General features: G+C 64.2%; 45 protein-coding genes. 22 read left to right on the forward strand and 23 right to left on the reverse strand.

Translation table 11 applies throughout. From position 1 onward, the window contains the following. Positions 1-162 precede the first annotated feature (162 nt). Positions 163-1,395, reverse strand: coding sequence for a c-type cytochrome (locus XI09_RS16255; protein ID WP_271567712.1), 1,233 nt, complete (start codon positions 1,393-1,395; stop codon positions 163-165). Positions 1,396-1,440: 45 nt separating this feature from the next. On the opposite strand from XI09_RS16255, the gene XI09_RS16260 reads away from it, so the two are divergent. Beyond that, positions 1,441-1,626 (forward strand): hypothetical protein, encoded by a 186-nt coding sequence (locus tag XI09_RS16260; protein ID WP_271567713.1) that lies wholly within the window; start codon positions 1,441-1,443, stop codon positions 1,624-1,626. A 12-nt stretch (positions 1,627-1,638) separates the two neighbouring features. Here the strand turns inward: XI09_RS16260 and XI09_RS16265 are convergent, their stop codons facing one another. The 4 genes from XI09_RS16265 to XI09_RS16280 all read right to left on the reverse strand — a co-directional run bounded on the left by XI09_RS16265 (position 1,639) and on the right by XI09_RS16280 (position 3,078). Further along, positions 1,639-1,788, reverse strand: coding sequence for a hypothetical protein (locus XI09_RS16265; RefSeq protein ID WP_271567714.1), 150 nt, complete (start codon positions 1,786-1,788; stop codon positions 1,639-1,641). A gap of 21 nt (positions 1,789-1,809) precedes the next feature. Then, complete coding sequence (locus XI09_RS16270; protein ID WP_271567715.1) at positions 1,810-1,983, reverse strand: DUF3606 domain-containing protein; 174 nt, start codon at positions 1,981-1,983, stop codon at positions 1,810-1,812. 72 nt (positions 1,984-2,055) lie between these two features. Further along, positions 2,056-2,247: a DUF3606 domain-containing protein gene (locus XI09_RS16275; protein WP_271567716.1), complete on the reverse strand. Its 192-nt coding sequence runs from the start codon at positions 2,245-2,247 to the stop codon at positions 2,056-2,058. A gap of 153 nt (positions 2,248-2,400) precedes the next feature. Further along, on the reverse strand, positions 2,401-3,078 hold the full coding sequence (locus XI09_RS16280) for a phytanoyl-CoA dioxygenase family protein (RefSeq protein WP_271567717.1): 678 nt from the start codon (positions 3,076-3,078) through the stop codon (positions 2,401-2,403). 220 nt (positions 3,079-3,298) lie between these two features. Here XI09_RS16280 and XI09_RS16285 point away from each other — a divergent pair, with 220 nt between their 5' ends. Next, the gene (locus XI09_RS16285; RefSeq protein ID WP_271567748.1) at positions 3,299-4,549 is read left to right on the forward strand and encodes an NRAMP family divalent metal transporter; all 1,251 of its coding nucleotides are present in this window, start codon (positions 3,299-3,301) and stop codon (positions 4,547-4,549) included. On the opposite strand, the gene XI09_RS16290 is transcribed toward XI09_RS16285, so the two are convergent. After that, on the reverse strand, positions 4,550-4,678 hold the full coding sequence (locus XI09_RS16290; RefSeq protein ID WP_271567718.1) for a hypothetical protein: 129 nt from the start codon (positions 4,676-4,678) through the stop codon (positions 4,550-4,552). It lies immediately after the preceding gene. A gap of 89 nt (positions 4,679-4,767) precedes the next feature. Between XI09_RS16290 and XI09_RS16295 the strand changes: the two genes are divergently transcribed. Beyond that, complete coding sequence (locus XI09_RS16295; RefSeq protein WP_271567719.1) at positions 4,768-5,982, forward strand: mandelate racemase/muconate lactonizing enzyme family protein; 1,215 nt, start codon at positions 4,768-4,770, stop codon at positions 5,980-5,982. A gap of 6 nt (positions 5,983-5,988) precedes the next feature. Here the strand turns inward: XI09_RS16295 and XI09_RS16300 are convergent, their stop codons facing one another. The 4 genes from XI09_RS16300 to rocF form a co-directional block, all read right to left on the reverse strand. After that, positions 5,989-6,273, reverse strand: coding sequence for a hypothetical protein (locus tag XI09_RS16300; RefSeq protein ID WP_271567720.1), 285 nt, complete (start codon positions 6,271-6,273; stop codon positions 5,989-5,991). Positions 6,274-6,388: 115 nt separating this feature from the next. After that, positions 6,389-6,931: a c-type cytochrome gene (locus XI09_RS16305; protein WP_271567721.1), complete on the reverse strand. Its 543-nt coding sequence runs from the start codon at positions 6,929-6,931 to the stop codon at positions 6,389-6,391. Further along, positions 6,918-8,189, reverse strand: coding sequence for a sulfite dehydrogenase (gene soxC / locus XI09_RS16310; RefSeq protein ID WP_271567722.1), 1,272 nt, complete (start codon positions 8,187-8,189; stop codon positions 6,918-6,920). Before soxC ends, XI09_RS16305 begins: the two co-directional genes overlap by 14 nt. Before the next feature lie 160 nt (positions 8,190-8,349). After that, positions 8,350-9,327, reverse strand: coding sequence for an arginase (gene rocF, locus XI09_RS16315; RefSeq protein ID WP_271567723.1), 978 nt, complete (start codon positions 9,325-9,327; stop codon positions 8,350-8,352). 271 nt (positions 9,328-9,598) lie between these two features. Between rocF and XI09_RS16320 the strand changes: the two genes are divergently transcribed. Beyond that, positions 9,599-9,859 carry a hypothetical protein gene (locus XI09_RS16320; RefSeq protein WP_271567724.1) on the forward strand — a complete coding sequence of 87 codons (261 nt, stop codon included), beginning with the start codon at positions 9,599-9,601 and terminating at the stop codon, positions 9,857-9,859. Between the two features lie 28 nt (positions 9,860-9,887). Here XI09_RS16320 and XI09_RS16325 read toward each other — a convergent pair whose 3' ends face one another. Next, positions 9,888-12,626: an EAL domain-containing protein gene (locus XI09_RS16325; protein WP_271567725.1), complete on the reverse strand. Its 2,739-nt coding sequence runs from the start codon at positions 12,624-12,626 to the stop codon at positions 9,888-9,890. A 59-nt stretch (positions 12,627-12,685) separates the two neighbouring features. Continuing rightward, positions 12,686-13,870, reverse strand: coding sequence for a FecR family protein (locus tag XI09_RS16330; RefSeq protein WP_271567726.1), 1,185 nt, complete (start codon positions 13,868-13,870; stop codon positions 12,686-12,688). A gap of 130 nt (positions 13,871-14,000) precedes the next feature. On the opposite strand from XI09_RS16330, the gene XI09_RS16335 reads away from it, so the two are divergent. From XI09_RS16335 to XI09_RS16345, 3 genes are all read left to right on the forward strand, one after another. Next, positions 14,001-15,797: a ShlB/FhaC/HecB family hemolysin secretion/activation protein gene (locus XI09_RS16335; protein ID WP_271567727.1), complete on the forward strand. Its 1,797-nt coding sequence runs from the start codon at positions 14,001-14,003 to the stop codon at positions 15,795-15,797. 152 nt (positions 15,798-15,949) lie between these two features. Beyond that, entirely contained in the window at positions 15,950-16,780 is an 831-nt protein-coding gene (locus XI09_RS16340; protein ID WP_271567728.1) for an alpha/beta fold hydrolase, read from the forward strand. A gap of 277 nt (positions 16,781-17,057) precedes the next feature. Further along, positions 17,058-17,372 (forward strand): c-type cytochrome, encoded by a 315-nt coding sequence (locus XI09_RS16345; RefSeq protein ID WP_027545890.1) that lies wholly within the window; start codon positions 17,058-17,060, stop codon positions 17,370-17,372. A gap of 194 nt (positions 17,373-17,566) precedes the next feature. Here the strand turns inward: XI09_RS16345 and XI09_RS16350 are convergent, their stop codons facing one another. Next, positions 17,567-17,908 carry a phasin gene (locus XI09_RS16350; RefSeq protein WP_271567729.1) on the reverse strand — a complete coding sequence of 114 codons (342 nt, stop codon included), beginning with the start codon at positions 17,906-17,908 and terminating at the stop codon, positions 17,567-17,569. A gap of 140 nt (positions 17,909-18,048) precedes the next feature. Continuing rightward, entirely contained in the window at positions 18,049-18,234 is a 186-nt protein-coding gene (locus XI09_RS16355; protein WP_007601490.1) for a hypothetical protein, read from the reverse strand. Between the two features lie 769 nt (positions 18,235-19,003). Between XI09_RS16355 and XI09_RS16360 the strand changes: the two genes are divergently transcribed. Continuing rightward, the gene (locus XI09_RS16360; protein WP_027545886.1) at positions 19,004-19,360 is read left to right on the forward strand and encodes a hypothetical protein; all 357 of its coding nucleotides are present in this window, start codon (positions 19,004-19,006) and stop codon (positions 19,358-19,360) included. A gap of 46 nt (positions 19,361-19,406) precedes the next feature. Here XI09_RS16360 and XI09_RS16365 read toward each other — a convergent pair whose 3' ends face one another. Further along, the gene (locus XI09_RS16365; RefSeq protein WP_271567730.1) at positions 19,407-19,982 is read right to left on the reverse strand and encodes a hypothetical protein; all 576 of its coding nucleotides are present in this window, start codon (positions 19,980-19,982) and stop codon (positions 19,407-19,409) included. A gap of 46 nt (positions 19,983-20,028) precedes the next feature. Further along, positions 20,029-20,550: a GcrA family cell cycle regulator gene (locus XI09_RS16370; RefSeq protein ID WP_271567731.1), complete on the reverse strand. Its 522-nt coding sequence runs from the start codon at positions 20,548-20,550 to the stop codon at positions 20,029-20,031. Between the two features lie 166 nt (positions 20,551-20,716). Between XI09_RS16370 and XI09_RS16375 the strand changes: the two genes are divergently transcribed. Further along, complete coding sequence (locus XI09_RS16375; RefSeq protein ID WP_027545883.1) at positions 20,717-21,325, forward strand: S24 family peptidase; 609 nt, start codon at positions 20,717-20,719, stop codon at positions 21,323-21,325. A gap of 101 nt (positions 21,326-21,426) precedes the next feature. Further along, positions 21,427-21,702 (forward strand): hypothetical protein, encoded by a 276-nt coding sequence (locus XI09_RS16380; RefSeq protein ID WP_271567732.1) that lies wholly within the window; start codon positions 21,427-21,429, stop codon positions 21,700-21,702. 39 nt (positions 21,703-21,741) lie between these two features. Here the strand turns inward: XI09_RS16380 and XI09_RS16385 are convergent, their stop codons facing one another. Next, positions 21,742-22,716 (reverse strand): quinone oxidoreductase family protein, encoded by a 975-nt coding sequence (locus tag XI09_RS16385; RefSeq protein WP_271567733.1) that lies wholly within the window; start codon positions 22,714-22,716, stop codon positions 21,742-21,744. Between the two features lie 223 nt (positions 22,717-22,939). Here XI09_RS16385 and XI09_RS16390 point away from each other — a divergent pair, with 223 nt between their 5' ends. The 3 genes from XI09_RS16390 to XI09_RS16400 all read left to right on the forward strand — a co-directional run bounded on the left by XI09_RS16390 (position 22,940) and on the right by XI09_RS16400 (position 25,617). Then, positions 22,940-23,140 (forward strand): hypothetical protein, encoded by a 201-nt coding sequence (locus tag XI09_RS16390; protein ID WP_027545881.1) that lies wholly within the window; start codon positions 22,940-22,942, stop codon positions 23,138-23,140. Positions 23,141-23,287: 147 nt separating this feature from the next. Then, positions 23,288-24,235 (forward strand): AAA family ATPase, encoded by a 948-nt coding sequence (locus XI09_RS16395; RefSeq protein ID WP_271567734.1) that lies wholly within the window; start codon positions 23,288-23,290, stop codon positions 24,233-24,235. 5 nt (positions 24,236-24,240) lie between these two features. Further along, complete coding sequence (locus tag XI09_RS16400) at positions 24,241-25,617, forward strand: vWA domain-containing protein (RefSeq protein ID WP_271567735.1); 1,377 nt, start codon at positions 24,241-24,243, stop codon at positions 25,615-25,617. Between the two features lie 26 nt (positions 25,618-25,643). On the opposite strand, the gene XI09_RS16405 is transcribed toward XI09_RS16400, so the two are convergent. Continuing rightward, a complete protein-coding gene (locus tag XI09_RS16405) occupies positions 25,644-25,826 on the reverse strand; it encodes a hypothetical protein (protein WP_271567736.1) in 183 nt (60 codons plus the stop codon). 350 nt (positions 25,827-26,176) lie between these two features. Here XI09_RS16405 and XI09_RS16410 point away from each other — a divergent pair, with 350 nt between their 5' ends. Further along, positions 26,177-26,398, forward strand: coding sequence for a hypothetical protein (locus tag XI09_RS16410; RefSeq protein WP_038966715.1), 222 nt, complete (start codon positions 26,177-26,179; stop codon positions 26,396-26,398). A gap of 6 nt (positions 26,399-26,404) precedes the next feature. Here the strand turns inward: XI09_RS16410 and XI09_RS16415 are convergent, their stop codons facing one another. From XI09_RS16415 to XI09_RS16425, 3 genes are read right to left on the reverse strand one after another with little or no spacing between them, the layout of a single operon-like run. Beyond that, the gene (locus tag XI09_RS16415; protein WP_271567737.1) at positions 26,405-27,796 is read right to left on the reverse strand and encodes an NCS2 family permease; all 1,392 of its coding nucleotides are present in this window, start codon (positions 27,794-27,796) and stop codon (positions 26,405-26,407) included. Positions 27,797-27,809: 13 nt separating this feature from the next. Then, the gene (locus XI09_RS16420; RefSeq protein ID WP_271567738.1) at positions 27,810-29,675 is read right to left on the reverse strand and encodes an adenine deaminase; all 1,866 of its coding nucleotides are present in this window, start codon (positions 29,673-29,675) and stop codon (positions 27,810-27,812) included. Between the two features lie 8 nt (positions 29,676-29,683). Further along, positions 29,684-30,352 carry a TetR/AcrR family transcriptional regulator gene (locus XI09_RS16425; RefSeq protein WP_271567739.1) on the reverse strand — a complete coding sequence of 223 codons (669 nt, stop codon included), beginning with the start codon at positions 30,350-30,352 and terminating at the stop codon, positions 29,684-29,686. Positions 30,353-30,583: 231 nt separating this feature from the next. On the opposite strand from XI09_RS16425, the gene XI09_RS16430 reads away from it, so the two are divergent. Beyond that, positions 30,584-31,597 carry a formamidase gene (locus tag XI09_RS16430; RefSeq protein WP_271567740.1) on the forward strand — a complete coding sequence of 338 codons (1,014 nt, stop codon included), beginning with the start codon at positions 30,584-30,586 and terminating at the stop codon, positions 31,595-31,597. 85 nt (positions 31,598-31,682) lie between these two features. Further along, on the forward strand, positions 31,683-33,002 hold the full coding sequence (locus XI09_RS16435; RefSeq protein ID WP_271567741.1) for a dicarboxylate/amino acid:cation symporter: 1,320 nt from the start codon (positions 31,683-31,685) through the stop codon (positions 33,000-33,002). Between the two features lie 9 nt (positions 33,003-33,011). Here the strand turns inward: XI09_RS16435 and XI09_RS16440 are convergent, their stop codons facing one another. Both XI09_RS16440 and XI09_RS16445 read right to left on the reverse strand, forming a co-directional pair. Continuing rightward, positions 33,012-34,385: a hypothetical protein gene (locus XI09_RS16440; protein ID WP_271567742.1), complete on the reverse strand. Its 1,374-nt coding sequence runs from the start codon at positions 34,383-34,385 to the stop codon at positions 33,012-33,014. Between the two features lie 126 nt (positions 34,386-34,511). Next, entirely contained in the window at positions 34,512-35,771 is a 1,260-nt protein-coding gene (locus XI09_RS16445) for an allantoate amidohydrolase (RefSeq protein WP_271567749.1), read from the reverse strand. Between the two features lie 409 nt (positions 35,772-36,180). On the opposite strand from XI09_RS16445, the gene XI09_RS16450 reads away from it, so the two are divergent. The 6 genes from XI09_RS16450 to XI09_RS16475 all read left to right on the forward strand — a co-directional run bounded on the left by XI09_RS16450 (position 36,181) and on the right by XI09_RS16475 (position 42,107). Continuing rightward, positions 36,181-37,293, forward strand: coding sequence for a BMP family ABC transporter substrate-binding protein (locus XI09_RS16450; RefSeq protein WP_271567743.1), 1,113 nt, complete (start codon positions 36,181-36,183; stop codon positions 37,291-37,293). Continuing rightward, positions 37,290-38,402, forward strand: coding sequence for an ABC transporter permease (locus tag XI09_RS16455; RefSeq protein ID WP_271567744.1), 1,113 nt, complete (start codon positions 37,290-37,292; stop codon positions 38,400-38,402). The genes XI09_RS16450 and XI09_RS16455 overlap by 4 nt, the downstream gene beginning before the upstream one ends. Then, positions 38,402-39,328: an ABC transporter permease gene (locus tag XI09_RS16460; RefSeq protein ID WP_011088891.1), complete on the forward strand. Its 927-nt coding sequence runs from the start codon at positions 38,402-38,404 to the stop codon at positions 39,326-39,328. The genes XI09_RS16455 and XI09_RS16460 overlap by 1 nt, the downstream gene beginning before the upstream one ends. Before the next feature lie 10 nt (positions 39,329-39,338). Then, on the forward strand, positions 39,339-40,022 hold the full coding sequence (gene biuH / locus XI09_RS16465) for a biuret amidohydrolase (RefSeq protein ID WP_271567745.1): 684 nt from the start codon (positions 39,339-39,341) through the stop codon (positions 40,020-40,022). Next, positions 40,019-41,551: an ABC transporter ATP-binding protein gene (locus XI09_RS16470; RefSeq protein ID WP_271567746.1), complete on the forward strand. Its 1,533-nt coding sequence runs from the start codon at positions 40,019-40,021 to the stop codon at positions 41,549-41,551. The genes biuH and XI09_RS16470 overlap by 4 nt, the downstream gene beginning before the upstream one ends. A gap of 70 nt (positions 41,552-41,621) precedes the next feature. Further along, positions 41,622-42,107, forward strand: a complete 486-nt coding sequence (locus XI09_RS16475; protein WP_271567747.1) for a nucleoside deaminase — start codon at positions 41,622-41,624, stop codon at positions 42,105-42,107. The last annotated feature ends 90 nt before the right edge of the window (positions 42,108-42,197 follow it).

The raw sequence follows: 42,197 nt of genomic DNA on the forward strand, positions 1-42,197 counted from the left end.
AGTCCGGGCGCTCAGCCGGCAGGTCGGCTTTACCCCCAACTCCAGACAAACCGCTGCATCGGACCAACTGACGCGATGGGCCATCAGCCGACGTTCAAAGAGACCGCGCTCCGAGCCGAACAACGACAACGGGCTCGTGCTCGTGCGAGCAGCCAAGAAACGTTAAGGTATGAGCGACGCCGTATAGGCGACGAGCGCGATCATGTCGTCGATGCTGAGGTTTTCAACAGCCGGTTTCATGAGGTCGCTATTGGCGCCCTTCCGCGCGCCCGACTTGAAGTCGTAAAGCTGACGGAACATGTACGTGGGCGAACGGGCCGCAATCCCTGGCGCCACGGCAGTCCCTTTGAGGTCGGCACCATGACAAGCGGCGCACTGGACGCGGAGGTCGCTGCTCGCTGCCAACGCCCGCCCTTTCTGAATGCTGCCAACCGGGACATAGGCGATGAAACGAGCGCGCGAGTCCCGGCTGACAAAGTGTTCAACGTTTTCCGGAATCTCGATGATGCGCTGGCCGATGGGCTCTTTCTCGCCGCCATCCATCGGCGCCAGGAACAAGTCCCTGACATGTGTCTTCGGAACGGTGTCGGTTTCTACGACCGCAATGTTCGATCTCGGTTTGATTGACGCAAAATAGTTCGCGGCCTCCTTGAGTTCCTGATCGGTGATGGCCTTGGACGTCTTGATCATCAGGTCGGTGGCGATGCGGGGCACCGAATTCGTACGCAGGTGCGTCTTGAACTCCACCGTTTGCTGGATGATGTATTCCGCGGAGAAGCCAAACAGGCTGGCATTCTCAGGGCCGCCCGGTCCGTCTGCCCGGTGGCAGACGCCGCACGCGAGCACGTCAGGCTTTCTCCCCTTTGCGACGATCTCTGGCATAGCCGGATGGTCTTCGGGATGCCAGTCGGGAGCGGCGAACAGATCGCGCAGTTGCGTGAGCGTAAAACCGGCGGCGCTGTCAGGGACTCGCCGGATCGTGCCGTCGTCGGGGGCGCGTTGAAAATTCGGCGGGTTTACCGGATAGGCCCATGGCGGCGGGCCGTCTTGGCTTTGTGCAGGCGCCCCCGCTGAAGCAAGCGACGTCAGCGAAAGGACGAAAAGCGCTGAAGAAATCCTCATGGCTAAGACCTCCATGCGCATCGGCGGACCTAGACCTTCGAAGCCGAAAGCGTGAAGATCGGCCGCTCGCGAGGCAGTGCCGCAGAAATCTGCGGGCAGGCGTTCCTCCAATCGGCGTTCCAAGAAGCATTCAAGGGCCGAGATATGCCGGGGCTCTCTGGAAATGCCCGATGCTGCCATCATGCCAGTGTTTTGCCCGACGGAGCAAACTTTATTTAAATGCAGCAAATCGGATTTGGCGGAATGAAATCTGTTCGCGTCAGGCTGGGACATGCCCTCCCACGAGGGCGCAACCGGAAAGGTTCGGAGAGATCGCCGATGTACTACGTCGCCGCCGCATTGCTGGGGTTGTCGGGACTGTTCTACTCCGCGAGCCATCACGAGCTCGGCCAGTTCGGCGCGGACGTGTGCCGCTACGGCGGCGCGTTCTGCGACAATCCGGTGGTCGTCTTCGCCGGCGCGGCGCTGGCCGCGGCCTGGGGCATGTTCGTCAGCATCAAGTAGCCGGACGCCGTCTCACGTCTCGTTGTTCTCATAGCGCTCGCGCACGATGCTGTCGGCGACATGCCGCTCGGTGCGGCTGCGGTAGCGGTTGCGCAACACGCCATAGATCAGCGCCACCAGCAGGACGAAGGCGCCGATGAAGAAGACTGCTTCCAGGCCCATGATACCCTCCGGTTGTATCGGCTACACCGCGAGCTCCTTGCGGACGGCCGCGGCCGAATTGCCGACCTTTTCGACGGCCTTTTGCAGCTCCTCCTTCGACACGCCGAGCGCATGGGTCCAGTATTTGACCTCGAAGGCCTCGTCCATGTTGATCTTGCTGCGGTCCGGCTGCTCGCGCTTCGTCAGATTGTCCATCGGCCAATTCCTCAGCTTCCTGAAAACGGAAACGTCGTCATCGGCACGCTGTTCCCAAATCCGGCCGGCGGCTTACGCCTCCAGCTTGACGGGTCTCGCAGCGGACGCTTCCTTGACGAGAGCCGAGATCGAGTTGCCTGATTTCCGAAGCGCATCGGCGAACTGATCGGGCGACAGCTTGAGGCGCTTGCGCAGGGTCTTGACCTGCACCTTGTCCCTCAAGTCGAGCGAATTGCGAAAATAGACCGGCCTGGACCTGTTCATGTGTGTCTCTGCTGGTGAGAGGATGGGGCCGAACCGCGACAAGGCGGGCATAACACCGCCGTCGTCGCGATGGTGACTGTCCCGCTCCTCGCGAAGATTCCGTCGCCACGAAGTCAACATGCGCGATGAAGCGGCGTTCCTCCGCATCCGGAATTATCGCTCAAAGGGAATAAACACCTCGCCGGTGTCCATGCGCACGTTGCGGACCGCCCGACTGGCCTCCACGGTCGCCCGAACGCCTTCCGGCATGAAGCTCAGCAACAGCGAACGCCGCCGCGCGCCGGAGCGGTTGCAGGTCGCCCCATGCGGCAGATCGGCGTCGAACACCAGGATATCCCCCGCCTCGCCGGCCGTAATGAGCGACAGGGTCTCGTCGGGCGCGCCGCGGTCGAGATGACGCGGGACCACGCGCGTGGCGCCGTTGTCCGGCCCGTAAGCGTCGAGGAAGACCAGGGCGGCGACGGCCTTCATGCCGGCGCCATCGCGATGAAGGGGCTGGTGGCCGCCGCCCGGCAGCGGCTCGCGGCCCTCGACCTGGGAGAGGAAGAAGGGACCACCCAGCATCTGCGCCGCCGCCGCCAGCAGCGATGGCAGGCGGCAGATCCGCTGCACCGTCGGATCGAGATCGACGAGGGCGTGGCGCCAGCCGGCGCCCCGGGGGGCGGCCCATTGGTCGCCTGTCCCCACGCCGGAATCGAAAGCCGCGCGCAACGCATCGCGCCACGCCGCGGGGACTGCGCCGCGCAGCAGGAGATAACCGTCACGGTCGAGAGCAACAGCCTGCTCAGCCTTCAGGGGATCGACCTTCGTGGGCACCGGATCATGGTTCATCGCGCTCCCTACAACCTAAACGTGCCGTTCGCAAGGGCTGCGTAGATCGCCGGGGAAGGCGTCAGCCCGCCGGCGACGCTGGTCGTGCAGGAACTTTGCGGCCATGAACGCGCTTAAGACCTGGATTCTTAAGACCTGGATTCGCAATTCCGGAAGGTCCGCCCTGAAACACCGCCCCGCCAGGCACGACAGCGCCGACGCACCGACGAAGCCGGGACCGATGCTGCTGCAACGACTGGGCCCCGGCCTCGTCACCGGGGCGGCGGACGACGATCCCTCCGGCATCGCCACCTATTCGCAGGCCGGCGCGCAATTCGGCTACGGGCTGTTGTGGACGGTGTTTCTGACCACGCCGTTCATGATCGCCATTCAACTCGTCAGCGCGCAGATCGGCCGGGTCACCGGAAAAGGGCTTGCCGCCAACGTGGTGCGGATCGCGCCGCGCTGGGCGGTGCTGGCGCTCGTCGCCATGCTCGTCGCCGCGAACACATTCAACATCGCCGCCGACATCGCCGCGATGGCCGAGGCGCTCTCGCTCGTCATCGGCGGTCTCAACCACGAGCACGCGCTGATCTTCGCGGCGGGCTCGACCCTGCTCCAGGTGTTCCTGCCCTATCGCCGCTATTCGCCGGTGCTGAAATTCCTCACCCTTGCGCTGTTCGCCTATGTCGCGACCGCCTTCACCGTGGAGATCCCGTGGAGCACCGCGCTGCTCGCCGCGGTGTGGCCGAAGGCGAATGTCAGCGCCGACTATTTCATGATGGTGGTCGCCGTGCTCGGCACCACCATCAGCCCCTATCTGTTCTTCTGGCAGGCCTCGCAGGAAGTCGAGGAGATGAACCAGGGGAAGCGCGACCAGCCGTTGCGCGAGGAGACGCGGCGCGGCGGCGCCCCTGAAATCGCGCGCATCAAGGCCGACACCACGCTCGGCATGCTGCTGTCGAACGGCATCGCCTTCTTCATCATCCTGACCACGGCCGCCGTGCTGAACGCCAACGGCGTCACCCACATCAATTCGGCGACCGAAGCCGCCGAGGCGCTGCGGCCGCTCGCCGGCGACTTCACCTTCGCTTTGTTCGCGCTCGGCATCATCGGCACGGGCCTGCTCGCGATCCCGGTGCTGGCGGGTTCGGCTGCTTACGGTGTCGCGGAAATCTTCGGCTGGCGTGCCACGCTCGAGGCAAAGCCCGACGAGGCCGCCGGCTTCTACACCATCATCGCGGCCGCGGCCGCGATCGGCTTCGGCCTCGGCTTCACCGGCATCGACTCGATCCACATGCTGGTCTGGAGTGCCGTGCTCAACGGCATCGTCGCCGTTCCGATCATGGCGATGATGATGCTGATCGTCTCGAGCCGTGCGATCATGGGCAGTTTCAGGGCCCGGTCGTGGCTGGTCGCGCTGGGCTGGCTCGGCACCGCGCTGATGGCGCTGGCCGTCCTCGCTCTGCTCGGCTCGTCGGCGATGGGCTGACTAGACCGGCGACAATGCCGCCGAAATCCGCGATGCGACGATGAAGGCCGCAAACACGGCCGGCACGCTGATGAAGAACTGGTCTATCGAAAGCAGATCATAGCTGTCCCCACCTGCTGCGGGCTTCACGCCGGTCCGTTGTTGGCTTAACAGTTGGCCAGGGTCGGGCCTGCGATTGGCCACAAGAAAAGAAGCCCGACCAGACGACAGGGAGCGATATGACCAAATCATCAAAAGCAACAAGCATTGAAATCCTCGCCTGCGATGCCGGCTGGAGAAACTACCACTTCGTCAAGCTGACGACCGACGACGGCGTCGTCGGCTGGAGCGAGTTCGATGAAGGCTTTGGCTCACCCGGTGTTGGCGCGGCGATCCAGCGCCTGTCCACCCGCATCATCGGGCAGAATATCTTCCAGCATGAGCGCATCTACGCCGAGCTGTTCGCCGCCACGCGTCCCGCCGCCGGCGGGGTGGTGGCGCAAGCGCTCGGGGCGATCGAGAACGCCCTGCTCGATGCCAAGGCGAAGTCTCTCGGCGTGCCCTGCTACGAGCTGCTCGGCGGCAAAATCCGTGACCGCGTCCGGGTGTATTGGTCGCATTGCGCGACGTGGCGGATCAATCATCCGTCCTGGTACAAGCCGCCGATCGAAAGCCTCGACGGCGTCAAGGCGATGGGCCGCGAGGTGCGCGAGAAGAAGTTCACCGCGCTCAAGACCAACATCTTCTCCTACGATGACGGCAAGCCGACCGGCTGGCGGCCCGGCTTCGGCTCGCCTTTCGCGCCCGAGATCAACGTCGACCGCAAGATCCTGCGCGACCTGCGCATGCATCTGGAAGCGATCCGCGACGGCGCGGGCCCCGACGTCGACCTCCTGCTCGACTGCAACTTCAACGCCAAGACCGAGGGCTATCTGAAGATCCTGCGCACCATCGCGGACCTCGACATGTTCTGGATCGAGATCGACAGTTTCAATCCGGAAGCGCTCGGCTACATCCGCAGGCAGAGCCCGCATCCGATCTCATCCTGCGAGACCCTGCTGGGCCTGCGCGAATTCCTGCCCTATTTCCATGAGCAGGCGATGGACGTCGCGATCATCGACACGCCCTGGAATGGCGTCTGGCAGTCGATGAGGATCGCAGCCGCCGCAGAAGCGTTCGAGGTCAACGTCGCCCCGCACAACTTCTATGGCCATCTCTGCTCGATGATGAACGCGCATTTCTGCGCGGCCGTTCCGAACCTGCGCATCATGGAGATCGACATCGATCGCCTGTCCTGGGACCGCGAGCTGTTCACGCACGAGCCGGAAATCCAGAATGGCCATCTGATCATTCCGGATCGGCCCGGCTGGGGCACCGAGCCGAATGAAGAAGCGCTGCGCGCGCATCCACCGAAGACGAGCGGGGGGCTTCTCAACTATGGTCGCAAGAGCTGACTAGAACTACGGCGTCACGGGATTGACGGTCGGCGACGTCTTCGGCCCCGGCCGCTCCGGCTCGACCGGCGATTTCGGTTCGGTGGGAAGCACCTTGGCGCCGGCGGCATGTGCGGCCTCGCCTGTGGTTGCATACATCGCGACATGGGCCGGCTGCGTCTTGGCCCGGCTCCACGGCCCATGATCCACGATCAGCATCGCAGCAATCGTCAAGGCGGCCACGATCAACGCGATCACGCCGGGATGGCGAAGCGCCGTAGATATGGAGTTAGCGAAGCGATCAGCTGCCATCAAAGGATCCGTGCTTTTTTCCTCTCGCAGGTTAATTCAATAACGTCCCGCGAGTTCCCTCTTCGCCGAAGCAAGTTCCAAGCCAGAGCGGGGAACCTCGTCCCCCCGCGCCCGTTCACTTTTTGACGTCGGGCCGCGCATCGCCGACAAACTTGTCGCGGTTCGGCATCTTCACGGCCGCAAGCGATTTCGCGTCGAGCGTCGCGTCCGCTCCCACCAGCCCGTTCAGGTTCAGGACATAGGCCGAGACCGCATAGACATCCTCATCGCTCAGTGACTGCGGCGCGTTCTGCGGCATGGCGCGACGGATATAATCGAACAGCGTCGGCGCATAAGGCCAATAGCTGCCGACAGTGCGAATGGGCTTGGCCGTTCCGATCGTACCTTGCCCGCCGACAAGCCGATCACCCAAGCCGCCCTCGCCTTTCTCGCCGTGACACGAGGCACATTGTTGGGCGAACACTTCACGGCCACCGCTGACTGAACCGCTCCCCTTCGGCAGATTGCTGCCGTCGCGCCCGATATCGATATTCCAACCCGCGATCTCGGCGGGCGTCGCCAGCCGACCGATGCCATAAGGACTTTGCGCCTGCGCTCCGCTCCCAAAGGCACACAGCACGATTGCCAATACGATGCCGCAAATCTCACGCCAGCGCATTGGTCACCTCGCCGTCCGCCGCGATGCGCCAGGGCCAGATCGCATTGTTGTGGTAGAAATAATTCTCGCCGCGCACTGCGAGCAGTTCGGCCAGCGTCGGCTGCACATAGCCGGTCTCGTCAATGGCGCGGCTCTGGATCACAGCGGGCTTGCCGTCCCATTGCCACGGCAAGCGGAAGCGTGTCAGGGCACGCGTCAGCACCGGCTCTTGCAATCGCGCGTCCTGCCAGCTCCTCCCATCGTCGACGGACACCTCGACGCGGGCGATCTTGCCGTGCCCGCTCCAGGCGATGCCGGTGACCTCGTGGAAGCCGGGCGCGCTCAGGCGCTGACCGCCGGATGGACGGGTGATGATCGACTTCGCTTCCATGTAGAAGGAGAACTCCCGCGCCGTGCCGTCGGGCAGGAGATCGGTGTATTTCGAAGTCTCCTCGCGCGAATACACGGGCTCGGCAGTCACATGCAGGCGGCGCAGCCATTTCACGCTCATGTTGCCTTCGAAGCCCGGCAGGAACAGCCGCAGCGGATACCCTTGCTGCGGGCGCAGCCGCTCGCCGTTCTGGCTGTAGACCAGCATGGCGTCCTCGAGGCATTTCTCGATCGGAATGCTGCGCGTCAGCGCGGCCGCGTCAGCGCCCTCGGCAACCACCCATTTGGCCTCCGGCTTCAACCCCGCCTCCTGAAGCACCAGCTTCAGGCTGACGCCGGTCCATTCGGCGCAGCTCACCAGGCCGACGAGGTCCGATGCCGTCTTGCCATAGGGTTTGGTGTAACCGGGATTGCCGGAGCATTCGAGAAAGTGGATGCGCGACTCCGACGGGAAGCGCCTCAAATCGTCGATGGTGAAGATCAGGGGCCGTTCGACAAGGCCGTGAAGCATCAGCCGATGCTGCGCCGGATCAATGGTCGGGACGCCGCCATGATGCCGCTCATAGAACAGCCCGTTCGGCGTGATGATGCCGTCGAGCTCCTGCAAGGGCGTCCGGCTGGACGCCGAGATATATTGCTTGAGAGCCTTCGAGATGTTCTTGACGACCCCCTTCTCGAACGGCGAAGGCGCCCCATAGGGCTGGCTTCCCATCGGCTCGCCCGGCGCCTGCATCCATTCGGGAATGTTGGGAGGAAGGTTATTCGTCTCTGCGCCCGCAGCGGCACCCGTGCCAAGAAGGGCGCCGCTCGCCACTGCAGTGCCGCCTTGCAAGAAGCGCCGGCGTGTTGGTGGCGCAGATTTTTCGTCGGCATCGATCGTGCTGCTCATTGCGGATCCTCGGCTGAAGCTCGACCCGCATGAAACCCTCCGCGAACTGCATTTGCAATTCGCAGCTGTTTCAAAAGCAGGCGATTTCGATCATGACTGATCTAAATCCGCCCGCGCTGACAGCAGTTCCCTTCTTTGCAATGCACAAGCGGCGCGCGCATCACTCGCCCGGCGCGATCGCATTGCTTGGCGTCGGCCGGTCGGTGATCTGCTGCCCGAACAGGCTGCCGATCAGCTCGACCGCGGTGCGCGCGGTTCGACCACGTTCGTCCAGGAATGGATTGAGCTCAACGATGTCGACCGACCCCACCACGCCGGAATCGTGCAGCAGCTCCATGATCAGATGTGCTTCGCGATAGGTCGCACCACCCGGCACCGTGGTGCCGACCCCAGGCGCCACGCATGGATCGAGGAAATCGACATCGAAGCTGACATGCAGCACACCATTGCTCGCCTTGACCCGCTCGATGACACGGCGGATCAGCACGGCGACGCCGAACTCGTCGATCTGGCGCATGTCGACAACCCTGATCCGGCGTGCGCGCATCAACTCCTTTTCGAGCTTGTCGATTGACCGCGCGCCGAACAGATCGAGCCTGTCAGGATCGACCGACGCACGCGGGTCATCGCCGAGCAGGCCGTCGAGCCCCGGCTCGCCACACAGAAACGCGGCCGACATGCCATGCATGTTCGCCGTGATCGTCGTCTCCGGCGTATTGTAGTCGGCATGCGCATCGAGCCAGAGCACGAACAGCTCGCGTCCGCGCTCCTGCCAATGGCGCGCCATGGCATTGACCGAGCCCATCGACAGCGTGTGATCGCCGCCGAGGAAGATCGGGAGCGCACCGGTTTTCGCGATCTCATAACCTCTGCGGCTCAGCACGCGTGTCCAGCGCTGGATTTCGCGGTAATGATTGGCTTTTTCGGGCGGCCTGTCGGCGAGGTCCCTGACCTCGGCCACGGAGAGATCGCCGTAGTCGACGACCTCGAAGTCCAGGCTCTCGAGCAGCGTCGCAAGGCCGGCGGTGCGCAGCGCCGCCGGGCCCATCAGGGTGCCGCGCTGCGAGGCCCCCATGTCGATGGGCGCGCCGAGCAAGGCGATGCGCCGGGCTCGATCCGGCATGGTCCGATCGGTCACGGCAGCCTCCTGACATCCACAAGGTGGTGCTAGCCTAACAGAGATTCGGACCCGTCGTTTCACGGGTATTTCCCGGTGCAAGGACGCCGCGCGAGAAATCGTCCTGGAACAAAATCCCGCGCCCCGCATTTCCCCTGCAAGGCCGGCACCCGCCGTACATCACGGCGCCTGTCGCGGATAGCCAAAGGTCTTCGGACCCGCTAACGAGCGCTCGCGCGGATAGCCAAAGGTGCCGGCCTCATTCACTTCGTCAAGAGCGGAGTTCGCGAATTTGAGCACCGAAATTCCGCAGCCCCCGTCCCAGCCCGGCATGGCCGAGCGCGCCATCGACGCCGCGACCGACGTCTCCCACACGATCGGTGAGGTCGCAGGAGGCTTGCGCGCCGCTGTCGACCGCTTGACGCATGTCATCGACGAAGCTCGAAAGCCGGGTAATCCACTCTCGACGGTCGCCGCAATCACGCGTGAAGCGCCGCTCACGAGCCTGTTCGTCGCCTTCCTGTTCGGCGTTGCCATCGCCCGCCGGCGTTAGCAATCAAAGCCCGCGTGTCGTGAGATAGCTAGGCCGCGCTGACGGATTGGGGCTGCGTCAGGAACTGCCGCTCGAAGGCATCCGCGGGCATCGGTCGACCGAAGAAATAGCCCTGCCCTTCCTTGCATCCCATGCTGATGAGGAAATCGGCCGTAGCCCGGTTCTCGATACCCTCGGCCACGACGGTGAGCCCGAGCTGCTTGCTGAGGCCGATGGTCGAACCGACGATCGCGGCATCGTCGGAATCGGTGAGCAGATCGAGCACGAACGACCGGTCGATCTTGAGGCCGTCGAGCGGAAATTTCTTCAGATAGCTGAGGCTTGCGTAGCCGGTGCCGAAATCGTCGAACAGGACGCGGACGCCGAGCTCCTGGATCCGCTTGAACATGTCGAGCACGCGGCCCTCGTCATGGAGCAGGATGTCCTCTGTGACTTCAAGCTCGAGCAGCGCCGGCGTCAGCCCCGTCGCGTCGAGCAAGGCCGCAACCGCATGCGCGAGATCGCCGGAGTGCAGCTGCGACGGCGAGAGGTTGATCGCGACGCGCACGCTGTTGCCGGACAATTCCCATGCACGCGCCTGGCGGCAGGCCGTCTCCATCACCCAGTTCGCGATCCGCTCGGACAGCGCTGAGGTATTGACCACCGGCATGAACTCCCCGGGGGAGACGTAGCCGCGCACGGGATGCCGCCAACGGATGAGCGCTTCCGCCCCGACCAGGCCGCCGTCGACCAGGCGAACCTGAGGCTGGTAGAACAGTTCGAACTCACCGTGGTCCGCGGCAAGCGCCAGCTCGCTCTCAAGCGTCAAGCGGTTCTCCAGCTCCTGCCTGATCGCACTCTCGAAGATCACGTGGCTGCCGCGTCGCGTCGCCTTGGCGCGGCTCAGCGCGAGATGGCCGTTGCTCAGGAGGTCGTCCGCGTTGTGTCCGCCGTCGGGATAGACGGCGACGCCGATGCTGATCCGGACGCGGTGCTGCCGTGTGCCCGTTGCAAGCGGCGCTTCGAACGCAAGCGCGATCCGCTCGGCGAATTCCACAATCGGTTCGCCAGCCTCCGCGCAATCGAGCGCAATGGCGAATTCGTCGCCGCTGAGCCGGGCGACGACCGCTTTGCCATCGGCTTCGGTCCGGAGCCGCTCGGCGACGGCCCGCAGCACGAGGTCGCCGGCCGAATGTCCAAGCATGTCGTTGATCTGCTGGAAGCCGTCGAGCCCCAGCACGAGCAGCGCAACGTCCGAAGACCGCCGCTCTGCCGCGGCGATCAGACCGGTAAGGCCGGCATGCAGCATGTTGCGGTTGGCAAGACCGGTCAGCGCGTCGTGTTCGGCGAGATATCTGACGCGTTCGACCTCGCGCTTGCGGACCGAGATGTCGCGCAGGATCGCTCCATACTGGAAGCCGTCCGTTCCCTGCCAGCCCGAGAAGCTCGCTTCGACGGGGAAGGTTTCACCGTTCTTGCGCCGGCCCTCGAACTCGACGACGACCGCCCCGCCGGGGACGAGGAGTGCCTGGCGCGCGGCATCGTGCATGGACGGCCTTGCGGCGCCGTCCGCCGGCGCGGCGCACAGCGTGTCGAACGGGCGGCCGATGATCTCGGCCGGCATATAGCCGAAGATCGCGCTCGCGCCGGGATTCCAGACCGTGATCCGGTGAGCCGCGTCGGTGCAGACGAGACCGTCGCCGAGCGACATGGCGATGCGATGAAAGCGGCTCTCGGCGATGCGTCCCAGGAGACCGCGGAAATCGATCTCGTCAAGCGCGATCGCCGTCAGATAAGCGATGATCGCGATGTGGAACAGCGATGTGTCGACGACGAAGGGCCATCTTGCCTGCACAAGGGCCGCGGTCAGTTCGACCGCCGCCCCGGCGGCGATGAGGACCGCAACGCGATATCCCGATGCCAACCGGCGCCACGAATACATCATCAGCAGGCAGATCACACCCAGGCCGAGGATCATGCCGGCATCGGACGTCCAGCGCAGCATCCGGTGCTGGAGGATCGATTCCGCCGCCAGCGCCTGCAGGACGGGCCCCGAGACGATGCCGCCATTTGGAACGCTGAACCGGTCACCCAGCTCGAGCGCAGTCGCACCGACGATGATCTTCTTGTCTCTCAGCTTGTCGAGTGTGGCGGTATCGCCGTGCAGCACGTCGGCATAGGAGACACGCGGAATGGAGGCCGCTCGAATACTGAAGTCGATAAGGAAGGGGGACCGCCGATTAGCGTCCTGCCCAGCCAGCACGACGGCCATCGACGGCATCAATGCGTCGCCGAGCTTCTCGCCGACCGGATAACGGCGAACGAGTCCGTCGGATTCAACCGCGACATTGACGACGGCGGGCCACGACTGGTTGCCGAACGGCTTCAGGGGGCGATTGACGTGAGGCGCGCCACCATTCGGCGCTGGCTGCTTGAAGGACGGCAGGATCGTCGAGCCGCCGACCGCTCGAAGCGCCTTGACGAACGCCTCGTCGGAGGCCGGATCCGACGGCGTGCTGAAATCGACATCGAAGGCCACGTCCTGCGCGCCGGCACTTTCGAGTTTGTGCAACAGCTCCGCGTGGAGCCGGCGCGGCCAGGGCCATACCCCGATCTGGTCGATCGAGGGCGCGTCGATGGCCACCACGACGACATTGCCGCTGGCGGCACGCGATTGCCAGGCGAACCGCAGATCGGTGAGCGCGTTGCGAAGCGCACCATGCCATCCCGTGGACAGCACGACCGCCAGCGCGATCACGACAAGAATATGCGGCCGATAGCGTTTCACCCGATCCTCCTGCACACCCGCTTCGGCGAGTGCGCCCCCTCTTCCCCTAGGAAATCGCCTCAGCGTCTGTTGTGACCGTAGGCACTTCCGTGGCCGTTGCTGCCGTTACCGCCGCCATTGTTGCCTTTGCCGTTACCGGTGGCACCGTTGTTGTCGTTACCGTTGTTGTCCTTGCTATTCCCGTTGCTTCCCTTTCCGGGGCCTCCTCCGGACGCATCGAAGGTCGACCCAGCGGTGGTCGCAACGGTCGTCGTCGCACTTGACGACGAGGTGGCCGCCGTTACGGCGGAGCTGCTGGCAGCCGTGGTCGTCGTGCTCGCCTTCGTATCGCTCCAGACCGTCTCGGTACCGGTGCTCGCGTTCGCGTTGCGCACGCGCCCCGGCGCAATTGCGTCGTGGGCGAGCCCGTGCGTGACCTTATGGACGTTCAGCTTGACCTCGCCGAGCGAGCTCGAGATGCGCACGACGCCGGCCCTGGGTGGCTGACCTCCGGCCGTCCGATCCGACGGCTTCGGCGCACCGTTTGCCTTGGTCCCCTTGTCGATCGGACCGAGCGCATGGATCGCATGGCCGCTCGCCGCATTACGCGGCGCCGACAGTCCCGATTTCGGCACGGGAATTCGCTCGATCGTCGAGGCGCGCGGTTTGCCATGTTCGATCGGGTTGAACGTCCCCGCACCGCTCAGGCTGAGGCCGGGCTTGCCATGCTCAAAGGCAGTGGCCACTTGTCCGGGCATGACCTGAGCAATCTGTCCCGTCTTGAAGTCGGAGACTTCGACCTGGCCACGGAGCACGCCGACCCTGGTGCTGCCCGCATTCACGGTGACGCTGAACTGCGTTCCCTTGACCACGGCGGCGAGATAGGGCGTCTCGACCTCGAAATGCTTGACGTTGCGCTTCTCCACCTCGAGCAGGATCGAACCTGCCTGCTGGATGATGGTGGTCGAGAGGCCGTCCTTCTTCTCCGCCGGCAAGCCGACCACCGAGTTGGGAGAGATCAGTATCGTTTCCTCACCACGGACAAGCAGCACGCGCCCGTTACGTCCGGTGCGAATGGTGTCGCCGGGCTTGAGCGCCTCCTGCTGATTCAACGACACCTGCTGCGCGCCGTTGGTGGCGACCCAGACCTCGCCGGCGGCTTTGCTGACCGACCAGACGCCATCCTCCGCAGCGAGTGCACCGGAAGCCATTCCCAGGGTCAGCACCGCCGCGAAGGCGCACCGCATTCCAATTCCGCCGAGCATGCCGATCCTCAGTCCGCGTTACAGCCGGACCGGAGGCGTATCCGAAATCACTCAAGAGAGAATTAGCGGGAACTGGCGAGCCGAGCAGCCGCATTAACCAATCATTGACCATAAAAAACTATGAAAAATCATGCGACTAACGAACCCTTACCGCCCTATGGGAAAATCTCCGTCAAACTACGGAGACGGGTTCGCGGCGCGTGTTGAGAAGCGGTTCCTCATTACCGCGTTGGTGCTGTTGGCACCAATCTTCACGGGAGTTCCGCAATCCTTCGCACAACAGGCGAACCAGCCGGGTTTTGATCCGCGCCAGCCCGAGAAATACTTTGAAAACCAAACCGAGCGGGAAACGCTGAGCCGGCCTCCGGTCAAGCTACCGACGGTCAGCCAGCCCAACACCGGCGGCGATACCAAGCCTCAGTTCGTGCTGCGCGGCATCAATGTCACCGGGGCCCACATCGTCTCCCGTGACCGCATCGCCGCGGTCTATCAGCCTTATATCGGCAAGAAGGTCTCACAGGCGGACCTCGCCGCGATCGCCGGCGCGATCAGCGACCTCTACCGCGCCGATGGATTCCATCTGAGCCGGGCCGTCGTGCCGCCGCAGGACATTGCCGACGGCATGGTCCGGATCCAGGTGATCGAGGGCGCCATCGTGCAGGCCGAACTGAAAGGCGACGGCGCCGAGCAGTTCGGCGTGAGGCCGATGCTCGGGCCGGTTCTGGCCGAGCAGCCATCGCGCCTGGCAACGCTCGAACGCCAGCTTTTCCTCATCAACGGCAGGCCGGGCGTCCGGATCACCGATACCGCGTTGGAGGAGATCGGCGGTGCCACCGGCCGCTTCCGCCTCACCGTCTATTTGAAGACCTGGCACGTGTTCACATCGTTCGGCCTGGACAATCTCGGCTCGTCCTCGGTCGGCCCTTGGCAGACCTATGCGACCGGCGCGTTCAATTCCTACCTCACGCCCGGCGACACGCTGGCGGTCAACCTGTCGACCATTGCCAACGATCCGCGCGAGCTCGGCTTTGCGCGACTGTCCTACGACGCGCCTATCGGCGTCGACGGCGTGCGCCTCGGCGCGTCCGTCCTCTATAGCGCGGTCCGGCCCGGCGATGCCCGCCGCCTCGACAGCGACATCACCACGACCGAAGCTTTCGAGGTACGGGCAAGCACCGTGCCCTTCATGTCGCAATCGTCGGCACTGACACTCACCATGGCTGGCGCCTTCAGCAACGTGTCCGAGCATGATCTTTACGGCCCCTGGTACAACGACCACATCCGGACCGCGAGCCTGACCGCCGACTACCGGCTCCAGGACCGCTTCGGCGGCACCAATTTCGCAACGCTGACCTATCGTCAGGGCCTCGACGTCTTCGGCGCATCGCATTTCGACGACGACCTGTTGTCGCGCGACGGTGCGTCATCGAACTTCTCGGTGCTGAACCTCTGGTTCACGCGCTACCAGACGCTCAACGGCGCCTGGTCGCTCAAGCTCTCGGCGGCGAGCCAGACGGCATCGCGGCCGCTGTTCACCTCGCAGCAGTTCTATCTCGGCGGCGCGGCCTTCGGCCGGGGCTACGGCGCAGCCGAGATCAGCGGCGACAACGGCCTTGCCGGCTCGCTCGAGCTGCGCTTCGACCAGAAGCTCAATTTCCGCTACTGGACCGGCTACCAGCTCTATGCCTTCGGCGACGCCGGCGCAGTCTGGAACGACGGCTACCGGCTGAGCGACGGCCTGTCGCTGACATCAGCCGGAGCCGGCGCGCGGTTCTTCCTGTGGGACGATCTCCAGGCCGATCTCGGCGTGGCCGTCCCCTTGAGCTACCGGGCGCCGGACAACGAGCGCCGCAGCCCGCGTTTCCTGTTCACGCTGTCGAGCGCATTCCGGCTCTGCGCCGAACGCGGCAGGAGCGGCTGCCTCTAGCTGCCAAGCCCTCATGCCGCATGCCCGGCATGCGGCCCTTTTGCGGCCTTGCTCACAGACTTGCCTAAATTTAATCCCGTAAACTGCTCACGATCGCTCGATCCGGGGGCTTCCAATGACCATTTTCAGTCGAAAGTGATTGGGACGGAACCATGAAGAGGGTGTTTGCAATTCTGGCGTTTCTTTGCGTCCTCGGCGTCGGCGAATATTTCGTCGTCAGCCGGTTCGCGATCCGCCATGAGGTTTGGACCCTGTTCGATGCCTCGCGCCAGCGGCCAATCTCGGTCGAAATCGCGGTGCGGCGCGATTTCGAGACCAAGGCCAATCTCGGTCTCTGGAAGCTGCCGCTCGCCATCATCAGCAACGGCAATACCGTCAAGGCCACCGAGTATTCCTTCCTCGCCAACGCGCTCGCGGCGCGCGGCTATCTCGTCGCCAGCATCCAGCAGGACCTGCCCAGCGATCCGCCGCTAATGACCCATGTCGGCCAGCAATATGTCGGCCGGCGTGAAGTCTATATCCGCTGCGAGGCCAATATCCTCTTCACCCTGGGCGAACTGAAGAGGCGGCAGGAGAACGCCGACTACGACCACATCACCCTCGTCGGTCATTCCAACGGCGGCGACGTGTCCATGTATGTCGCCCATCAACACCCGGAGCTGGTGTCGAAAGTGATCACACTCGACAATCTTCGGGTGCCTTTCGTGCTCAGCGACAACATGAAGATCCTGTCGTTCCGCTCGAAGGATCCGCATTTCCTGACCGACCCGGGCGTGCTGCCGACGCCGGATGAGGCCAAGGCGCGTGGCATCGACATCGTCCACACCGGTGCGCAGCACATCGAGATGAGCGATCGCGGACCCGACGCGGTCAAGGAGAAGATCCAGGCGACGCTCGACCGCTTCCTGCGCGACAGCGCCAGCAGCGCGCTCGCGCCGGCCGAAACGAAAAGTCCGATGATCATGAACCCCGGCGACTACTAGCCGGGGACGCCTTGCGGCAGATCAAGGCGGCTCCGGGCCGGCCACGATAGACAGGGTCTCACAATCTCGGAGAGGCACGTGTCGCACTACATCGAAAGCCTTGATACGAAACGGCTGGGCCTGCCCGCGACAAGGACGCCAGGATTCGTGCGGCATCTCTATCGTTCGGTCCGCAGGCTGCTGCGGTCGATCATCGCCCGCATCGATCTCTCCCAATTTCCGGGATCGTGCTGCGGATGAGCACGGTGGTCGCAAGCGAACGCATGAGGGGTGCCCGATGCACCAGCATTTGAGACGAATTTGCCTGCTGCTTGCCGTGGCCTCGAGTTCCTCATCCGCTCTCGCCGCCGATGCCGGTCACGGTGCCGACCTGGCCAAGCGCTGGTGCGCAAGTTGCCATGTCGTGGCCAATGGCCAGGCGGAAGCCAGTGCCGACGTCCCTTCCTTCGCATCCGTTGCGCGCCGGCCGGACTTCAGTCCGGAGAAGCTCGCCTTCTTCCTGCTCGACCCGCATCCGAAGATGCCGAGCTTTCCCTTGAGCCGGACCGAGGCCGGCGACATCGCGGCCTATATCGGGTCGCTGCGTCCATAGGGCGCCGGCCGATCGCGACACTTGTCACAAAATGCAAATCCCTGCCGGAGGACCGACAGGGATCAGCAGAAAGGATGATGGACGGCGAATGAGAAACCATTCGGTGGCCCATCATGGACCTGCACCAGCATCGAAATCCGGATCTCAATGCTGCGCAAGATCAATTTGTAGGCACGCGGCGGACAGACCGGGAATCAGGATTTGCCCTTGCCCGGCTGCATGAGACTGCCGGTCATCTGGCGCATGTGGTCTCCGGCGCTGGTGAACTGGCTGCGCAGAAAGTCGGACTGGATTCGCATCGCTTCCTGAAGGTCGGTGGCATGAACGAGCTTGCGCGCATGCTCGAACGCCGACTTCATGTTCTGCTCGGTGAAAGCGAGCGCCTGCTTCGACACTTCCGTCCCTGCTCCCGGAACGGATGACATCGATTTGGTGGCGGCATCGAAAAACATGCCGAATGCCTTTTCCGCCTGGTCGATCGTCTTCTCGGCCAAGTCGCGCAGTTCGGCCGGAACTTCGAGCTTCGGTTCGCTCATGGTCACACTCCTCCCTTTTTCTTAGCTGAATACCACACTTGCCGGACCGCATTCCAGCGGCGAACCTGGGGGCAAACCTCCCCCGGCGGTCCGGCTTGGGCAGGAAAACGAAGGAAAAGGCGTAAGACGTGCGGCCCGGCTCAGGACAGGGGGTGTTCGGGAAGGGCTTCTTCGGTGGCGAGGTCTTCAACGAGCTTGATGACCTCGAAACGCTGGCGAGGCGCGAGCTTCAAAAAAGCGCGGAGCAGGCGCAGGCTTTCGACCGTGCCGCTCGCAGGCGCGCCGAGCTTGAGGTGCAGTTCAGCCGCGAAATTGAGGTTCTTCATCTCGCACCTATGACAAGCATCGGTCTTCCTGATCGTCCCACTCGAGAGCCGAACACCATAAGCGGGGTGCCATGGCGAGGACGAACTTTCGGCTGGGCCCCCCGGCGGGTTAGCACACCCGGCTCAACCGAACAGGTTGTACTTATGCCAAGAAACAACCCTTCCGGCAAGCCCGACCAACAGCTTAGCGATGCTTCGTCCGCATCGCACCACCGCAATTCCGGATAACAGGAATATGGACCGCCGTCACCCACCTGCGTCAAGAAGCGGCATCAGTCACGCATGCGGCCCTGGTTGCTGTCAATCGGCACAGCATTTCGCCTTGTTTCCGGTATGAATGGGCATTGACGCAGGCGACCTAACGCTTCTTCAGCGAATACACGTAATTGTTGAGTCCCACCTCGGCGGTTGTATCGTCGACGAAATGAACGTCGATCTCGCAGCCGGTCTCCAAAGTCCTGATCGGGGCGCCCGCGAAGCCGAGGCGGCAAGCGCCTTGGGATCGGCCTTCTTGTCGGCACGTTGCATCTCGTCGAAGGCGCCCTGGAAGATCAGGTCGGGGCCGTGATCCGTCACCTTGTACTGCGGCCTGGCGCAGGCAAAGGGGCGAGGTCCCGAGATTTCCCTTCGCCTTCAGGACGACTGCCGCCGATGAACCGTTGTTCAAGATCGGACGACCAAGCGTTGCGATACGGCCACGCAGATCACGGGCGCCATGGCTGACGGACTCAACCGATTCGGGCGCGCGTCAGCACCAAAGGACGACGGCATGCTTTCTCGCTGCGATCTCATCAAGGGCGCCGCGGTTGCGCTTTTCACCCTCTCGATACAAGGCGCATGGGCGCAGGAGACCAAGATGAATCTGTTCAAGATCGTCACCATCAAGGATGAAATCGTCGTCGGACTGTCGGCGGAGGAGCTTCAGGCGCTCGGCGGCAATGACGCGAGCGCGGTTGCGCACGCGCTGGCGCAGAAGGGTGACCTCACCGTCTGGCAATACAACGTGCATCGCGGCCCGAACGGCGAATTGCAGCAGGCGCCGACCGCCAGGATCGGGCTTTTGGCCAACGCCTCGCTCCGTGTCGAGCCCTACACGACGCCTTACCAGATTGTACCGCATCCGTAGGCAGCAGACCGGCACGCCGGCGGCCGAGACCGCCGGCGTGCCGCAATCATCTGCGCTGGTCTGCACGCTGCGTCCCCGCCTCCGTCGCAAAGCCGTAGATCAGTGCCAGCCGGTCCAGGCATTCGCGAAACCGCCGCGCAAAATAGTCGTTCCAGCGCTGCGTACGGACGGCGCGACGCTGCCCGATCTGATCCATGGTCAGCCCCAGCACCAGCACGTCGTGCACCAGCGCGGCGCCGTCGGTGCCGAGCTCGCGCTCGACCCGGTTCAGCCGCAGCACCGCCTTGCGCTGGCTCTCGGTGACGGGCTCGCGCGTGCGGGCGCCATCGACATATTCGCGGGTTGGGTCCATCGCCTGAGGGCCCCGCTCCGCCCGCTCCCAATCGTTCTGGAAGGCGCGCCCGCCGCGGTATTGTGCCTCGTCGATCTGGTGGTGCGAGTGCAGGCGGCCGAGGGGATCGCTGCGGATCGACCGGATCGCCATGATCTTCTCGCCGGGATCGAGTGCCAGCGGATTGTCGATCTCGACCTCCGCCACGTCCGCATTGAATGGCACCTCGCGCGACCGCCGGTCGTAGATCTGTGCCAATTTGTAGGATCTGTTGCGTCGGACACGTCCCACTCGGATACTCCTTGCAAGATTGACGATTGAACGGGCGAGCGCACTTTCAGGCGGCGGAGACCAGCCTCAGCACGACGGGACCCGCGACACGGGCGGATGCAGCCCCGGAGCGGCGCGTCAGGCGCGCATGCGGCGCGCAATAGCTGGAGGCCGGCTGGCACGGGTGGCCGCAGAAGGCGATCTCCTCCCCGTCCTTGTCACCGCCATAGGGGTAGCGGCAGTCGGCCGGCGCAAGATCGACCAGCTGGACGAGGCGCGGCTGGACGCCGACACAGCGCAACTTGACCCGCGCGGGCTTCAGTGCAGACTTCGGCGGCAGATTTAACGCCGGCCGGCGCGGCGAAAGGTGACCGGCCTCGCCCGGCAGCGACGGCACGATCGACGGGCTCGTCACCCGTTCCGGCGCAACGAGCCCGAGCCGCTTGGCGCGGCCGGCCACTGCGCTGCGCGTGTAAGCCGTTCCAAACCTTGCGTTAATCCGTCTTCCGATCTCCGCATAAGATATTCCCTTGAGAAAATAGTCGCGAAGCGCGTCGGAGTGCTCCGACGGCCAATGCCCCGGTTCCATGCTGCTGTCCTGTGATGCACCTCCTCCGATCGCGCGACCGGGAGGCGAAACACACATTCCGGTATTCCGAAGCGAGAGTCAAGCCGTATTTCTGATATTCATAATTGTATCAATTCCGAATTTCGGATTACAAGAGGCAAGACGATGGGCAATCGAGGGAATCACCATGTTGGACGTTGCAATGATCGAGCGGGGCCTGGAGAAGACAGGCAAAAGCAAGGGGGGCCTGGCGGCAGCGATGGGCGTGCGCCCAGGCGCAGTCTCGGAGATTCTTGGTGGCGAGCGCCTGGTGAAGGCCTCGGAGATCATTCCGATCATGGAATATCTCGAGCTCAATCTCGCGCCGATCATGGGTCGCGTGGGTGCCGGCGCCGTGATTGAGCCGGACTATGAGCAGGTTCCTCCGGAGGGTCTCGGCGACATCGCGCTGCCCTTCCCCATCATGGAAGAGACGATTGCATTCGAGATCGTGGGCGATTCGATGCTGCCCAAATACGAGAGCGGTGACGTGATCGTGGTCTACAAGGACCAGCGTCATCCGCTGTCGAGCTTCTACGGCGAAGAGGCCGTGGTCCGGCTCAAGACCGGCGAACGCTATTTGAAGACCATCGAGCGGGGCAAATCCCCTTCCGTCGTCAATCTCACCAGCTTCAACGCCAAGCCGATCGTCGGCGTCAAGCTCGACTGGGTCGGCGAGATCTGCCTCTCCATGCCCAAGGGTCAGCTCGAACGGCTGCGCGCCAAGTCGGCGCGCCCCCGCAAGAAGGGCAAATAGGCCGCCGATTTCCGATTTTTGGAAATCGGACTTGACTTAATTCTGTTTTTCGGAAATACTCTGCCGCGCTCCCGACCGTGGGGGCGCGGCAGGATCGTCTCATGCAGTATTTCGTCGTGATGATCGACTACGGGCGGCGCGGCCGCGAGGCTGTCGTCGATCCTGAAATCACGAGGCGCGAGGTCATCTTGCGCGTTGCCTCGGGTGAATACCAGAACATCTCGTTCATCCACGAGATCGCGGAGAGCTCGGTCGAGGACGTCACCGAGGCCATCCTGGCCGAGGCCGCCCTTCCCCACGTTCCGCCTGAAGATGTCGACCTCCAGGCGATCCGCCTCGATCACGTCCGCGACCTGCGCAAGCACGAACGAACGTGACGCAGGCCCGGGCGGTCTGCGTCAGCGTCCGGCAGAACGTCACACCAGGAGCACGGTCGATCCCGTCGTCTTGCGCGCGGCGAGGTCGGCATGCGCCTTGGCCGCGTCCTTCAGCGGATAGGTCTGGTGCACCTCGATCTTGACCGCGCCGGACTTGACGACGTCGAACAGCTCGCCCGCCATCGCCACCAGGCTCTCGCGCTTGGCGGCATAGGTAAACAGCGTCGGACGGGTGACGTAGAGCGAGCCCTTCTGGGCGAGCAGGCCGAGATTGAGTGGCTCGACCGCGCCGGAGGATTGGCCGAACAGCACAGCGACGCCGAGCGGCGCGAGGCAGTCCAGCGATTTCAGGAACGTGTCCTTGCCGACGGAGTCGTAGACCACCGGCACCTTCTTGCCGCCGGTGATCTCGTCGACGCGCTTCACGAAATCCTCGCGCGTGTAGATGACGACATGGTCGCAGCCATGCGCCTTGGCCAGCTTTGCCTTCTCGTCGTTGCTCACGGTGCCGATCACGGTCGCGCCGAGATGCTTGGCCCATTGGCTCAGGATCAGGCCAACACCACCAGCCGCGGCATGGAGCAGGATCGTGTCGCCCGCCTTCACCCGATAGGTCTGCCGGATCAGATATTGCGTCGTCAGCCCCTTCAGCATCATCGCCGCCGCCGTCTTGTCGTCGACGCCGTCAGGCAGCTTCAGCAGACGGTCGGCGGGGATCAGCCGCGCCTCGGAATAGGCGCCAAGCGGCGAGGCGCCATAGGCGACGCGATCGCCCGGCTTCAGATCGGTGACACCTGGCCCGATCTCCTCGACGATGCCCGCAGCCTCGCTGCCGAGCCCGCTCGGCAGCTGCGCCGGATAAAGACCCGAACGGTTGTAGATGTCGACGAAGTTGAGACCGACGGCGGTGTGGCGGATGCGCGCCTCGCCCGGTCCGGGCTTGCCGACACTGACCTCCTCCCAGACCAGGACTTCCGGCCCGCCGGTCTTGTGAAAGCGAATGGCATGCGTCATGGGGTTGCTCCCTTATCGTTGCAGTGAAGGTCCGAGAACCGGATCGGCCTGTGAAATAGGCATTTGATCTGCCCGTTACAGTACAGGGACGTAACAAGAATGTCACAGCGAACGACAAATGCCCGCCGTTCCGCCTCTGTTCGAAAGAGTTGATGACGGCCTTGCGGCAACCGGCAGTAGGTTTTGCGCGGGGTTTGGTGGTCGCCTGCGAAGGAGAACCGAGATGCCGGCTTATGTACAGCATCATCAGGATGTCGAGATCGCGCCTGTGAATTGCCCCACCTGCATGGGGTTCCTGCCGATGTATGTGCGCGAGGTCGAACCGCATTGGAGTCTTGCCAAGATCGACTTCGTCTATGAATGCGCCGATTGCGGCGCCGAGGTCCGGCAGACGATCCGGAAGCCGGAGCTGCTGCGGCACTGACCGCGCGATCAGCAAACCGCTCAAGTATTTGCGTTAAACGGAAAAAACGCCGTTCACGCGGGTCTGATGTCTCCCAAACGAGGCTTGTTCTTTGCCTGGAACGCAGGCAGAACAAGCCTCAAGCAAGACCTTTGGGAGCGCCCATTCGTGGCTGAACAGAAGCCCTCGACCGCGATCGAGGCAGTGGAGAGCGGCCTCGCCGCGCAGGGTTATATCGCGAGCCGGCAGATCGCGACCGCCGTCTATTTGTCGCAGCAGATCGAGAAGCCGATCCTGGTCGAGGGCCCTGCGGGCGTCGGCAAGACCGAGCTTGCCAAGGCGATCGCCGCCTGGCGCGGCATGAAGATGATTCGCCTGCAATGCTACGAGGGCCTCGACGAGGCCAAGGCGCTCTATGAGTGGAAATACGCCAAGCAGCTTCTCTATACGCAGATCCTCAAGGACAAGCTCGGCGAGGTGCTCGGCGGCGCGCAGACGCTGCACGCTGCGCTCGATCAGCTCCACGATTTCGGCGACGTGTTCTTCTCCAAGGAGTTCGTCGAGCCGCGGCCGTTGCTCCAGGCGCTGGAGCAGCCGGGCGGCTGCGTGCTGCTGATCGACGAGATCGACAAGTCGGATGCCGAATTCGAATCGCTGCTGCTGGAAATCCTCTCGGACTTCCAGGTCACGATCCCCGAACTCGGCACCGTCTCCGCCATCACACCGCCGACGGTGATCCTCACCTCCAACAGCGAGCGCGACCTGGGCGATGCCCTGAAGCGGCGCTGCCTGCATCTGCATATCGGCTTCCCCGAGCAGCGGCTGGAAGAGCGCATCGTCGAGAGCCGCGTGCCCGGCATCTCGCAGACGCTGCGCCGGCAGATGGTCGGATTCATCCACGAGATCCGCTCGCTGGATTTGAAGAAGCTGCCGTCGGTCAGCGAGACCATCGACTGGGCGCGCGTGCTGGTGCTGCTTCAGGCTTCCGAACTCGGCACCGAGATCGTCAAGGACACGCTCAACGTGCTCCTGAAATACGAGGCCGATATCGAGGCGGCCCAGCCCCAGATCACGACCTTCATTGCCAAGGCAGCACGATCCAACGTCTTCGGTTGACGCCGATGCGCGAGAACATCCATCGTTTCTTTCGGGCAGCACGTGGTGCGGGCGTACACGTCTCGCCCGCCGAAAGCATCGATGCGATGCGCGCGGTTGCGCAGGTCGGCTTTTCAGACCGGACCATCCTGCGCGACACCCTGCTTCTGACGCTCGCCAAATCGCAGGACGAGAAACTCGCGCTCGGCGACTGCTTTGACCTGTTCTTCAGCCAGCCGCAGCCGCGGCAGGAGCAGCCTGAGGGCGCTGACGAGGATGCGTCGCTGGATACGGATCAAACGCCCTCTTCCGGCGCGGCCAGTGATGCGGGCGGCGGCTCGCCGCAAGAGGAACTAGGCCCGCTCGCGCAGATGCTGCTGTCGCAGGATCGCAATGCGACCGCGGCCGCGATCGCCAGCGCGGCCGGCGCCGCGTCCCTGTCCGACATCCGCTATTCCACGCAGCGCGGCATCTTCTCCAGCCGCATCCTCGACGCCATGGGCCTTCAGCGCCTGCGCGACGACCTCGACCAGCTGACTGCAACCAATCCCGCGCTGGCCGAGCGCCTGCGCGCCGCGCTCGACGCTTTGCGCGAAGCGGTCCGCGACACCGTCTCCCAGGGGCTCGCGCTCTATGCCCGCGAAGAGGCCGAGAACCTGCGCAACGAGATCCTGCGCAATGCGCCACTTGCGCGCATCGAGCGGCGCCAGGTCGCCGAGATGCGCGCCCTCATCCGCCAGATCGCGCGCCGCCTGCGCGAGCGCTATTCCAAGCCACGCAAGCGCCAGCGCCGCGGGCATCTCGACGTCCGCCGCACGCTGCGCCGCAATGCGGCCTGGGGCGGTGTGCCCTTCCTCACGGCGTGGAAGCGCAAGCACCGCGACCGGCCGAAAATCGTCGCGCTCTGCGATGTCTCCGGCTCGGTCGCGCAGGTCTCCGATTTCTTCCTGCTCCTGATCCACTCGCTGCACGAGGTGGTCGACGACGTCCGCTCCTTCGCCTTCTCCTCGCACCTGATCGAGGTCAGCGACATCCTGGAATCGAAATCGCCGGAAGAAGCGATGGCCGAGATCATGTCCAAAGTCGGCTTCGGCTCATCCGACTACGGCTCGTCGCTGGTCGATTTCGAGAAGGATTTCATGAGCGCGCTGACGCCGCAGACGACGGTGATCGTGCTCGGCGACGCCCGCAGCAACAATCTCGATCCGCGCGCCGACATTCTGCGCCGGATCTCCGAGCGCTCGAAGCGGCTGGTCTGGCTCAATCCCGAGGGCCGGCTCGCCTGGGGCTTTGGCGATTCCGAGATGCCGCGCTATGCGACCTTTTGCAGCGTGGTGCGCCAATGCGCCACCGCACAGCAGCTCGAGCGCGCAGTGTCCGATATCGTGGCGACTTATCAGTAGACGGCGATCACGTCCGTCGTCTGGCCTCAGGCGGCAGCCAATTCAGCCCGGACGGGGTTGCACTCCCGAAAGTGGTACGCAATTTCGTCGAGCGCGCGCTGCTCCCATTCCTGGGCCTGCGCGAGCCAGAACACCCGGCGCTCCGAATCCAGCGCGGCGCGCTCCCGGCACAGGAATTCCTGACTGCGAATTTCCACCAGCCTGTTCATGCACTCACACTCCTGTCGTGTGAAGCCAATCCCCTGCGAATCAACGTAGCAGAGTCCCGCACTCCCTCGCCTCACGATTTGTGTGCATATCGCGACGCAGAATGGGACAGCAATACTTCCCGTGCACTGCGGTAGCTCCGCGCGATCAAGAGCCAATCATCAATTAGTGATCGCAGATCGGGACGATATTCGTGCGCGAACGATCTTAACTCTTGTGGCGCAACGAAGTGCGGCAATTCGTGAAGAGAAGTTCTAAACCGCCCACCGAATTCCCGACTCATTGTCGTCGCATGGTCTTCATGCAGCGCCGTTAACAGAGGCGCGCGAACGGTACGATCGCTTGAGGCAACATGAGCAATGATTTCGACTTCGATCTTTCACCCGACCAGTGGGAAGCGCTGAAGGCGCTTCGCAACCCGGTGTCGAACGGTCGCCTCGCGAAGGCATATGTCGTCGAAAGCCTCGTCAAGCTCGGCCTCGTCGTCGTCGATGACGGCGCGCCCGCAATGACACCGGCCGGCCGCAAGGCGCTGGTGCGCGGATCGTGCAAATTGCTGGATCTCGCGGCGTAGCGCCCGTCAAAAGATCTGGGCGATCACGATCGCGTAAGCGATGAACACGACGCCGAGCCCCCACACCATCGCCGGAATCTGCGACCGCCGGCCGACAGCCACTTCCAGGGCGATGTAGCTCAGCGTGCCCAGGGCCATTCCGTTGATGAGGTTGTTGGTCAGCACGGTAACGAGCAGCGTCAGCACGATCGGAACCGCATTGACGAGATCGGTCATGTCGATACGGGCAAGCCCCTGCATCATCAACACACCGACCAGCACCAGCGCGGGCGCAGTCGCTTGTGGCGGGATGATGACGAAGATCGGCCAGAAGAACAGCGCGAGAAAGAAGAGTCCCGCAACGGTCAGCGAAGTCAGTCCCGTGCGGCCACCAGCCTGCACGCCGGTGATGGACTCGATGTACGCCGTGACGACGGAAGTGCCGAGCAGCGGGCCGACGATGGATGCCGTCGCATCGGTTGCAAACGCGGCGGTGGCGTTCGGGATCGAGCCATCGGGCTTGCGCAAATTGGCGGCGCCCGTCACGCCGATCAGCGTGCCAAGCGTCGAGAAGAATTCGGCACACAGGAAATAGAACAGCAGCGGCAGCGCCACCACGAAATGGCTGAAGAGATAGCCGATGTCGAGCGCCATGAAGGTGCTGGTCGGCCAGCGGGGCCATGACATGATCGCCGAAGGCACCGACGTCACCATCTTGCCATTGCCGCCGGGAACGAAGAAGCCGATCAGGGTGAGTACGGCGATCGACAGGATCAGCGCCGCCGGCACCCGGCGCGCCACCAGCACCGGCGTGAGCAGGAGGCCGAACAGCGTCAGCAGCACCGGCGGGCTGCGCAGCGATCCCATCGCGATGTAGGTCGACGGGTTCTGGACCACGAAGCCGGCGCCGCGCAGCGCAATGAAGACGATGAGCGTGCCGACGGCCGCTTGAATGCCGATCTTCAGTGCTTCCGGAACGTCCTTCGCGACTTTCTCGCGCAGCTTCGACAGGCTGAGGATCAGGAATAGAACGCCGGTGAAAGCGACCATGGCGAGCGCGCCCTGCCAGGGCATGCCCATCTGCTTGACGATGACATAGGTGAAGATGACGTTCGATCCCATCGCCGGCGCAACCGCGAGCGGCAGATTGGCCCACAGCCCCATCATCACCGAGCCGACAATCGCGGCGAGTGCCGTGGCGCTGACCAGATCGGCACGATCCATTCCCGCGTTGGACATGATGGCCGGGTTCACGGCGATGATATAGGCCATCGCCGCGAACGTCGTCGCGCCGGCCATCACCTCGCGGCCGACGCTCGTGCCACGCTCGGTGAGGCCGAAGATGCGATCGAGCGCTCCAGCAGCTGCGCGCGGCGCCGGCTCCGTGGAGGCGGCCTGCGGCTTCGTCATCTCGTTCATCCCAATCCTCCCCCTACCAGACCACCGGGTGTGCTTCGCCGGTCTGCACGTTGATGAAGCCGAGCGGCGCCTGTTCACACGGCGCCACCAGCACCCAGCTCCAGGGCGCGCAGGTCAGCGTCGCGAACATCAGCCGCTCGGGGAATCCCGGATACCAGCGTGGCCGGTAGGTCGGCTCATACATCCAGTCGACCTTGCGCCCCTCCGCGTAGAGCGCCTGCATCTCGGCATCGAGCGCTTGCGCCGAGCGGCAGCTCATCAGCCCGCCGACCTCGAAGCGCACGGTTGCAACGAGCTCGCCCTCGCGCACCAGCGCCCATCCGCCCTGAAGTTCGATCAGCGCGTTCACCGCCTTGGCCATTGCCGCGTCGGACGAGCCGACCACCCAGATATTGTGCTTGTCGTGCGCCACCGAGCAGGCAACTGCCGTCTCCGGCGTGCGCGGTCCGCAACCGCGCCAGAACATCTTTGCGATGCGCCCGTCGCCCGAAAAGCGGTCGACGATCGCAAATTTGGTGATGGCCTCGCTCTCATCGCGCTGCACGGCACCGTCACGCACCGGCAGTTCAAGCGTGTAGAATTCGGGATGCCAATGGAAGGGACGGATCACGGCCGCCTGCATCGTGGTGCGGCCGGGCTCGGCCCGCAGCTCGAAATCCTGAGGCTTGATCGAGCGCTTGATGTTGACCGTCTTCGTTGCCCAGTCCGGCCAGAGGATCTCGGGCACCTGGCCGACGTAGCGCTTGCCTTCGGAGATCTGGACGCCATCGGCCCACACTTCGGCGATCGTGAGTTTGGCAACATCCGAAAGCAGCACCACATCGCCGAAGCGCCCTGGAGCCAGACTGCCGACGAACGGCGTGAGGCGCATGTGCCGCGCCGGATTGATGGTGAGACACTGGATGGCGATTTCCGGCGCAAGGCCGGCCTCGATCGCAACCCGCGCATTATGGTCGCTGGCGCCGAGCTCGAGCGTGTGGCTGGCACTGCGGTCATCCGTCGTGAACGCGATCTGCGACCAGTCCTGAAGGCCCTTCGCGAGCAGCCATTTGACGATCTCGTCCATCGCGTAGACACGCAGCTCGATGAACAGACCGCGCGTGAGCTTGTCCCAGGTTTCCTCCGGAGTCTGCACTTCGTGGTCGGAGGCGAGCCCGGCCGCGGCAAAGGCGTTGATGGAGGGCAGATCCCGCAAGCCAGAGGCATGGCCTTCGACGACGCCGCGCGCCGCGAATGTCGCCTCGATCATGCCCCAGAGCCGCTTGTAGGACGGATTGTCGGGATTCCAGACCGCTGGCCAGTCCATGACCTCGTCGAGCCCGGTCACCATCAGGCTCTCGCCCATGAAGCGCGCCTGCTCATCGCGGCCATACCAGCCGCCGCCCCATTCATAGGCCGTGGGTGGCACCGCCGAGCCGGGCTGCGGAAAGATCTTGAGCGGCGAGCCGCGGCGACGCGCTTCGAACCAGAACTCGAGATTGCGCGCCCCGTTGACGTTGGAGAACTCGTGGCTTGCCTCGCAGGTCCAGGTATTGCCATGCGGCAGCACCAGCGCGGCCTCCCATTCCGGCGTCAGATGCGAGCTTTCGATATGCTTGTGCACCTCGCCGAAACCGGGCACGGCGGCAAGATCCGGCCGGTGCACCCGCTCGCGGACCTCGCCGGGATAGCTGCCGGCGGGTCCGACCCAGGCGATGCGCCGGCCCTTGAAGACGATCTCCTGATCCTCGCTCCAGGTGCGGCTATGCACATCGAGCAACTTGCCGACCCGCAAGGAGCGATCGGCCGGGCGGCGGCCGAGCGCCGTCAGCACCAGGTCCTGGCGAATGCGAACCTCGTCGGGCGCATTGATCAGAAGATCGTCGGGTATCGCATTCATGACCTGCCTCACTCTACGCCGGTACGTTCGCGGATCGTGGTTCGCTTCCGCGGAGATTTTCCGGCCTTGCCGCCGCGCGCCGCGGCGGCATCGCGCTGCCGGACGTCCTTCAGGAGGGTCGTGAGCGCCCACTCGATGGCATCGGCGATCTCGCTGCTGGTCATGCCGAAATCCTCGCGCATCGCATTCCAGGCCAGCACGTTGTTGAGATAGGACGCGAGCGCCTCCGCCTGACGGACCTCCTTCGCGGGGAGATGCTGCACCAGCGGCGCCATCGCCTTGCGATGCTGGTCGATCAGGTGCCGCCGGAAGCCAGCGCGCACCCGGCGGCCGGCCCGCGTCATCGCAATGGCGCGCGCCAGATGCGGATGGCGGTCGAAGCGCTTGCACAGCTTGCGGAAAATCTCCGGCAGCTCGTCGGGCGAGGTGAAGGGAATGTAGCTGAAGACGTTGTCCTCGATCCACTCGCCGGCCGCAGCAAACAGTTCCGCGCGGGTCTTGAAGTGCCGATAGATAGTTCGTTCAGCCACCTTCGCGCGCTTGGCCACCGCGGCCATGGAAATGTCGTCGGCCGCCTCGTCCTCCAGCGTCTCGACAAAAGCCGCAACGATGCGCTGCCGCGTCATCTCGGCATATTCGTCACGAAGATTGGCGATATGTCGCTTTGCTGTATTCATGTCAGAAGTCTGACATCAGGCGATTTGGAGGGTCAAGCCGATACTTGAGGCACGCCGCGCCGCAACAATGGGCGTCGTAGCGCTCTGGAGACCGCGGGGACCCACGCGAGCACGACTTTCGGCCGCCGCCTGAAAAATGGACTTTTGCGCGTCGTCAAAATCGGATTTGCTCTTCGACGAAACGATTGTGCGCAACGGCGCGGCGCTCTGGTTCCAGCAAGGGAGCTGATCATGAACGGGCTTGGCGGGCTGAACAAATCACCTGAGGGCGTGGTCATCGGGCTGGTGCAGCTGCAACTGCCGAACGTCGTCACTCGGGCCGATCTGGCAAGGCAGACCGAGCGTATCGTCTGGATGGTCGGCAAGGCGCGCCGCAACCTTTCCACCATGGATCTGGTGGTTTTCCCCGAATACTCGCTGCACGGCCTCTCGATGGATACCAATCCCGAGATCATGTGCCGGCTCGACGGGCCCGAAGTCGCGGCCTTCAAAAATGCCTGCGTCGACAACGGGATCTGGGGCTGCTTCTCCATCATGGAGTTCAACCCGCACGGCAATCCCTACAACTCCGGCCTGATCATCGACGATCACGGCGAGATCAAGCTGTACTACCGCAAGCTCCATCCCTGGATTCCGGTCGAGCCGTGGGAGCCTGGCGACATCGGCATTCCCGTGATCGAGGGGCCGAAAGGCGCCAAGATCGCACTGATCATCTGCCACGACGGCATGTTCCCGGAGATGGCACGGGAATGCGCCTACAAGGGCGCGGAGATCATGATCCGCACCGCTGGCTACACCGCACCGATCCGCGATGCCTGGCGCTTCACCAACCAGGCCAATTCGTTCCAGAATCTGATGGTGACGGCAAATGTCTGCATGTGCGGCAGCGATGGCTCGTTCGATTCCATGGGCGAAGGCATGATCGTCAATTTCGACGGCACGGTGCTGGCGCACGGCACCACCGGTCGCGCCGACGAGATCATCACCGCCGAGGTGCGGCCCGACCTCGTGCGCGAGGCGCGGATCAATTGGGGCGTCGAGAACAACATCTACCAGCTCTGGCACCGCGGCTATGTCGCGGTGAAAGGCGGCGCGATGGACTGCCCCTATACCTTCATGCAGGACATGGTCGCCGGCACCTTCCGCCTGCCGTGGGAAGATCAGGTCAAGGTCACCGACGGCACTTCCTGTGGCTTCGCGGCACCGACGCGGATGTTCGGCAAGACGGCGAAGGCGGCGGAATAGGGCCGTTTTCGGCTCCGACCGCGACATTCTGGCACGGTAGTTGCTCCTTTTGACGTCCAAGACGCGTCAAATTGGGGAGTCCACCATGTCGACCATTGCTGCGGTCCCGGCCGCCGAGCGCAAACCACTTTACGCCTCACTGTTCGTCCAGGTCCTGGCCGCGCTGGCCCTTGGCGTCATCCTGGGGATGGCGGTCCCGGACTTCGCCATCGGGCTCAAGATCCTCAGCGACGCCTTCCTCAAGCTGATCTCGATGATCGTGGCGCCGATCGTGTTCTGCGTCGTCGTCCACGGCATTGCCGGCGCCGGCGACCTCAAGAAGGTCGGCCGGGTCGGCGTCAAGGCGCTGGTCTATTTCGAGGTCATGACGACCGTCGCACTCGTGGTCGGCCTGCTGCTCGCCTACCTCTTCGGCCCCGGCCACGGCATGAACATCGATCCCTCGACGCTCGACGCCAAGGCGCTCAACACCTACGCCGACAACGCCCACAAGCTGTCCGGCGGCGGCATCGGCGCCTTTCTGATGAACGTGATCCCGACCACCTCCTTCGATGCGCTGTCGCGCAACGACGTACTTCAGGTGCTGTTCTTCGCGGTGCTGTTCGGCGTCGGCCTTGCGCTCGTCGGCGGCGAGAAGGGCGCGCTCGTCACCTCCATCATCGACGCAGCCTCCACCGTGCTGTTCCGCGTCATGGGACTTATCGTCCGTGTCGCTCCACTTGGCGTGCTCGGCGCAGTCGCCTACACCGTCGGCAAATACGGCGTCGGCTCGCTGAAGCAGCTCGTCTCGCTGGTGATGCTGTTCTACGTCTCGGTCGGCATCTTCGTGCTCGGCGTGCTCGGGGGCGTGATGGCACTTGCCGGAATCAACATCCTCAAATTCCTCGCCTACCTGCGCGAGGAGCTCACCATCGTGCTCGCGACGGCGTCCTCGGACGCGGTGCTGCCGCAGATCATGAAGAAGCTGGAGCGGATGGGCGTGAAGGATTCCGTCGTCGGCCTCGTGATTCCGACCGGCTATTCCTTCAACCTCGACGCCTTCTCGATCTACCTCACACTCGCCGTCGTGTTCATCGCGCAAGCGACCAATACGCCGCTGTCCTTCGGCGATCTCCTCTTGGTGCTCGGCGTTTCGCTGATCACCTCAAAAGGCGCACACGGCGTGCCGGGCTCGGCCATCGTGATCCTGGCCGCGACGCTCAATGCGGTGCCGAGCATTCCGGCGATCGGCCTCGTGCTGGTGCTCTCGGTCGACTGGTTCATCGGCATGGCCCGCGCGCTCGGCAACCTCGTCGGCAACTGCGTTGCGACGGTCGTGGTGGCAGCCTGGGAAGGTGACCTCGACCGCGCCAAGGCGGCCAAGGTTCTCGAGGGCGGCGAGATGGTGGACGTGACGGCGGGCTAGCGCCGCTGATCAGTCATTCCACTGGAGGAGCGGCGTTCCATACGCCCTCCTCCAAACGGACAGGAAGCGCGGAAACCAGGAGTGAGCGACGGCGCCCTTGTAAGCCCAGGTGCGATATTTCAGACCATGTTCCGAGATCAGTTCCTGATAACCGCCATGGACCTCGGTCGCAGTCCGGATGTCCTTCAATATTCCCTGGGCGCAGGCCCGATAGGTATCGCCTCCCGAGAATTCATCATAGTCCAGCATGCGATCGGCAAATTCGACGTTGAACGTCGGCCAGGACGAACGCCCCTGGTAGGCGGGAGCCGCGATCTTGTGGATCATCTTGTTCCGGGGATTATCCGCGGACACCAGGAAATGAAACGTGCTGGGGATGCGGAAACGCGGTTCGGCAATGATCAGATCCGTCGTGGCCGCAAACAGCGCGCGCTCGCTGGCCTCGCTCATATCCCAAAATCCGCGATGCACGCCGACGAAGTCCAGGGCGACCGATGACACCGGCGAGCTCGCCGGACCATCCAGAGAGTGCCTGATATAGCCGCCCTTGCCGAACAGGCGGAGCAGGTCCTTCTTGTATTGCGCGAGGTCGCGCCCGAGCAGCCGCTTCAGCTCGTTCTCGTCGACGACCCCGAGCTGCACGCCCCACACGAACGTCGTGTAGACGCAGGCGTTGGTGACGAAACGCCTGCGTTCGGCACGCGTGTCCGTCGCCGCGGAACGCGGCGCACGGGCGTCGCAGAGCAAATACCTGACACCGTCGTCGTCGAACGGCTCCAGCTCGCTCGCGAGCTGAAGGGTCGCGCGCTTCAGGTCGCCGCCGTATTCGGCCAGCAGCAAGCGGCCGGCATGCGCGCATTGTGACATCGCCAGATAGGACGACGCTCTCTCCTCGGCAGAGATCATCTGCCGGAGACCGGCGAGAATGCCGAGCAGCGTGTCCGACGGGCGCGAGAAATAGTTCACGCCGAGATACCGCGCGCGTCCCGCCGGAACGATGGTCGTCGTGACGACGTTGGCCCGAACCGCCTCCAGCAGAAGATGGACACTCTTTTCGAGCAGACGCGCCCGCCGCACCGCGTCCTGCGCATCCATGATGGTCTCGGGGTCGAGGACGTCAGGATAGAACCAGGCGAAGTCGCGCGGATAATAGGCCGATGCGTGCGGCGCTCCCGTGACGAGAAAGGACTCGGTCACCGAGAAGGCACTGTCCATCGAGTGCCGGTAGAGGTCCTCGATGGCGGACAACGAATGATGCGATTTTCTCAGGAAACGATCACCGAGGAAATTGACCGCCTGAAGGGCGTTGGCGACGAAGGTCGCGGCGACGCCTTGGTAAAACCGGTTTGCGCGATCTGATGACAAGGAGGTATCGCTGTTCATATGCGTCAATCGGCTAATATCTCGTGATCCCGGTGATGCGGCCACCATCCCAAGCCTGCCTGATTCGTATCTCTATCCGATGACTTGCCGGCACCTGACCGGGGGGCATCTTCGATCCGCGCCGGCCTATCCCTCCCGCGGCCTGAAATTCTCGATCACCCTGAGCAGCACCCGGGCGCCGGCGTCGGCGTCGACGAGCTCGACATGCTCGTCCGGGTGATGGCTGACGCCGCCGCGGCAGCGGACGAATATCATGCCGACATCGGCGATGTCGATCATGGCCATGCCGTCATGCCCAGCCCCGCTCGGCAGCTCGAACACGGAAACGCCTTCCGCGGCGATCGCCTGCGCGATCTGATCCTTCAGCCAGGGCGCGCAGGGTGCGGTGCGGTTCTCGTGGGTGACATCGAGCTGGAGCGCCAACTGCCGGCGCTTGGCAATCGCCTCGATCTGTCTGACGACGTCGGCGACCGCACGCTTGCGATGCATGTCGGTCGGCGCGCGCATGTCGATCGTGAAGGACACCTCGCCCGGAATGACGTTGGTCGCGCCGGGCCTCGCCTGGATGTAGCCGACGGTGCCGACCAGGCCGCCCTCGTCGGTCCGGCAGAACTGCTCGATCGCGCCGATGCATTCGGCAGCTCCAGTGAGCGCGTCACGGCGCAGCGCCATCGGCACGGTGCCGGCGTGACCGGCCATGCCGTTCAGCCGTGCGGCCAGCCGTGTCGCGCCCGCAATCGCGGTGACCACGCCGACGGGCAGGTTCTGGGCTTCCAGCACCGGACCCTGCTCGATGTGCAATTCGAGATAGGCGAGCAGCTCGCGCCGGGCTCGCGCGGCCGCGCCGATATGATCGGGATCGAGCCCAAACTTGACCAGCGCATCGCGCATCGACACGCCATCGCGATCGCGCGTGTTGAGAACGCTCTCGTCAATCGTGCCGGCCACCGCGCGGCTGCCGAGCAGCGTTGAGGCGAAACGTACCCCCTCCTCGTCGGCAAAGCCGATGACCTCGATCGCGAACGGCAGTCGCTTGCCGCGGCGATTGAGATCGGCGACGCAGGCGATGGCCGTGATCACACCCAGCGGCCCATCCCATTTGCCGGCGTCGCGCACGGTGTCGTAGTGCGAGCCGAGCATCAGGCAAGGCGCGCCCGGCCGCTCACCCTCATAGCGGCCGCAGACATTGCCGATCGCATCAAGATGCGCGCTCATGCCGGCCTCGCGCATCCAGCCGAGGATGAGATCCGCAGCCGCGCGCAGCTCCTTGCTGAGATAGATGCGGGTGAGCTTGTCGGCCTCTTCGGAAATCGCACCGAGCTCGTTGATGCGGCGAACGATCTCCTTGCCGAGCGATGCATCTTGAACGGCAGTAGCAGCACCCATCTCGGTCGAGCTTTCCATCTTCTGGGACCGCAGCGGCGGCAGTCCTGGCGACAATCGATACAAGTTCGGTGCCAGCAAAACCACGCGGCCGGCGCCGTCCCGATCAGCGCGTGGTTAGCATGAATGCGCCTTGCCGGCAGACCGCCCGACGCCGGTCATACACATGCGAACGCTGGTTGAGACTGCTCAACTCCACTGCATACAATCAAACAATATTGCCTGTAAATTAATCTGCCATTTTCCCCAGCAGGAATCTCGAAAGAGCTATATCCATTATTTTTCAAATACTTGTATCTGCATGCACGCTTCGTGGCCTCTGGCACAAAGCTTGCGACAACTTATCCCGGCCCCGCCAAACCGGCGGTGGCCGCGAGATCAAGGCGGGGCATCCGCCGAAGGGGAGCAAGCAATGGATTTTGGCAAGATTTCACGACGTCATTTGTTGCAGGGCGGCGCGGCCCTCACCCTCGGCGCGGCGGCGGGCGCCCGCCCGGCCTTCGCGGCCGACACCACCATCGGCTTCATCTATGTCGGCTCGCGCGACGACTACGGCTACAACCAGGCGCATGCGCAGGGCGCGGCAGCGTTGAAGAAGATTCCCGGCCTCAAGGTCGTCGAGGAAGAGAAGGTGCCGGAGACCGACGCGGTCGAGAAGACGATCGAGTCCATGATCAATCTCGACGGCGCCACCCTGCTCTTCCCGACCTCGTTCGGCTATTACAATCCACACATGATCAAGATGGCCAACAAGTACCCGAAGCTGCGCTTCGAGCACTGCGGCGGCCTCTGGACCGACAAGGACCCGAAGAACGCCGGCAGCTATTTCGGCTATATCGACGAAGCCCAGTACATCTCCGGCATCGTCGCCGGCTACACCTCCAAGAGCGGCAAGCTCGGCTTCGTCGCGGCAAAACCAATCCCGCAGGTGCTGCGCAACATCAACGCCTTCACCCTCGGCGCCAGGCTCGCCAACCCGAAGGCCACCACGCAGGTGATCTTCACCGGTGACTGGTCGATGCCGGTCAAGGAAGCCGAAGCCACCAACAGCCTGATCGACCAGGGCGTGGACGTGCTCACCTGCCACGTCGACGGGCCGAAGACGATGGTCGAGAACGCGGCGCGCCGCGGCGCCTTCGTCTGCGGCTATCACACCAACCAGTCGCCGCTTGCGCCGAAGGCGTATCTCACCGGCGCCGAGTGGAACTGGGAAGCGCTCTATCCGAAGTTCGTCAAGATGATCGCCGCCGGCGAGAGCATCCCGAACTTCTTTCGCGGCGGCCTCAAGGAAGAGATCGTCAAGACCTCGCCCTATGGCGAAGCCGTCTCCGCCGAGGCGCGCAAGCATGCCGACGACATCAAGGCCAAGTTCTTGTCGGCCGATGGGTACACGATCTTCAAGGGAGGGCTCGTCGACAACAAGGGCAAGACGGTGATCCCTGCCGGCACCGATCGCGGCCAGAAGGATCCCGAACTGGAGAAGATGGACTACCTCGTCGAAGGCGTGATCGGAGCGACTTCGTGACCACGGAAGCGGCGGATTCTGCCGAGGCGGCCGGGACAATTGCCCCGGCCGCCGACCCCGGCTTTCTCCAACGCCACGGCGGCACGATCGAATATGTCCTGATCCCCGGCGCGGCGCTCGCCGGCGCGCTGGTGGTCTTCGGCATCTTCGTCGCGATGTTCGGCAAGAACCCGCTCGACCTCTATTTCTACATGTACTACGGCGCCTTCGGCACCTGGTTCTCCTGGCAGAACACGCTGACGCGTGCTGCGCCGCTGATCCTCACCGCGCTCTGCACCGCGCTGCCCGCACAGCTCGGCATGGTCATCATCGGCGGCGAAGGCGCGCTGCTGATCGGCGCGCTGTCCGCGACGAGTGCTGCGCTCGCACTCCAAGGCATGCCGCCGCTCGTCGTGCAGGTCGCCATGGTCATCGCCGGCGTGATCGGCGGCGGATTGTGGATCATGCTATCCGGTGCGCTGCGGCAGTATCGCGGCGTCAACGAGACCATCTCGAGCCTGCTGCTCGTCTATATCGCGCTCGCGATCCTCAACCATCTCGTCGAGGGGCTGATGCGCGATCCCGCCAGCCTCAACAAGCCCTCGACCCGCGAGATCGGCGCCGCCAACATGATCGGCAGCATTCCCGGCACCGACGTGCATTGGGGTCTCGTCTTCGGCCTGATCGCCGCGATCGCCGCCTACATCCTGATCTATCACACCGTATTCGGCTTCGCCGCGCGGGTCGCCGGCGGCAACATCCGTGCCGCGAAGATCGTCGGCCTCGGCGTCAGCAAGCTGATCCTGACCGTTTGCTTCCTCGCCGGCGGTGCAGCAGGCCTTGCCGGCATGGTCGAGGTCGCGGCCGTGCAGGGGCGCTCCAACGCCAATCTCGCGGCTGGCTATGGCTTCACCGGCATTCTCGTCGCGTTCCTGGCGCGGCAAAATCCGCTCGCCATCATCCCCGTCGCGATCCTGCTCGGCGGCATCAGCGCCAGCGGCGGCCTGTTGCAGCGCCGCCTGGGGTTGCCCGACGCGTCCGTGCTGGTGCTCCAGGGCATCATCTTCGTCTTCGTGCTGGCCAGCGATGCGCTCTACGGCCGCATCGGATTCTTGAAGGGAAGATCCTGATGGCAGACGGATCGATCGGACTGTGGACCGTCCCGCTCGCCGTGCTCGGCGGCGCCATTCGCGTCTCCACCCCGTTCCTGTTCGTGAGTCTCGGCGAATGCATCACTGAGCGCTCGGGCCGCATCAATCTCGGCCTCGAAGGCACGCTTGTGATGGGCGCAATGAGTGCCTACGGCATCTCCTATCTCTCGGGATCACCATGGTTGGGTGTGCTCGCCGCCGGCATCACCGGCGCGCTGCTGGGCGCACTGCACGCCGGCATCTGCTCGCTGCCGCGCGTCAACGACGTCGCGGTCGGCATCGCCTTGATGCTGTTCGGAACCGGGCTTGCCTTCTATCTCGGCAAGCCGCTGATCGAGCCCACCGCACCGCGGTTGCCCGCGATCGATTTCGGCTGGTGGAGCGACATCCCGCAGGTCCGCGCGGCGCTACGCGTCAATGTCCTCTTCCTGATCGGCGTCGCGCTTGCGCCGATCCTGTATTGGGCCTTCCGCACCACACGCTGGGGCCTTCTCATTCGCACCGCCGGCGAAAGCTCGGATGCCGCACGCGCCATGGGCCATTCCGTGCTGCTGATCCGCTTGCGCGCCACCATGGTCGGCGGTTTCCTCGCCGGCATCGGCGGCTCGTTCCTGTCGCTGTTCTATCCCGGCAGCTGGAACGAGGGCCTGTCCTCCGGACAGGGCATCACGGCCGTCGCGCTCGTCATCTTCGCGCGTTGGGATCCCCTGCTCTGTCTGTGGGCCTCGCTCGCCTTCGGCGGCGCTGCGGCGCTGGGGCCGGCGCTGCAATCGGTCGGCGTCACCTCCGGCTATCACCTCTTCAACGCCGCGCCCTACATCCTGACGCTGGCGATCATGATCATCACCTGCTCGCCGAAACGCACGCTGACCGGAGCCCCGGCCGAATTGTCGATCACCCGCTAGAGAGCGAGTCATGCCCGAGCGCTACATCAAGTCCGAGCCCTACGCCTGGCCCTACAACGGTGACCTCCGCCCCGAGAACACGGCGCTGATCATCATCGACATGCAGACCGATTTCTGCGGCGTCGGCGGCTACGTCGACAAGATGGGCTATGACCTCTCGCTGACGCGGGCACCGATCGAGCCGATCAAGAAGCTGCTTGCGGCGATGCGCGCTCAGGGCTTTCACATCATCCATACCCGCGAGGGCCATCGCCCCGATCTCTCCGACCTTCCCGCCAACAAGCGCTGGCGCTCGCGCCAGATCGGCGCCGGCATCGGCGATCCCGGCCCCTGCGGCCGCATCCTCGTGCGCGGCGAGCCCGGCTGGGACATCATCGAGGAGCTTAGCCCCCTGCCGGGCGAGCCTGTGATCGACAAACCCGGCAAGGGCTCGTTCTGCGCCACCGATCTGGAGCTGATCCTGCGCGTGCGCGGTATCGAGAACATCGTTCTCACAGGCATCACCACCGACGTCTGCGTCCACACCACCATGCGCGAGGCCAACGACCGCGGCTTCGAATGCGTGCTGCTGCACGATTGCTGCGGCGCCACGGACAAGAGCAATCACGATCATGCGCTGAAGATGATCAAGATGCAGGGCGGCGTGTTCGGTGCGGTCTCGACGTCGGATGCTTTCATCGGAGCGATTTCGTGATCATCGGCGAAACGCCTCCGCCCTCAGGCGCGTTCGGCGTCGACGCCATCGCCATGACCATGCGCTTCGGCGATTTCCTGGCGCTCGACAATGTCGAGCTGAAGGTGCGGCCGGGGTCATTCCATGCGCTGCTCGGCGAGAACGGCGCCGGAAAATCGACGCTCGTCAAATGCATCATGGGCTACTACCACGCAACCGAGGGCGACATCATCGTCGGCGGCCGCGAGCAGGCGATCGCCAACCCGAAGGACGCTCACGCCCTCGGCCTCGGCATGGTCTACCAGCACTTCACGCTGGTGCCGGCCATGACGGTCGCCGAAAACCTCGTTCTGGCACGCGACAATGTGCCGGCCGTGGTGGACTGGTCGAAGGAGATGAAGGAGCTCGAGGCCTTCCTGGCGCGAATGCCCTTCAAGGTCCCGCTCTCTGCAAAAGTCTCCGACATCTCGGCCGGCGAACGGCAGAAATGCGAGATCCTGAAACAGCTCTATCTGAAGCGCCACTTCCTGATCCTGGACGAGCCCACCTCGGTGCTGACGCCGGCGGAAGCCGACGAGGTGCTCGGCATGCTCCGCGACATGGTCGTCAAGGGCGAGCTGACGATCCTGATGATCACGCACAAATTCCGCGAGGTCATGGCCTTCGCCGACGAGGTCACGATCCTGCGCCGCGGCAAGCTCGCCGGAGCCGGCAAGGTCGCTGAGCTCACGCCGGACGCGATGGCGCGCACCATGATCGGTGCCGAGGAACTGACCGTGCAGCCGCCACGCACCGGCGAAGCCGGCCAGGCGCGGCTGGAACTGGAAAAAATTCGCGCGCTTGACGACGCCGGCGCCATTGCGGTCCATGACGTTTCCCTGACCGTGCGCGCCGGCGAGATCGTCGGCATCGCCGGCGTCTCCGGCAACGGCCAGCGCCAGCTCGTCGAGGTGCTGGCAGGCCAGCGCGAGGCCGAGAGCGGCGAGATCCGTGTCGCCGGCGATCCCTATCACGCCAGCCGCGAGGAGATGCGGCGCCACAAGATGTCGCTGCTGCCCGAGGAGCCGCTGAAGAACGCCTGTGTCGGCGGCATGAGCGTCGCCGACAACATCGCCTTCCGCGAGTTCGACCGTGCGCCGTTCGCCAGCGGTGGCTGGTGGCTCAATCGCAGCGCCTTCCGCGACGATGCCAGGAAGAAGATCGGGCAGTACAAGATCAAGACCCGCACGCCCGATACGCCGATCTCGGCGCTCTCGGGCGGCAACGTCCAGCGCGCCGTGCTCGCCCGCGAGCTCGGCGGCGACGTCGAGGTCCTGATTGCCGCCAATCCCTGCTTCGGCCTCGACTTCGCGGCGGTGGCGCAGATCCACGCGGAGATTATGGCGGCGCGCAACCGCGGCGCGGCTGTGCTGCTCGTCAGCGAAGACCTCGATGAACTGCTCGAACTGTCCGATCGCCTCGTGGTAATGTTCCACGGCGAGTTCGTGTATGAAGCACGGACCAGCGAGGCCGATCTCACCGTGGTCGGCCGGCACATGGCGGGACACTGACTAATCGTTTGAGCATGATCTTTTCGGAAAACCGCTGCACACTTTTCCGGATCATGCTCCAGGAGGACCGATGGACGGCGCAGGCGAACGCGACGAGCACTTTCTGCGTCTGTCCTTTGCGGTCGCCCGCCGTTCCCTCACCCATGGCAACCATCCCTTCGGCTGCATCGTCGTCGATGCGGACGGCAAGGTGCTGATCGAAACCGAGAACGGCTACATGCCTGATAGCGACGGCACTGCGCATGCCGAGCGCCTGGCGGCAACACAGGCCTGCCGCACGCTCAGCCGGGAAGTGCTGGCAAAGGCCACGCTCTACTCCTCGGCGGAACCGTGTGCGATGTGCGCCGGGGCGATCTACTGGGCCGGCATCGGCCGCGTCGTCTACGGCCTCAGCGAGCACCGCCTGCGCGGCGTTACCGGCAACCATCCGGAGAACCCGACCCTCGACCTGCCCTGCCGCGCGGTGTTTGCCAGCGGCCAGCGACCGACGGAGGTCGTCGGGCCGCTGCTGGAGGACGAGGCCGAAGCGCTGCACGACGGCGTGTGGACGACGTAGGCGCCACCACAAACTCGGAAGCGTAGGGTGGGCAAAGCGAAGCGTGCCCACCAATACCAATCGTCGGGAGAGATGGTGGGCACGGCGCGT

The sequence above is a fragment of the Bradyrhizobium sp. CCBAU 11386 genome (genome assembly GCF_028128955.1).
Lineage (GTDB): Bacteria > Pseudomonadota > Alphaproteobacteria > Rhizobiales > Xanthobacteraceae > Bradyrhizobium.

What these genes read in the sequence shown, in the direction of transcription:
- XI09_RS16255 (WP_271567712.1), bottom strand. Translation starts at nt 1,395, where the DNA reads ATGTCCCAGCCTGACGCGAACAGATTTCATTCCGCCAAATCCGATTTG.
- XI09_RS16260 (WP_271567713.1), top strand. Translation starts at nt 1,441, where the DNA reads ATGTACTACGTCGCCGCCGCATTGCTGGGGTTGTCGGGACTGTTCTAC.
- XI09_RS16265 (WP_271567714.1), bottom strand. Translation starts at nt 1,788, where the DNA reads ATGGGCCTGGAAGCAGTCTTCTTCATCGGCGCCTTCGTCCTGCTGGTG.
- XI09_RS16270 (WP_271567715.1), bottom strand. Translation starts at nt 1,983, where the DNA reads ATGGACAATCTGACGAAGCGCGAGCAGCCGGACCGCAGCAAGATCAAC.
- XI09_RS16275 (WP_271567716.1), bottom strand. Translation starts at nt 2,247, where the DNA reads ATGAACAGGTCCAGGCCGGTCTATTTTCGCAATTCGCTCGACTTGAGG.
- XI09_RS16280 (WP_271567717.1), bottom strand. Translation starts at nt 3,078, where the DNA reads ATGAACCATGATCCGGTGCCCACGAAGGTCGATCCCCTGAAGGCTGAG.
- XI09_RS16285 (WP_271567748.1), top strand. Translation starts at nt 3,299, where the DNA reads ATGCTGCTGCAACGACTGGGCCCCGGCCTCGTCACCGGGGCGGCGGAC.
- XI09_RS16295 (WP_271567719.1), top strand. Translation starts at nt 4,768, where the DNA reads ATGACCAAATCATCAAAAGCAACAAGCATTGAAATCCTCGCCTGCGAT.
- XI09_RS16300 (WP_271567720.1), bottom strand. Translation starts at nt 6,273, where the DNA reads ATGGCAGCTGATCGCTTCGCTAACTCCATATCTACGGCGCTTCGCCAT.
- XI09_RS16305 (WP_271567721.1), bottom strand. Translation starts at nt 6,931, where the DNA reads ATGCGCTGGCGTGAGATTTGCGGCATCGTATTGGCAATCGTGCTGTGT.
- soxC (WP_271567722.1), bottom strand. Translation starts at nt 8,189, where the DNA reads ATGAGCAGCACGATCGATGCCGACGAAAAATCTGCGCCACCAACACGC.
- XI09_RS16330 (WP_271567726.1), bottom strand. Translation starts at nt 13,870, where the DNA reads ATGCTCGGCGGAATTGGAATGCGGTGCGCCTTCGCGGCGGTGCTGACC.
- XI09_RS16335 (WP_271567727.1), top strand. Translation starts at nt 14,001, where the DNA reads ATGCGACTAACGAACCCTTACCGCCCTATGGGAAAATCTCCGTCAAAC.
- XI09_RS16340 (WP_271567728.1), top strand. Translation starts at nt 15,950, where the DNA reads ATGAAGAGGGTGTTTGCAATTCTGGCGTTTCTTTGCGTCCTCGGCGTC.
- XI09_RS16345 (WP_027545890.1), top strand. Translation starts at nt 17,058, where the DNA reads ATGCACCAGCATTTGAGACGAATTTGCCTGCTGCTTGCCGTGGCCTCG.
- XI09_RS16350 (WP_271567729.1), bottom strand. Translation starts at nt 17,908, where the DNA reads ATGAGCGAACCGAAGCTCGAAGTTCCGGCCGAACTGCGCGACTTGGCC.
- XI09_RS16355 (WP_007601490.1), bottom strand. Translation starts at nt 18,234, where the DNA reads ATGAAGAACCTCAATTTCGCGGCTGAACTGCACCTCAAGCTCGGCGCG.
- XI09_RS16360 (WP_027545886.1), top strand. Translation starts at nt 19,004, where the DNA reads ATGCTTTCTCGCTGCGATCTCATCAAGGGCGCCGCGGTTGCGCTTTTC.
- XI09_RS16370 (WP_271567731.1), bottom strand. Translation starts at nt 20,550, where the DNA reads ATGGAACCGGGGCATTGGCCGTCGGAGCACTCCGACGCGCTTCGCGAC.
- XI09_RS16375 (WP_027545883.1), top strand. Translation starts at nt 20,717, where the DNA reads ATGTTGGACGTTGCAATGATCGAGCGGGGCCTGGAGAAGACAGGCAAA.
- XI09_RS16380 (WP_271567732.1), top strand. Translation starts at nt 21,427, where the DNA reads ATGCAGTATTTCGTCGTGATGATCGACTACGGGCGGCGCGGCCGCGAG.
- XI09_RS16385 (WP_271567733.1), bottom strand. Translation starts at nt 22,716, where the DNA reads ATGACGCATGCCATTCGCTTTCACAAGACCGGCGGGCCGGAAGTCCTG.
- XI09_RS16390 (WP_027545881.1), top strand. Translation starts at nt 22,940, where the DNA reads ATGCCGGCTTATGTACAGCATCATCAGGATGTCGAGATCGCGCCTGTG.
- XI09_RS16400 (WP_271567735.1), top strand. Translation starts at nt 24,241, where the DNA reads ATGCGCGAGAACATCCATCGTTTCTTTCGGGCAGCACGTGGTGCGGGC.
- XI09_RS16405 (WP_271567736.1), bottom strand. Translation starts at nt 25,826, where the DNA reads ATGAACAGGCTGGTGGAAATTCGCAGTCAGGAATTCCTGTGCCGGGAG.
- XI09_RS16410 (WP_038966715.1), top strand. Translation starts at nt 26,177, where the DNA reads ATGAGCAATGATTTCGACTTCGATCTTTCACCCGACCAGTGGGAAGCG.
- XI09_RS16415 (WP_271567737.1), bottom strand. Translation starts at nt 27,796, where the DNA reads ATGAACGAGATGACGAAGCCGCAGGCCGCCTCCACGGAGCCGGCGCCG.
- XI09_RS16420 (WP_271567738.1), bottom strand. Translation starts at nt 29,675, where the DNA reads ATGAATGCGATACCCGACGATCTTCTGATCAATGCGCCCGACGAGGTT.
- XI09_RS16425 (WP_271567739.1), bottom strand. Translation starts at nt 30,352, where the DNA reads ATGAATACAGCAAAGCGACATATCGCCAATCTTCGTGACGAATATGCC.
- XI09_RS16430 (WP_271567740.1), top strand. Translation starts at nt 30,584, where the DNA reads ATGAACGGGCTTGGCGGGCTGAACAAATCACCTGAGGGCGTGGTCATC.
- XI09_RS16435 (WP_271567741.1), top strand. Translation starts at nt 31,683, where the DNA reads ATGTCGACCATTGCTGCGGTCCCGGCCGCCGAGCGCAAACCACTTTAC.
- XI09_RS16440 (WP_271567742.1), bottom strand. Translation starts at nt 34,385, where the DNA reads ATGAACAGCGATACCTCCTTGTCATCAGATCGCGCAAACCGGTTTTAC.
- XI09_RS16445 (WP_271567749.1), bottom strand. Translation starts at nt 35,771, where the DNA reads ATGGGTGCTGCTACTGCCGTTCAAGATGCATCGCTCGGCAAGGAGATC.
- XI09_RS16450 (WP_271567743.1), top strand. Translation starts at nt 36,181, where the DNA reads ATGGATTTTGGCAAGATTTCACGACGTCATTTGTTGCAGGGCGGCGCG.
- XI09_RS16460 (WP_011088891.1), top strand. Translation starts at nt 38,402, where the DNA reads ATGGCAGACGGATCGATCGGACTGTGGACCGTCCCGCTCGCCGTGCTC.
- biuH (WP_271567745.1), top strand. Translation starts at nt 39,339, where the DNA reads ATGCCCGAGCGCTACATCAAGTCCGAGCCCTACGCCTGGCCCTACAAC.
- XI09_RS16475 (WP_271567747.1), top strand. Translation starts at nt 41,622, where the DNA reads ATGGACGGCGCAGGCGAACGCGACGAGCACTTTCTGCGTCTGTCCTTT.